General features: G+C 61.7%; 56 protein-coding genes and 1 tRNA gene (1 of these 57 cut by a window edge). 35 read left to right on the top strand and 22 right to left on the bottom strand.

The genetic code is table 11. The features are described from left to right. From gmd to NLX68_RS20140, 6 genes are all read left to right on the top strand, one after another. Nucleotides 1-571, top strand: partial view of a GDP-mannose 4,6-dehydratase gene (gene gmd / locus NLX68_RS20165; RefSeq protein ID WP_100782195.1) — the 3' portion only. 464 nt of this gene lie to the left of the window's left edge; the window shows 571 of its 1,035 coding nt (coding positions 465-1,035); its start codon lies off the left edge, out of view; it ends in the stop codon at nt 569-571. A 235-nt stretch (nt 572-806) separates the two neighbouring features. Next, on the top strand, nt 807-1,757 hold the full coding sequence (locus tag NLX68_RS20160; RefSeq protein ID WP_100782114.1) for a GDP-mannose 4,6-dehydratase: 951 nt from the start codon (nt 807-809) through the stop codon (nt 1,755-1,757). Beyond that, nucleotides 1,754-2,932: a glycosyltransferase family 1 protein gene (locus tag NLX68_RS20155; RefSeq protein WP_254285531.1), complete on the top strand. Its 1,179-nt coding sequence runs from the start codon at nt 1,754-1,756 to the stop codon at nt 2,930-2,932. Before NLX68_RS20160 ends, NLX68_RS20155 begins: the two co-directional genes overlap by 4 nt. 75 nt (nt 2,933-3,007) lie before the next feature. Further along, nucleotides 3,008-4,117, top strand: coding sequence for a glycosyltransferase (locus tag NLX68_RS20150; RefSeq protein ID WP_100782111.1), 1,110 nt, complete (start codon nt 3,008-3,010; stop codon nt 4,115-4,117). 366 nt (nt 4,118-4,483) lie between these two features. Next, complete coding sequence (locus NLX68_RS20145; protein WP_100782110.1) at nt 4,484-4,804, top strand: helix-hairpin-helix domain-containing protein; 321 nt, start codon at nt 4,484-4,486, stop codon at nt 4,802-4,804. A 144-nt stretch (nt 4,805-4,948) separates the two neighbouring features. Next, nucleotides 4,949-5,743 (top strand): SDR family oxidoreductase, encoded by a 795-nt coding sequence (locus NLX68_RS20140; RefSeq protein WP_254285530.1) that lies wholly within the window; start codon nt 4,949-4,951, stop codon nt 5,741-5,743. A gap of 30 nt (nt 5,744-5,773) precedes the next feature. Here NLX68_RS20140 and NLX68_RS20135 read toward each other — a convergent pair whose 3' ends face one another. Next, nucleotides 5,774-5,941, bottom strand: a complete 168-nt coding sequence (locus NLX68_RS20135; RefSeq protein WP_010224101.1) for a DUF2897 family protein — start codon at nt 5,939-5,941, stop codon at nt 5,774-5,776. A gap of 179 nt (nt 5,942-6,120) precedes the next feature. Between NLX68_RS20135 and pyrF the strand changes: the two genes are divergently transcribed. Further along, nucleotides 6,121-6,822, top strand: a complete 702-nt coding sequence (gene pyrF / locus NLX68_RS20130; RefSeq protein ID WP_010224100.1) for an orotidine-5'-phosphate decarboxylase — start codon at nt 6,121-6,123, stop codon at nt 6,820-6,822. On the opposite strand, the gene NLX68_RS20125 is transcribed toward pyrF, so the two are convergent. After that, nucleotides 6,812-7,816: an NADP-dependent oxidoreductase gene (locus NLX68_RS20125; protein ID WP_254285529.1), complete on the bottom strand. Its 1,005-nt coding sequence runs from the start codon at nt 7,814-7,816 to the stop codon at nt 6,812-6,814. The two genes, pyrF and NLX68_RS20125, sit on opposite strands and share 11 nt — an antisense overlap. 230 nt (nt 7,817-8,046) lie before the next feature. Between NLX68_RS20125 and NLX68_RS20120 the strand changes: the two genes are divergently transcribed. Further along, a complete protein-coding gene (locus NLX68_RS20120) occupies nt 8,047-8,808 on the top strand; it encodes an SDR family oxidoreductase (RefSeq protein WP_254285528.1) in 762 nt (253 codons plus the stop codon). Here the strand turns inward: NLX68_RS20120 and NLX68_RS20115 are convergent. Further along, nucleotides 8,801-9,970 carry an MFS transporter gene (locus tag NLX68_RS20115; protein WP_254285527.1) on the bottom strand — a complete coding sequence of 390 codons (1,170 nt, stop codon included), beginning with the start codon at nt 9,968-9,970 and terminating at the stop codon, nt 8,801-8,803. The genes NLX68_RS20120 and NLX68_RS20115 overlap by 8 nt on opposite strands. A gap of 113 nt (nt 9,971-10,083) precedes the next feature. Here NLX68_RS20115 and NLX68_RS20110 point away from each other — a divergent pair, with 113 nt between their 5' ends. Both NLX68_RS20110 and NLX68_RS20105 read left to right on the top strand, forming a co-directional pair. Continuing rightward, on the top strand, nt 10,084-11,481 hold the full coding sequence (locus tag NLX68_RS20110) for a PLP-dependent aminotransferase family protein (RefSeq protein WP_254285526.1): 1,398 nt from the start codon (nt 10,084-10,086) through the stop codon (nt 11,479-11,481). A 115-nt stretch (nt 11,482-11,596) separates the two neighbouring features. Beyond that, nucleotides 11,597-13,537 carry a methyl-accepting chemotaxis protein gene (locus NLX68_RS20105; protein WP_254285525.1) on the top strand — a complete coding sequence of 647 codons (1,941 nt, stop codon included), beginning with the start codon at nt 11,597-11,599 and terminating at the stop codon, nt 13,535-13,537. A gap of 25 nt (nt 13,538-13,562) precedes the next feature. Here the strand turns inward: NLX68_RS20105 and NLX68_RS20100 are convergent, their stop codons facing one another. Then, the gene (locus NLX68_RS20100; RefSeq protein ID WP_254285524.1) at nt 13,563-14,750 is read right to left on the bottom strand and encodes a benzoate/H(+) symporter BenE family transporter; all 1,188 of its coding nucleotides are present in this window, start codon (nt 14,748-14,750) and stop codon (nt 13,563-13,565) included. Nucleotides 14,751-14,897: 147 nt separating this feature from the next. On the opposite strand from NLX68_RS20100, the gene NLX68_RS20095 reads away from it, so the two are divergent. After that, on the top strand, nt 14,898-15,500 hold the full coding sequence (locus NLX68_RS20095) for a glutathione S-transferase family protein (RefSeq protein WP_254285523.1): 603 nt from the start codon (nt 14,898-14,900) through the stop codon (nt 15,498-15,500). Between the two features lie 4 nt (nt 15,501-15,504). Here the strand turns inward: NLX68_RS20095 and NLX68_RS20090 are convergent, their stop codons facing one another. The 5 genes from NLX68_RS20090 to NLX68_RS20070 all read right to left on the bottom strand — a co-directional run bounded on the left by NLX68_RS20090 (nt 15,505) and on the right by NLX68_RS20070 (nt 18,146). After that, entirely contained in the window at nt 15,505-15,873 is a 369-nt protein-coding gene (locus NLX68_RS20090) for a glutathione S-transferase N-terminal domain-containing protein (RefSeq protein WP_010224089.1), read from the bottom strand. A 59-nt stretch (nt 15,874-15,932) separates the two neighbouring features. Then, nucleotides 15,933-16,478: a GTP cyclohydrolase I FolE gene (gene folE, locus NLX68_RS20085; RefSeq protein WP_010224088.1), complete on the bottom strand. Its 546-nt coding sequence runs from the start codon at nt 16,476-16,478 to the stop codon at nt 15,933-15,935. Between the two features lie 70 nt (nt 16,479-16,548). After that, a complete protein-coding gene (locus tag NLX68_RS20080; protein ID WP_010224087.1) occupies nt 16,549-17,106 on the bottom strand; it encodes a Smr/MutS family protein in 558 nt (185 codons plus the stop codon). A 52-nt stretch (nt 17,107-17,158) separates the two neighbouring features. Continuing rightward, nucleotides 17,159-17,479 carry a hypothetical protein gene (locus NLX68_RS20075; protein WP_010224086.1) on the bottom strand — a complete coding sequence of 107 codons (321 nt, stop codon included), beginning with the start codon at nt 17,477-17,479 and terminating at the stop codon, nt 17,159-17,161. Nucleotides 17,480-17,555: 76 nt separating this feature from the next. Further along, nucleotides 17,556-18,146 carry a cysteine hydrolase family protein gene (locus NLX68_RS20070; protein WP_254285522.1) on the bottom strand — a complete coding sequence of 197 codons (591 nt, stop codon included), beginning with the start codon at nt 18,144-18,146 and terminating at the stop codon, nt 17,556-17,558. Between the two features lie 189 nt (nt 18,147-18,335). On the opposite strand from NLX68_RS20070, the gene prmB reads away from it, so the two are divergent. Then, nucleotides 18,336-19,244, top strand: coding sequence for a 50S ribosomal protein L3 N(5)-glutamine methyltransferase (prmB, locus tag NLX68_RS20065; RefSeq protein ID WP_254285521.1), 909 nt, complete (start codon nt 18,336-18,338; stop codon nt 19,242-19,244). 84 nt (nt 19,245-19,328) lie between these two features. On the opposite strand, the gene NLX68_RS20060 is transcribed toward prmB, so the two are convergent. Beyond that, a complete protein-coding gene (locus tag NLX68_RS20060) occupies nt 19,329-20,126 on the bottom strand; it encodes a hypothetical protein (protein ID WP_254285520.1) in 798 nt (265 codons plus the stop codon). A gap of 106 nt (nt 20,127-20,232) precedes the next feature. Further along, complete coding sequence (locus NLX68_RS20055) at nt 20,233-21,195, bottom strand: alpha/beta hydrolase (protein WP_254285519.1); 963 nt, start codon at nt 21,193-21,195, stop codon at nt 20,233-20,235. Nucleotides 21,196-21,328: 133 nt separating this feature from the next. Here NLX68_RS20055 and aroC point away from each other — a divergent pair, with 133 nt between their 5' ends. The 3 genes from aroC to NLX68_RS20040 are packed head-to-tail and all read left to right on the top strand — an operon-like array spanning nt 21,329 to nt 24,169. Then, complete coding sequence (aroC, locus tag NLX68_RS20050; protein WP_254285518.1) at nt 21,329-22,420, top strand: chorismate synthase; 1,092 nt, start codon at nt 21,329-21,331, stop codon at nt 22,418-22,420. A gap of 38 nt (nt 22,421-22,458) precedes the next feature. Then, on the top strand, nt 22,459-23,607 hold the full coding sequence (locus NLX68_RS20045; RefSeq protein WP_254285517.1) for an MFS transporter: 1,149 nt from the start codon (nt 22,459-22,461) through the stop codon (nt 23,605-23,607). A 43-nt stretch (nt 23,608-23,650) separates the two neighbouring features. Further along, on the top strand, nt 23,651-24,169 hold the full coding sequence (locus tag NLX68_RS20040; RefSeq protein ID WP_254285516.1) for an acireductone dioxygenase: 519 nt from the start codon (nt 23,651-23,653) through the stop codon (nt 24,167-24,169). Nucleotides 24,170-24,248: 79 nt separating this feature from the next. Here the strand turns inward: NLX68_RS20040 and NLX68_RS20035 are convergent, their stop codons facing one another. Next, a complete protein-coding gene (locus NLX68_RS20035; protein ID WP_254285515.1) occupies nt 24,249-24,521 on the bottom strand; it encodes a DUF3509 domain-containing protein in 273 nt (90 codons plus the stop codon). Nucleotides 24,522-24,795: 274 nt separating this feature from the next. Between NLX68_RS20035 and NLX68_RS20030 the strand changes: the two genes are divergently transcribed. Then, nucleotides 24,796-25,320 carry an ankyrin repeat domain-containing protein gene (locus tag NLX68_RS20030; protein ID WP_254285514.1) on the top strand — a complete coding sequence of 175 codons (525 nt, stop codon included), beginning with the start codon at nt 24,796-24,798 and terminating at the stop codon, nt 25,318-25,320. 59 nt (nt 25,321-25,379) lie between these two features. After that, nucleotides 25,380-25,910 carry a hypothetical protein gene (locus tag NLX68_RS20025; protein WP_254285513.1) on the top strand — a complete coding sequence of 177 codons (531 nt, stop codon included), beginning with the start codon at nt 25,380-25,382 and terminating at the stop codon, nt 25,908-25,910. On the opposite strand, the gene NLX68_RS20020 is transcribed toward NLX68_RS20025, so the two are convergent. Next, nucleotides 25,907-26,848 carry a ZIP family metal transporter gene (locus tag NLX68_RS20020; RefSeq protein ID WP_254285512.1) on the bottom strand — a complete coding sequence of 314 codons (942 nt, stop codon included), beginning with the start codon at nt 26,846-26,848 and terminating at the stop codon, nt 25,907-25,909. The two genes, NLX68_RS20025 and NLX68_RS20020, sit on opposite strands and share 4 nt — an antisense overlap. A 128-nt stretch (nt 26,849-26,976) precedes the next feature. Here NLX68_RS20020 and NLX68_RS20015 point away from each other — a divergent pair, with 128 nt between their 5' ends. Next, nucleotides 26,977-27,168 (top strand): PLDc N-terminal domain-containing protein, encoded by a 192-nt coding sequence (locus NLX68_RS20015; protein ID WP_010226359.1) that lies wholly within the window; start codon nt 26,977-26,979, stop codon nt 27,166-27,168. A gap of 43 nt (nt 27,169-27,211) precedes the next feature. Here the strand turns inward: NLX68_RS20015 and NLX68_RS20010 are convergent, their stop codons facing one another. Beyond that, entirely contained in the window at nt 27,212-27,685 is a 474-nt protein-coding gene (locus NLX68_RS20010) for a methylated-DNA--[protein]-cysteine S-methyltransferase (RefSeq protein WP_254285511.1), read from the bottom strand. A 185-nt stretch (nt 27,686-27,870) separates the two neighbouring features. Between NLX68_RS20010 and NLX68_RS20005 the strand changes: the two genes are divergently transcribed. From NLX68_RS20005 to NLX68_RS19975, 7 genes are all read left to right on the top strand, one after another. Continuing rightward, nucleotides 27,871-29,955 (top strand): LTA synthase family protein, encoded by a 2,085-nt coding sequence (locus NLX68_RS20005; protein WP_254285510.1) that lies wholly within the window; start codon nt 27,871-27,873, stop codon nt 29,953-29,955. 59 nt (nt 29,956-30,014) lie between these two features. Continuing rightward, nucleotides 30,015-31,418, top strand: a complete 1,404-nt coding sequence (locus tag NLX68_RS20000; RefSeq protein WP_254285509.1) for a hypothetical protein — start codon at nt 30,015-30,017, stop codon at nt 31,416-31,418. 73 nt (nt 31,419-31,491) lie between these two features. Continuing rightward, the gene (locus NLX68_RS19995; RefSeq protein ID WP_254285508.1) at nt 31,492-31,728 is read left to right on the top strand and encodes a hypothetical protein; all 237 of its coding nucleotides are present in this window, start codon (nt 31,492-31,494) and stop codon (nt 31,726-31,728) included. Between the two features lie 190 nt (nt 31,729-31,918). Further along, nucleotides 31,919-32,251, top strand: a complete 333-nt coding sequence (locus NLX68_RS19990) for a ribonuclease E inhibitor RraB (RefSeq protein ID WP_254285507.1) — start codon at nt 31,919-31,921, stop codon at nt 32,249-32,251. A 210-nt stretch (nt 32,252-32,461) separates the two neighbouring features. Further along, entirely contained in the window at nt 32,462-33,871 is a 1,410-nt protein-coding gene (locus tag NLX68_RS19985; RefSeq protein ID WP_254285506.1) for a circularly permuted type 2 ATP-grasp protein, read from the top strand. Nucleotides 33,872-33,874: 3 nt separating this feature from the next. Continuing rightward, nucleotides 33,875-34,825, top strand: a complete 951-nt coding sequence (locus tag NLX68_RS19980) for an alpha-E domain-containing protein (RefSeq protein ID WP_254285505.1) — start codon at nt 33,875-33,877, stop codon at nt 34,823-34,825. Further along, nucleotides 34,822-35,619, top strand: coding sequence for a transglutaminase family protein (locus NLX68_RS19975; protein ID WP_254285504.1), 798 nt, complete (start codon nt 34,822-34,824; stop codon nt 35,617-35,619). Before NLX68_RS19980 ends, NLX68_RS19975 begins: the two co-directional genes overlap by 4 nt. A 3-nt stretch (nt 35,620-35,622) precedes the next feature. On the opposite strand, the gene NLX68_RS19970 is transcribed toward NLX68_RS19975, so the two are convergent. Beyond that, entirely contained in the window at nt 35,623-36,423 is an 801-nt protein-coding gene (locus NLX68_RS19970) for a cytochrome c (protein ID WP_254285503.1), read from the bottom strand. A 549-nt stretch (nt 36,424-36,972) separates the two neighbouring features. On the opposite strand from NLX68_RS19970, the gene NLX68_RS19965 reads away from it, so the two are divergent. Further along, nucleotides 36,973-37,701, top strand: a complete 729-nt coding sequence (locus NLX68_RS19965; protein ID WP_254285502.1) for an amidotransferase — start codon at nt 36,973-36,975, stop codon at nt 37,699-37,701. A gap of 9 nt (nt 37,702-37,710) precedes the next feature. Here the strand turns inward: NLX68_RS19965 and NLX68_RS19960 are convergent, their stop codons facing one another. The 3 genes from NLX68_RS19960 to NLX68_RS19950 form a co-directional block, all read right to left on the bottom strand. Then, entirely contained in the window at nt 37,711-38,682 is a 972-nt protein-coding gene (locus NLX68_RS19960) for a magnesium and cobalt transport protein CorA (protein WP_254285501.1), read from the bottom strand. A gap of 65 nt (nt 38,683-38,747) precedes the next feature. Then, a complete protein-coding gene (locus tag NLX68_RS19955; protein WP_159389006.1) occupies nt 38,748-39,470 on the bottom strand; it encodes a 1-acyl-sn-glycerol-3-phosphate acyltransferase in 723 nt (240 codons plus the stop codon). 122 nt (nt 39,471-39,592) lie between these two features. Beyond that, nucleotides 39,593-40,282 carry a crotonase/enoyl-CoA hydratase family protein gene (locus NLX68_RS19950; RefSeq protein ID WP_254285500.1) on the bottom strand — a complete coding sequence of 230 codons (690 nt, stop codon included), beginning with the start codon at nt 40,280-40,282 and terminating at the stop codon, nt 39,593-39,595. Between the two features lie 290 nt (nt 40,283-40,572). On the opposite strand from NLX68_RS19950, the gene NLX68_RS19945 reads away from it, so the two are divergent. Further along, a tRNA-Ser gene (locus NLX68_RS19945) sits at nt 40,573-40,662 on the top strand. Nucleotides 40,663-40,733: 71 nt separating this feature from the next. Further along, complete coding sequence (locus NLX68_RS19940; RefSeq protein ID WP_254285499.1) at nt 40,734-41,249, top strand: hypothetical protein; 516 nt, start codon at nt 40,734-40,736, stop codon at nt 41,247-41,249. A 174-nt stretch (nt 41,250-41,423) separates the two neighbouring features. Here NLX68_RS19940 and NLX68_RS19935 read toward each other — a convergent pair whose 3' ends face one another. Both NLX68_RS19935 and NLX68_RS19930 read right to left on the bottom strand, forming a co-directional pair. Next, nucleotides 41,424-43,580, bottom strand: coding sequence for a TonB-dependent siderophore receptor (locus NLX68_RS19935; protein WP_254285498.1), 2,157 nt, complete (start codon nt 43,578-43,580; stop codon nt 41,424-41,426). A 223-nt stretch (nt 43,581-43,803) separates the two neighbouring features. Next, on the bottom strand, nt 43,804-44,184 hold the full coding sequence (locus NLX68_RS19930) for a hypothetical protein (protein WP_010226328.1): 381 nt from the start codon (nt 44,182-44,184) through the stop codon (nt 43,804-43,806). Nucleotides 44,185-44,644: 460 nt separating this feature from the next. Here NLX68_RS19930 and NLX68_RS19925 point away from each other — a divergent pair, with 460 nt between their 5' ends. Genes NLX68_RS19925 through NLX68_RS19905 form a run of 5 tightly spaced genes read left to right on the top strand, consistent with a single transcriptional unit; the run spans nt 44,645 to nt 50,980 of the window. Further along, complete coding sequence (locus tag NLX68_RS19925) at nt 44,645-46,108, top strand: serralysin family metalloprotease (RefSeq protein WP_254285497.1); 1,464 nt, start codon at nt 44,645-44,647, stop codon at nt 46,106-46,108. 57 nt (nt 46,109-46,165) lie between these two features. Continuing rightward, complete coding sequence (locus NLX68_RS19920) at nt 46,166-46,543, top strand: AprI/Inh family metalloprotease inhibitor (protein WP_254285496.1); 378 nt, start codon at nt 46,166-46,168, stop codon at nt 46,541-46,543. A 46-nt stretch (nt 46,544-46,589) separates the two neighbouring features. After that, nucleotides 46,590-48,332: a type I secretion system permease/ATPase gene (locus NLX68_RS19915; protein ID WP_254285495.1), complete on the top strand. Its 1,743-nt coding sequence runs from the start codon at nt 46,590-46,592 to the stop codon at nt 48,330-48,332. Then, nucleotides 48,329-49,627, top strand: a complete 1,299-nt coding sequence (locus NLX68_RS19910; protein WP_254285494.1) for an HlyD family type I secretion periplasmic adaptor subunit — start codon at nt 48,329-48,331, stop codon at nt 49,625-49,627. Before NLX68_RS19915 ends, NLX68_RS19910 begins: the two co-directional genes overlap by 4 nt. 24 nt (nt 49,628-49,651) lie before the next feature. Beyond that, nucleotides 49,652-50,980, top strand: a complete 1,329-nt coding sequence (locus NLX68_RS19905) for a TolC family outer membrane protein (protein ID WP_036996520.1) — start codon at nt 49,652-49,654, stop codon at nt 50,978-50,980. Here NLX68_RS19905 and NLX68_RS19900 read toward each other — a convergent pair. Next, complete coding sequence (locus tag NLX68_RS19900) at nt 50,977-52,170, bottom strand: MFS transporter (protein WP_254285493.1); 1,194 nt, start codon at nt 52,168-52,170, stop codon at nt 50,977-50,979. The genes NLX68_RS19905 and NLX68_RS19900 overlap by 4 nt on opposite strands. 106 nt (nt 52,171-52,276) lie before the next feature. On the opposite strand from NLX68_RS19900, the gene NLX68_RS19895 reads away from it, so the two are divergent. Then, nucleotides 52,277-53,164, top strand: a complete 888-nt coding sequence (locus tag NLX68_RS19895; protein ID WP_254285492.1) for a LysR family transcriptional regulator — start codon at nt 52,277-52,279, stop codon at nt 53,162-53,164. 6 nt (nt 53,165-53,170) lie between these two features. On the opposite strand, the gene NLX68_RS19890 is transcribed toward NLX68_RS19895, so the two are convergent. Further along, the gene (locus NLX68_RS19890; RefSeq protein ID WP_010226313.1) at nt 53,171-53,920 is read right to left on the bottom strand and encodes a 3-oxoacyl-ACP reductase family protein; all 750 of its coding nucleotides are present in this window, start codon (nt 53,918-53,920) and stop codon (nt 53,171-53,173) included. A 123-nt stretch (nt 53,921-54,043) separates the two neighbouring features. Here NLX68_RS19890 and NLX68_RS19885 point away from each other — a divergent pair, with 123 nt between their 5' ends. Further along, nucleotides 54,044-54,976 carry a LysR family transcriptional regulator gene (locus NLX68_RS19885; RefSeq protein ID WP_254285491.1) on the top strand — a complete coding sequence of 311 codons (933 nt, stop codon included), beginning with the start codon at nt 54,044-54,046 and terminating at the stop codon, nt 54,974-54,976. Nucleotides 54,977-55,102 lie beyond the last annotated feature (126 nt).

The following is a 55,102-nucleotide window of genomic DNA, read 5'->3' as shown; positions in this document are numbered from 1 at the left end:
ACTTTACGCCCACTGGATGACCATTAACTACCGGGAGTCTTATGACATCTTCGGTACCAGCGGCATCCTGTTCAACCATGAATCGCCGCTGCGTGGTCGCGAGTTCGTAACCCGGAAGATTACCGACTCCGTTGCAAAAATCCAGATGGGCAAGCTGGATGTGCTTGAGCTCGGCAACCTGGATGCCAAACGTGACTGGGGTTTTGCCAAAGAGTATGTCGAAGGGATGTGGCGCATGCTTCAGGTGGATGAGCCGGATACCTTTGTTTTGGCCACCAATCGCACTGAGACCGTCCGCGACTTCGTTTCCCTGGCGTTCAAAGCTGTGGACATGGACTTGGAGTGGCGTGGTGCTGCGGAGCAAGAGCAGGGTATCGATAGCGCCACCGGAAAGGTCGTGGTTTCGATCAATCCGAAGTTCTACCGCCCAGCCGAAGTTGAACTTCTGATCGGTGATCCTGCCAAAGCGAAAGAGAAACTTGGTTGGGAGCCTAAAACTACATTGGAAGAGCTGTGCCGCATGATGGTTGAGGCGGATCTCAAGCGTAACGGCCAAGGCTTTTCATTCTGATTTCGCCGCTGGCGGTGTAAGACAACAGCATCCTGTCCAAGCGCTGTCGGTACTTCGCCAGCGTGGCCGGGATGTTGCTGCCATCCTTCGCTGAGCGGTTCAGCGCCAGGTGCTTGCTGAAGCAAGCACCCCGGCTGCACCGAGCAGGGAGCACCTCTTTCTAATCGTTGTTTACGAGGGTTCTGCATCGCGAGTTCCTGATCGAAACTTCCCCTATTGAATCTGGATGTCACATATGAAAAAAGTTTTGTTGACCGGTGCGAATGGTTTCGTGGGAAGCGTTTTGCGCAGTCAGTTGACAGCTGCTGGATGGGTCGTTACCGGTGTTTCCTCGGTCCGCTCCGAACCGGCAATGGCCGGTGACATTCAGCTGGATATTCGTGACGTACAGCGCGTAGAGCAAGTGATTCAGGACGTCCAGCCCGATGCTTTCGTACATTTGGCTGCGGTGACGCATGTCCCGACAAGTTTTCGCGAGCCACAGATGACTTGGCACACCAACGTGCTGGGAACCCTTAATGTCCTCGAGGCGCTCAAGAAACACGCGCCGCAGGCATTTTTGTTATTTATTAGTTCTTCAGAAGTCTACGGCGAAGCCTTCAAGTCCGGCGAAAAGCTCAATGAGCTGAGCCGCTGTCTACCGGTGAACCCGTATGCTGCCAGCAAGTTAGCTGCCGAACTGGCATGTGAACAACATTTTCGCCAAGGGTTTCCCGGCGTGATTGCCCGGCCGTTCAATCATATCGGCCCTGGGCAGTCTCCCGACTTTGTCACAGCGTCGTTTGCTCGACAGATCGCGCATATCGAGGCAGGTCTTCAGGCCCCTGTGATGAAAGTAGGAAACCTTGACGCTAGCCGTGATTTCCTAGACGTGCGTGATGTTTGTGAGGCCTACGTACAATTGTTGGCACTGGCTGGTGGACCGCTAACTGAGCGAGTTTTCAATATTGCCTCAGGACGAGCGTGCAAGATTCGCGATGTGCTGGATGAGCTGTTGCGACAGAGCTCGGTTTCCATTGAAGTTCAGCTGGACCCCGAGCGGCTTCGTCCCTCAGATATTCCCTTCGCAGTAGGTGATAGTCAGCGCATGTCTGTGACCACCGGCTGGCAAGCGCGTTATCCGCTGAGTGAAACGCTGGCAGAGCTATTGGCCGATTGGCGCGCAAAGGCGAGCCTGGGCCAATGAAGCTGTTGCTCAACACCGAGTCGCTCCGTCCACCGCTTACGGGCATAGGCAATTACACACTCAATTTATTGGGTGAGTTGCAAGCACGCTCGTCGATCTCGACGATTGATTGTTTTGATGGCACGTCCTGGCTCTCTGCGGAGGATGTCCTAGGGGAACAGGGCCTGTTGGTGGATCCTGCTTCGGCTGAAGTGCCTGCCGTCAATCATCTGTCGGATCGTCTGCGCGCCTTTGTACGTAGTTTGCCTCTTGCATATCGTGCCAGAAGCGCGGTACGTAATGCAGTGTTCCGCCGGGAAGCCAGCAAACGTCGTGGGTATATTTATCATGAGCCAAATTTCATCTTGAAACCTCATGACGGTCCATGCCTCACAACAATTCATGATTTGTCGTTTATCCACTATCCACATTTTCATCCTGCGGAACGCGTCGAGTGGTTGAACCGCGAATTGCCGGGAACATTGGCACGCGCCGATTACATCATCACTGATTCGCAGTTGGTCCGGTCCGAGCTGATTGGGCGGTTTAATCTCCCCGGCTCCAAAGTTCGCGCGATTTATCTGGGGGCTGATCAGCGTTTTGCTCCCCGCAGTGAGCAACAAACACTTAACGTGTTGAGACGCCATGGCCTTGAGCACGGTAACTACATAGCGTTCGTCGGCACACTGGAGCCCCGTAAGGGCCTGACTGTATTGCTGGACGCGTGGACCCGCTTGCCGCTGGCGTTACGCCGGGCGTTTCCGCTGGTGATTGCCGGGGCACCGGGCTGGCGCAATGCAGATCTGCTTGAACGCATACATTCTTTGCAGGCAAAGGGGGAGGTTCGCTACTTGCGGTTTGTTGCTGCAGATGAACTGCCTTCGCTCTATGCGGGCGCTGCGCTCTTTGCCTATCCCTCCGTCTATGAAGGGTTTGGGCTGCCGGTACTGGAAGCAATGGCCAGTGGCGTTCCAGTCATATGTACGGCGGGCACTTCAATGGCGGAGTTTGCCCAAGATGCGGCCGTTCTTCATGAGCCGGACAGTAGTGAATCGTTAGCTGACGGATTGAAAAGACTGCTTGAGGATGAAGGTTTGCGTCGTGCCCTTGCAGGCAAAGGGCTCGCTCAAGCAGCGCAGTACTCTTGGGCTCGTTGCGCGCGTGAGACGACGGAAGTTTACCAATCGATGGGGTGAAGTTGGTGGATGATTCGGCGATAACGCCAGAAGTTTTCCCCTGTCTATGCCGGAATGTGTCCCTAGAGAGTTCACTTGAAGATTTTACATTTTTATAAAACGTTCGCTGCTGATCAGCATGGTGGTGTTGAGCATTTCATCCGCCATCTGACTCACGCGACAGCTTCATTGGGGTGTGAGAATACGATTCTCTCGTTGGCGCGTGAGCCGGCCGCGCCTTTGGTTACGGAGCAATATCGACTGTTTCAAATCAGGGAAAGTGCCAATTTGGCATCTACCGGGATGTCGGTGGCGGCTTTCTCGGTTTTCGCCGAATTGGCTGCTGAAGCAGATGTTATTCACTATCATTTTCCTTGGCCATTTATGGACCTTGTGCACTTTGTCAGTCGAGTGGCCAAACCGAGTGTTGTGACGTATCACTCTGATATTGTCCGGCAACGGTTGATGTTGCCGCTCTATTGGCCACTCATGCATCTGTTCCTACGAAGCGTCGATGCGATTGCCGGGACGAGTCCAAACTATCTGGATAGCTCTCGGGTGCTGAGAGGGTATCGGGACAAAACCTGCGCCATTCCTATAGGGCTGCAAGAGTCGCTGTATCCCAAGCCGAATGCGACTGCGATACATGCCTTGCATGAACGATTCGGTAAGCGTTTCTTTCTGTTTGTTGGAGTGCTGAGGTATTACAAAGGCCTGCATTATCTTCTGGAGGCGTTGGCGGGAAGCGAGTTGCCGTTGGTCATCGTCGGTGCTGGACCCATTGAGGCCGCGATCAGAGCGGACGCCGTGCGTCTGGGGCTGTCGAATGTTCACTTCATTGGACAAGTTACCGAACAGGAAAAAGTTGATCTGTTCAGTGCCTGCTACGCGGTGGTTTTTCCTTCCCACCTGCGTTCAGAGGCATTCGGCATCAGTTTGCTAGAGGGGGCAATGTTCGGAAAGCCAATGATCTGTAGTGAAATTGGTACTGGAACCAGTTACATCAATCAGCACGAAGTGACAGGGATTGTTGTACCACCAGCTAATGCTCAAGCGCTGAGAAGGGCAATGAATCGCTTATGGGATAACCCTGAAGAGGCAGCACATTTCGGTGAGGCTGCACGCCGTCGCTTTGTGCAGGTTTTTTCGGCGCAAGTGATGGGCGCTGCCTATAGCGCTTTGTATTCGAAAGTGTCTAGTCACTGAACTGCCACGCCCGAAGGTGCTCTAGAATAAGCGTTTTCGGGTTGGCTTGCGTTAGGGATCCGTTCGTTTGCGACGTCAAACGTTCAGGTCGTTTGCTGATCGATGCCTTTGTAGTTTTTTCAGTACGCTTCGGAGGCGAGAGCCCTCTACATTTTCACATTTGTTTACTTCTTGTTCTTGGCGTACCAAGGCTGTCAATTGGTGTTCCAGCGCCGAAATTGTTGGGTTTTCTCCACGTTTACGACTTTTGTCTAATTTGGTAAAGATTCCTCCTGGCTTCGCGGTTTGACTCTCAACCAGACCGTTCTAGGTTTCAGAGGCAGCTACGGAAAAGCTGCCTTCGCAAACCGCCAAGGAGTCTGACTTATGCGCAACACTGTCCTGTCCTACCTGCTGCTCCCCCTGTTTACCAGTGTGTCCCTATCCTTGAGTGCTGCACCTCAATCCGTGGAGCCTCCACAACCACCCGCTGTGGTCGAGCAAATGTCCGCCAAGCTGGACCTGAACAAAGCCGATGCCACTACCCTGCAATCAATTCTCACTGGCATCGGCAAAACCAAAGCTGAAGCCATCGTCGCTTACCGTGAAGAACACGGAGCTTTCACCTCGGTGGATGAGCTATTGGAGATCAAAGGCATCGGCAAGGCGCTGCTGGATCGCAATCGCGACAAGCTCACGGCCAACTGACCAGAGGGGCACAGAGGCGCCGGTCATCGACCGGCGTTTCTATTGCTGCAGTTACCTTTGGTCGGTTCATATTGAATAAATATTACGTTGGTAATATTTTATTTTGACACTTTCCTGCATTTCCTCAGCGCGGAGATCACGACAATGTCAGACCATCCAGTACCACTTACTGCACTCGTTACAGGCGCTTCTTCCGGAATCGGTGCTGTCTATGCCGAGCGCTTGGCCGCACGCGGGTACGATCTGTTGCTTGTTGCACGTGATCGCCAGCGTCTCGAAGCCCTGGCGAGCGATCTTCAGGCGCGCCACGGTATCAACGTCGAAGTGTTGGCCGCAGACCTCGCCCAATCGAACGATCTGGCGCGGGTCGAGCAACGCCTGCGTAGCGACGGGAATATTGGCGTGCTGGTAAATAACGCCGGGATTGCCCTGCACGGCACCCTGGCGGATGCCACGGCAGAACAGATCGATGCATTGGTCGCGCTCAATATCGTCGCCGTGACCCGCCTGGCTTCTGCGGCGGCAGCACAGTTTTCCAGTGCCGGCCGCGGCATAATCATCAACCTCGCTTCGGTGGTAGCCCTGGCGCCAGAGATGTTCAACGCGGTCTACAGCGCGAGCAAGGCCTATGTCCTGAGCCTGACCCAGACGCTGCAAGGTGAGCTCAAAGATAAAGGGGTACAGGTCCAGGCTGTGCTACCCGGGGTGACTCGTACGGAAATCTTCGAGCGCTCAGGCCTTGATGTAACCCAAATCGATCCGCAGATGGTGATGGAAGTAGGGGAGATGGTTGATGCGGCGCTCAGCGGCCTGGACCAGAAAGAACGGGTGACCATTCCGTCACTGCCGGACGCGGCGGATTGGCAGGCTTACATCAAGGCCCGGGATGCGCTGGGGCCAAATCTGTCGCGCAGTTCGTCGGCGGCGCGCTACAAGTAACGCCGTGTGTTGCTGAGTCGTGTAAACGGCTCAGCGGTCCTGCGCATCCTTGGCATCCATTTCGGCATTACGTTCATGCACGCGCTTAAGCTGTTCCTCGGTCAAGGGCAGCTTTTTCGCGGTATCGCGCAGCAGCATCAAGCCACCGACGATGGAGCCGATTGCGAGCACCAGAATCAACCAGGCATACCAGGGCATGTAGTTCTCCTTTTAAACAGCGAATGACGCTGCCTCATTAAATTGGAGCAAACACGTCATTCATTGGTTCAATTATAGGGGCTGGGGCGGGACGCGGTCATTTCGCGATCATCGGCCCCCCACAGGCCGCCGCTTCGTTTACAATGCGCGCCGTTCAAGACTTGCCAAGAGACCAGCCCATGTCCGCCTGCCAGACGCCCATCATTGTCGCCCTGGATTTCCCTACCCGTGACGCCGCCCTGAAGCTGGCCGATCAGCTCGATCCTGCCCTGTGCCGGGTCAAGGTCGGCAAGGAGCTGTTCACCAGCAGCGCGTCGGGCATCGTCGAATCCCTGGTCGAGAAGGGCTTCGAAGTGTTCCTCGACCTGAAATTCCATGATATCCCCAACACCACCGCCATGGCCGTCAAGGCCGCGGCGGAGATGGGCGTGTGGATGGTCAACGTGCACTGCTCCGGTGGCCTGCGCATGATGGCGGCCTGCCGTGAGGTGCTGGCCCAGCGCAGCGGCCCGCAGCCGCTGCTGATCGGCGTGACCGTGCTGACCAGCATGGAGCGTGAGGATCTGGCCGGCATCGGCCTGGACATCGAGCCGCAAGAACAGGTGCTGCGTCTGGCGGCCCTGGCCGAGAAGGCTGGTATGGACGGGCTGGTGTGCTCGGCCCTGGAAGCTCCGGCGCTGAAGGCTGCGCACCCGTCTCTGCAACTGGTGACCCCGGGTATTCGCCCGGCCGGCAGCGCCCAGGACGACCAGCGTCGCATCCTGACCCCGCGCCAGGCCCTGGATGCCGGCTCCGACTACCTGGTGATCGGTCGCCCGATCAGCCAGGCCGCCGATCCTGCCCAGGCACTGGCGGCCGTGGTCGCTGAAATCAGGGCTTAAGCACCAGCTTGCCGAAGTTTTCCCCGCTAAACAGCTTCAACAGTGTTTCGGGGAAGGTTTCCAGCCCTTCGACCACGTCTTCCTTGCTCTTCACCTTGCCGGTTGCCAGCCAGCCGGCAATTTCCTGCGCTGCCTTGCCATAGTTGGCGGCATGGTCCATCACCACGAAGCCTTCCATGCGCGCACGGTTGACCAGCAGTGACAGGTAGTTGGTCGGGCCTTTGACCGCTTGTTTGTTGTTGTACTGGCTGATGGCGCCGCAAATGACCACGCGTGCCTTGAAGTTCAGGCGGCTGAGCACGGCATCGAGAATGTCGCCACCAACGTTGTCGAAATAGACATCGACGCCTTTCGGGCATTCGCGCTTGAGGCCTTCGAGGACATCTTCGGCCTTGTAGTCGATGACGCCGTCAAAGCCCAGTTCACTCTTGAGGTACTGGCATTTCTCGGCGCCGCCGGCGATCCCCACCACGCGACAACCCTTGAGCTTGGCAATCTGCCCGGCAATGCTGCCGACGGCGCCCGCGGCGCCGGAGATCACCACGGTTTCTCCTGCTTTGGGCGCACCGACTTCGAGCAGGGCGAAGTAGGCGGTCATGCCGGTCATGCCCAAGGCCGACAGATAACGCGGCAGCGGCGCCAGTTTCGGGTCGATCTTGTAGAAGCCCTGGGGCTCGCCGACAAAATAGTCCTGGATGCCCAGCGCGCCGTTGACGTGATCACCGACGGCGAAGCCCGGGTGTTTGGATGCAATCACTTCGCCGACGCCCAGCGCGCGCATCACCTGGCCCAGGGCTACCGGTGGGATGTATGACTTGCCTTCGTTCATCCAGCCGCGCATGGCCGGGTCCAGGGACAGGTAGAGGTTCTTCACCAGCACCTGGCCTTCAACCGGTTCAGCCACTGGCACTTGTTCGTAAGTGAAGTCGTCGCGGGTGACAGCGCCGATCGGGCGTTTGGCGAGGAGGAAGCGGCGGTTGCTTTGGGCAGTCATGGCAAGGCTCTCGTTTGAAGGGCAATGTTTGTTGATAGACCCAGATCGGCCAACCGGCAAGGTTTACCCGCCTGGCGAATACACTGCAATCCACTGAACTGATTGAGCAGGGCAAAGACAATCACCCATACCGATAGTGCTTCAACCGGCGTCCTGATGATGCTGCCCAACGCTGCTGATCGCTGCCTAGACTCCTCAGCACTGACCTTACTTTGTTGCGGGAGCTAGCGATGAGCATGAGTTTTTCCGGCCAGGTTGCCCTGGTCACCGGTGGTGCTGCGGGGATTGGCCGGGCGACGGCACTGGCGTTTGCCGCCGAGGGTTTGAAAGTGGTGGTGGCCGACCTTGATGCCGCCGGTGGCGAAGGCACGGTCGAGCTGATCCGCAATAACGGCGGCGAGGCCTTGTTCGTCAGCTGCAACGTCACCCGCGAGGCTGATGTGCGGCAACTGATGGCGCGCACCGTGGAGGCGTATGGGCGCCTGGACTACGCCTTCAACAACGCCGGCATCGAGATCGAGCAGGGGCGCCTGGCCGAAGGCAGCGAAGCGGAGTTCGACGCGATCATGGGCGTCAACGTCAAGGGCGTGTGGCTGTGCATGAAGTACCAGTTGCCGTTGATGCTGGCCCAAGGGGGTGGCGCTATCGTCAATACGGCGTCGGTGGCGGGGCTGGGGGCGGCGCCGAAGATGAGCATCTACAGCGCCTCCAAGCATGCGGTGATCGGCTTGAGCAAGTCGGCGGCCATCGAATACGCCAAGAAAAAAATCCGCGTCAACGCCGTGTGCCCGGCGGTGATCGACACCGACATGTTCCGCCGCGCCTATGAGGCTGATCCACGCAAGGCCGAGTTCGCCGCCGCCATGCACCCGGTTGGGCGCATCGGCAAGGTCGAGGAAATCGCCAGTGCGGTGCTTTACCTGTGCAGCGATGGCGCCGCGTTCACCACCGGCCAGGCCTTGGCGGTTGATGGTGGTGCCACGGCTATTTGACTGCCGTCAGCACCGGCTCGGCGAGCGCCTTGTGGCTGCGAGCCAGGGCCAGGCCAACCAACAGGCAGCCGGTCAGCAGCACCAGGCCGAACACCAGCAGGGCGGTGCCCGGCCCGAGGCGGTCGACCAGCAACCCGGTGAGGATCACCGGCAGGCTGAAGCCCATGTAGGCCAGAAGGAAGAAACCTGCGCTGGCGCGGGTTTTCTCCTCGCCTGCCAGGCTGTTCACTGCTGACAGGCCGCCAAGGTAAACAAAGCCATAACAAGCGCTGCTGGCGGCGATGGTGCCCAGCAGCACGGCGGCCAGCGCGCCGGCGTCCGCCCCCCAGGCCAGCAGTGCATAGCTGCAAGGCAGTATCACCAGGCCAATGGCCGTGGCCCGCACTGGCGCCAGGCGCTTGGCCAGCGGCTGGAACAACAGCCCGCAACTGATCACGCAAAAGGTCGAGAACCCTGACCAGTTGGCCAGGCCATGCTGTTTGAGGATCGACGGCAGCAAGGCGATCACCAGGCCGACACAGGCCCAGGCCAGCAAGATTGCCAGGCCGTAGGGCAAGCTGCCGGCAGGGTAGTAGGGCAAGCGCAACAAGGCGGCGGGATTGTCCAGGCGCCGGTCGGGCAACTGCCATACCGCCAGCATCGCCAGGCAGGCCAGCGCCAGGTGCAGGTAGAAGCTGCCAGGCGTCAGGCTTGGGCCGCTGAGCAGGAACAGGCTGGTCAGTGCCGCGCCGAGGCCAAAGCCCAGCGAGGTGCTGGCAGTGACCCAGGTGGCAGCATGGCGGTTGTCGCCAGCGTGCATCAGTTCGCTCATGTAGGCGGTGCCGGTGGCCGACGCCAGTGCGGTGCCGATACCGAGCAGCAGGCGTGCCAGGCCCAGGGTTTCCAAGCCAGGGGCCAGCACCATCAGCAGGGTGGCAAGCATCGACAAGGCCAGGGCGACGAGGATCAACGGACGGCGCCCGACCCGGTCGGCCAGGCCTCCGAGCAACAGCAGCACCGGTATCACCCCCAGCACATAGCCGGAGAACGCCATTGCCGTGGCCCCGGCACCATAACCGGAAAGCTCGGCATAGGTGGTGTACAGCGGTGCCTGCAGATTGACCGCGACGGTGATCAGGCACAGGGCAAAAGCCAGTAGGGCGGGGTGGCGCTGGGTGGGCATGGTCGGCTCCTTGTCGAGGGGCTCGACTATCCGGTGACCGGCAGGGCGTCACAAGGCACACTGGCGAGGGTTTTGTGATTAACTGTTCGGACAAAATCTACGAACACTTTGCCATGCACCTCAGCCTTGATCGTCACTCCGCCATCCCGCTGGTACAGCAATTGACTGGGCAACTGCAGGCCTGGATCGAAGGCCAGCGCTTGCGTCCCGGTAGCCGCTTGCCGTCGATACGTCAGTTGGCCCGGGAGCAGGGCGTCAGCCAGTCCTGCGTGATCGAAGCCTACGACCGGCTGGTGGCGGCGGGCTGGTTGCAGGCGCGTCATGGCGCCGGATTTTTTGTTGCCGAACAGCGGCTCAAGATGCCTCTGGTTGATCAGCCGATCCGCGACGAGGCATTTGACAGCCGATGGCAGCAGTTCACTGACGATCCGGCTGAGCTGCTCAAGCTCTGCTGTGGCTGGGTGCCTTCCAACTGGCGCGCCACCGAGGCGATTGCCCAGGCGGTGCGTCAGGTCAGCCGTGGCGCGGTTGAAGACTTGATCGACTATTGCCCGCCGTTGGGCCTGGCCAGCCTGCGCGCGCAGTTGCACAAGGGCCTGGAGCAGATCGGCATCCAGGCCGCGCCTGAGCAGATCCTCACCACCCAGGGCGCCAGCCACGCCCTCGACCTGCTGGTGCGCACACTGCTCAAGCCCGGCGACAAGGTGCTGGTGGAAAGCCCGGGTTACTACAACCTGTACAGCCTCCTGCGCCAGCATCAGGTGGACATGCTCCAAGTGCCGCGTACCCCTCAGGGCCCTGATCTGCATGTGCTGGAAGACCTGCTCAAACGGCACCGCCCGCGTTGCCTGTACATCAACAGCCTGTACCAGAACCCCACCGGCAGCAGCCTGTCGCCCAAGGTCGCTTATCGCTTGCTGGAACTGGCCCGTGAACATGACGTGTTGATCATCGAGGATGACATCTACGCGGATTTTCAGGACGGTGCGGTCACGCGCCTGGCAACCCTGGATGCCGAGCAGCGGGTGATTTACCTGGCCAGTTTCTCCAAGACCCTGAGCAGTTCGCTGCGGGTTGGCTATCTGGTGGCCAGGCCTGATCTGGTCGCTCGCCTGGCGGAATTGAAAATGGTCAGTGGCCTGGGCACTTCACGCTTTACCGAGCACGTCGTGGCGCAGATGCTGGGCAACGGTAGTTACCGAAAAAGCATCGCCCGCTTGCGCGTGCGCCTGGCCCAGCATATGGCCAAGGTCCTGGGGCAATTGGAAGCCAATGGCTGGGAAGTGTTCACTGAGCCGTACGGCGGCATGTTCGTCTGGGCGCGCTGCCCGGGGCGGGATTTCGCTGAGCTGAACCGTGAGGCGCAGGCCTGTTCGGTGCTGCTGGCGCCGGGCAGTGCTTTCGATCCGCAGGGTGCTGCCTGCGACTGGTTACGGATCAATGTCGCCTATGCGCAGGACCAGCGCGCGCAGGCGTTCTTCCAACGTGCCGGGCGACCTCGGCTGTCCTGAAAACGACGCAACTGTAGCTTTTTGCCATTATTCCGACGCCGGGATCTTGTGCCGCTGGCCGCGCCATTGCCACTCTTCACCCTTGATGCATTTGCGGGTATCGGGGGGAAGTGCGATGAGTTCGGCCAAGCGTGGTTTTTTCGCCAACCTGGGCATGGCCCGCAAGCTTGGGTTGGGGTTTGCCCTGGTGTTGCTGTTGACTGCGGTGGTGGCGGCGGCGGGGGTTGCCGCGCTGCATAGCGTCGGGCAACGTTTCGATGGTTTGAAGCAGATGGCGGCGCTCAATACCGCACTGCTCGACACCCGTTTGCAGGAGCAGGCATTCGCCCTGCGCTCCGATCCCAAGGCGGTAGAGGCCGTGCATCAGCGCGTTGAAGCGCTGCAGGAGCAAGCGCGGGCGCTGGTGCAACTGACCGGTGTCGAGCAGGCGCTGAGCGACTACCGCCTGGCCTTCGACCAGTTTGTCGAGCTGACCCAGGCCAAGGAGCTGGCACTGGACATGGCCAGCTGGTCGGTCTCCAGCGTTGCCAACAACCTCGATGTGCTGCAGTCCGGGCTGGCCGATGACGGTACTTACACCCTCAAGGACACCCAGGGCCAGCAGGGCGCCGAGTTCGTCGAGCAGGCCGGGCAGGTGGCCCAGGTCGCGCGCCTGATGCTGCAGGCCATGGATGAGGCGCGGGTGCGCCTGGAGCAGAACCGCAAGGGCGCCGAAGACGCGCGCCAGGGTCGCATTGAACAGACCGAACAGGCTGCTGCCCTGGTCGAGCAGTTGAAGGCCGCGGTGACCGATGCCGGTTATCAGACCGTGCTTGGCGAAGTCGGCACGCATATCGCCAGTTTCAGTGAAAAGCTCGCCGAATACACCGACCTGCTCGGCCGCGAGCAGCAGCTCAAGCAGCAATTGCAGGCACGTGCCGAGCAGGTCACCGCTCAGGTCGATCAAGCCTACCTCGCTGAAGATCGGGCTATGCAAAGTGAGTTGAAGAACAACGCCATACTGATCCTTGCGGCCTCGCTGCTGGCACTGCTGGTGGGCGTGTTGGCGGCCTGGCTGATCACCCGCGCGGTGGTCGGGCCGCTGCGTCAGGTAATGGGCCGTGCCCAGCAGATTGCCGCCGGCGATCTGCGCGGTGATATCGGTGTCGACCGCCAGGATGAGGTCGGCCAGTTGATGCTGGCCATGCAGCAGATGGGCACGGGCTTGAGCGCGATCGTCAGCGGCCTGCAAAACGGTATCGAACAACTGGCCAGCAACGCCCAGTCGCTGTCGGCGGTCACTGAACAGACCAATCGCGAGGTCAACAGCCAGAAGGATGAGACCGAGCAGGTGGCCACTGCCATGCAGCAGATGACCGCCACCGTGCATGATGTCGCACGCAACGCCGAAGAGGCTGCCCAGGCGGCGCAAACGGCGGATGACAAGGTGGAAAGCGGTCAGCAGGTGGTACGCCAGAGCATGCAGCGTATCGAACAGTTGGCAACTTCCGCCGAGTCAGCCAGCCAGAGCATCGAGACGCTCAGCAGCGAAGTGCAGAACATCGGCCAGGTACTTGAAGTGATCAAGAGCGTCGCCGAACAGACCAACCTGCTGGCGCTCAATGCCGCCATCGAGGCCGCGCGGGCGGGTGAGCAGGGGCGTGGTTTTGCCGTGGTCGCCGACGAGGTGCGGGCGCTGGCCCGGCGCACCCAGCAATCGACCGAGGAAATCGAGCGCCTGGTCAGCAGCTTGCGCAGCGGTGCCCAGGCCTCGGTGGCGCAGATCCAGGGCAGTGCCGAGTTGGTCAAGTTGGCCGTCAGCGATGCCCTGCACACGGAAAGCGCCCTGGGCAGCATTGCCGCGGCGGTGTCGTTGATCCAGCAGATGAACCAGCAGATTGCCGCGGCGGCGCAGCAGCAGAGTTCGGTGGCCGAGGAGATCAACCGCAGCGTCACCCAGATCCGCAGCAGCGCCGATCAGTCGGCGCTGGCCATGCAGGGCAACGCCAGCTCAAGTATCGAGCTGGCGCAGTTGGGCAATGACTTGAAGGGGATGGTCGGGCATTTTCGCCTGTAGGAGCGGCGGTGCGGCGTCCCTACGACTATTTACGCCAGTTGAGAATCATCAAGGTCAGCACCCCGGCAACAATGCCCCAGAACGCCGAACCGATCGAGAACAGGGTAAAGCCGGACGCTGTGACCATGAAGGTGATCAGCGCAGCTTCGCGCTCCCTGGCTTCGTTCATCGCTACGGTCAGGCCGTTCATGATCGAGCCGAACAACGCCAGGGCGGCAATCGACAGCACCAGCTCCTTGGGCAGGGCCGCGAACAGCGCCGCCAGGGTGGCGCCGAAGACCCCGGCGATACCGTAGAAAATCCCGCACCAGACCGCAGCGGTGTAACGCTTGTTCGGGTCTTCGTGGGCATGCGGCCCGGTGCAGATTGCCGCGCTGATGGCCGCCAGGTTGACGCCGTGGGAGCCGAACGGGGCTAGCACCAGCGAAGCCAGGCCGGTTACCGTGATCAGCGGCGAGGCCGGTACCTGGTAACCATCGGCGCGCAGCACGGCGACACCGGGCATGTTCTGCGAGGTCATGGCTACCACGAACAATGGAATGCCGATGCTGATGGTGGCGGCCAGGGAGAAGCTTGGCGTGGTCCACACCGGCGTGGCCACTTCCAGGCTGAAACCGCTGAAGTCGAGCAGGCCCATGGCTGCGGACAACACAGTACCGACCAGCAACGCCGCCAGCACCGAGTAACGCGGCGACACGCGCTTGATCAGCAGGTAGCTGAAAAACATGCCCAGCACCAATGCGCTCCGATGCTGGGCGGCAATGAAGATCTCGCTACCGATCTTGAACAGGATCCCGGCCAGCAACGCCGAGGCCAGCGACGCCGGAATGCGCTTGACCAGGCGCTCGAAACTACCGGTCATCCCACAGATCACCACCAAAACTGCGCAGGTGATGTAGGCACCAATCGCTTCGCCATAGCTGACCCCACCCAGGCTGGTGATCAGCAGCGCCGCGCCGGGCGTCGACCAGGCGACGGTGATCGGCGTGCGATAACGTAGCGACAGGCCGATGCTGCACACTGCCATGCCGATCGACAGCGCCCAGATCCACGAAGAAATTTGCCCGGTGGTCAAACCGGCTGCTTGACCGGCCTGGAACATCAGCACCAGGGAGCTGGTGTAACCGGTGAGCATGGCAATGAAACCGGCCACTAGCGCGGATGGCGAGGAGTCGGCCAAAGGGCGCAATTGCGCGGACGTGGCATCGGGCATCGGGGCATTCCTTGTGCTGGATGTAAGCAGGTATTTCAGACTACCGCGCACACTGTTGATCTTTGCCATACAGCAGGCATTGCAATTAGCCGTACAGTCGCCAACTATGGGCGCGGGTACGATTGAGCCTTACGAAGAGGGGGAGTGATGTACAAGGTTTACGGCGACTACCAGTCGGGCAACTGCTACAAGATCAAGCTGATGTTGCACCTGCTCGACCTGCCTTACGAATGGCATTCGGTGGATATCCTCAAGGGCGAGACGGAAACCCCGGCGTTCCTGACCATGAACCCCAACGGCAAGGTGCCGGTGCTGGAGCTCGAAGATGGCACCTACCTGTGGGAGTCCAACGCGATTCTCAACTTCCTGGCCGATGGCAGCGAGTTCCTGCCCACCGAACCGCGTTTACGCACCCAGGTGCTGCAATGGCAGTTCTTCGAACAGTACAGCCATGAGCCGTACATCGCCGTGGCGCGCTTCATCCAGTTCTACCTGGGGCTGCCGCAAGACCGGCTGGAGGAATACAAGACCCTGCACAAGGGTGGCTACAAGGCCCTGCGGGTGATGGAGAAGCAACTGCAGCTGACGCCATACCTGGTGGGCGATAACTATTCGATCGCCGATGTCGCGCTGTACGCCTACACCCATGTCGCCCATCAGGGCGGCTTCGACCTTAATGAGTACCCGGGCATCCAGGCATGGCTGGAACGTGTGACCAGCCATCCCCGTCACGTGACCATGCTCGGTTGAGCGATCAGGCGGCAAAACGCTTGTTGAGGTAGTCGATGATCACCTTGGATTCATACATCCAGGTGGTCTTGCCGTCTTCCTCGATACGCAGGCACGGTACCTTGATCTTGCCGCCTTCGGCGAGCAGGGTCTGGCGATCCTGTTCGTTGTTCTTGGCGTCGCGCAGCGCAACCGGCACATTCAGGCGGTGCAGGGTGCGGCGGGTTTTCACGCAGAATGGGCAAGCGTGGAACTGATACAGGCTCAGGCCCTCGGCCTGTTGCTCGACCCGGGCCTGGGCAGCCGGGTCGCGCTTGAGCTTGGCCGGGCGGCTGATCCAGTCACCGAACACAATCAATTGGCCGAGGCCCACACGCAGTGCTTTGACGATCATGGCAACTCCTGAGAATAAAAAAAGCCGACCACGAAAGGTCGGCTTGCAGTCTGGTTCGCTTACTTGATCAGGCTGAGAAACTCGCTGCGGGTCGCGGCGTTTTCACGGAACTCGCCGAGCATCACCGAAGTGATCATGGTTGAGTTCTGTTTTTCCACACCGCGCATCATCATGCACATGTGCTTGGCCTCGATGACCACCGCCACGCCCAGGGCGCCGGTGACTTTCTGGATCGCTTCGGCGATCTGGCGGCTGAGGTTTTCCTGGATCTGCAGGCGACGTGCGTACATGTCGACGATCCGCGCCACCTTCGACAGCCCCAGGACCTTGCCGTCAGGGATGTAGGCAACGTGGGCCTTGCCGATGAACGGCAGCATGTGGTGCTCGCACAGCGAGTACAGCTCGATGTCCTTGACCAGGACCATCTCGCTGTTATCGGAGCTGAACAGGGCGCCGTTGGTCACTTCTTCCAGGGTTTGCTCATAACCGCGGCAAAGGTACTGCATGGCCTTCGCTGCCCGTTTGGGCGTGTCGAGCAGGCCCTCGCGGGAGATATCCTCGCCAAGCTGGCCAAGGATCGCGGTGTAGTTCTGTTCCAGGGACATGGATCTACCTGTGGGATTTTATCGCAAACGCGAAGGGTACGGCGGCGGCGGCGGCGCTGCAAGTACGGCGTTACTCGTCACGGCCTTCGAGCATGGTTCGCTTGAGCATGACATACACCGCGCCAGTACCGCCATGGCGGGCCTGGCACGAGGTAAAACCAAGGACTTGCGGGTGCTGGCGCAGCCAGGTGTTGACGTGGCTCTTGATCATCGGCCGCTTGCCATCCAGGCGTACCGCCTTGCCATGGGTGACGCGCACGCAGCGCACTTCGAAACGGGTCGCTTCGGCGAGGAAGGCCCAGAGGGTTTCCCGCGCCTTTTCGACATTCATGCCATGCAGGTCAAGGCTGCCTTCGAAGCCGATCTGGCCGAGCTTGAGCTTGCGCATCTGGCTTTCCTGGACGCCGTCACGGCTCCAGTGCAGGTCGTCTTCAGGGCCGACATCAATGACGAACTGGTCCGACAGGCCATCGACCACGGTCTGGTCGCTGCGCACTGTCGCGGCCTGGCGCAGGCCCGCCAGTTTCTTGCGGTCGGCCTTGGGTTTACCGACCTCGGCGCGATCATGCGTGATCGGCTTGACACCGCGCATCTCGCTTTTGAACAGGGAAAAATCGTCGTCTTGCATGTAAGCCTCCGCCTGGGCGGCGTAGTTTACGCGACTCCCCCACGGCGTGCAGTCAATCGTGTTTTTTCATCAAGTGCGGTGACAGGTTGAGCTCGCGGCTGCGACGCAGGCGCAAACGGCTGCGGCGCCAGAACCACACGCCCAGGTACAGCAACAGCAGGCCAAGGCCGAGCAAGACGCTGGCACCGGCCGGGTTGGCATTGAGCTCGCCCAGGGCAGCGGGGCGGCCCAGCAGGCTGGCGGCGCCGGCCATGGCCAGGAGCACGCCAGCGGTTGCCAGCAACGCCGAGAACGCCGCCGCAAAGCGCATGCCCCAGTTGCGGGGCGTGCGTGGGCGTAAGCGCTTGGCATCGAAACCATCGGATATTTTCATTCCGATTTCCTCTATGGATATCCGGCGTTGGACCGAAAAGCCCTGAGGTGGTTCCGCCCGGCTGCCGGGCGGTCGCTCAGATCAGGCTGGTGGTCGGCGCCACACAGGCAAAGTTGTCGGCCATGATCGCCATTTCGCTCTGCTGAATCTGCGCCGCCGGGATCACGCCATCCTTGAAGGGCAGGTCGCGGGTGGCGCAAGCATCTTCGATCAGGGTGCAGCGGTAGCCGTAATCCTTGGCCCGGCGCACGGTGGTGCTGACGCTGGAGTGGCTCATGAAGCCGCAGACGATCAGGTCCAGGTGGCCGTATTTCTGCAGGGTTTCATGCAGGGTGGTGTTCTTGAAGGCATTGGGCATGCGTTTTTCGATGATCACCTCATCGCCCTGCGGCTCAAGGCCCGGGATGAATTCACCGCGCGGGCCCTGCGGGTCGAACATGCCGCCGACGGTACCCAGGTGACGCACGTGGATGATCGGGCGCCCGGCCTTGCGGGCCGCCTCGAGCATTTTAGCGATGTTGGCCACGGCTGCGTCCATGCCCGAGAGCGCCAGGGGACCGCTGAGGTACTCCTTTTGCGCATCGATAATCACCAGGCTGGCATTGTTCAGCTTGGCCGGCGGATAGCCGCGACCGCTGAGGTGGAACATCGTCATTGGAACAGACATCAAGGGCTCCTTTGGATAGGGCTTTTACCCTATTGTCCCCTGCCTGAGCACTTATGTGAATCGCTTCGCGTACAACCAGCGTCGTTAGTGGCCTGCAGCCATCTTGGCGATATCCTTACAGGGTGTTTTTGCCGATCATTTCTGTTGCCGGGCTGTTAGAATCGCAGGTCGTCTTTCAAGGAGTCTGTTGTGATCACTTCTCGCTTGCGCACCCTGCGCGATCATATCCGTTGGGCCGTCAGCCGTTTCCACGAGCAGGGCCTGTTTTTCGGTCATGGCGCCGACAACGCCTGGGATGAAGCGCGGCTGTTGGTGCTGGGGTCGGTGCATCTGCCCTGGGAAGTCGCCGACGCCTATCTGGACTGTCAGCTGGAAGACGACGAACTGGTCAATCTCCAGCGCCTGCTCAAACGCCGCATCGAAGACCGCGTACCCACCGCCTACCTGCTCGGTGAGGCCTGGTTCTGTGGTTTGTCGTTCATCGTTGACGAGCGCGTGTTGATTCCGCGCTCACCCATTGGCGAGCTGATCGAAAAACGTTTCGAGCCGTGGCTGGCCAGCGAGCCTGCGCGCATCCTCGACCTGTGCACCGGCTCCGGCTGCATCGGCATCGTCAGCGCCGAAGTGTTCCCGGACGCTGAAGTGGTGCTGGCCGACCTGTCCTTCGAGGCACTGGAGGTGGCGAACCAGAACATCGAGCGTCATGGCCTGGAAGAGCGCGTCTATACCGTGCAGGGCGACGGCTTCGGCGGTCTGCCGGGGCAGCGCTTCGACCTGATCCTGTCCAATCCGCCGTATGTCGATGCTGAAGACTTTGCCGACATGCCCGAGGAATATCACCACGAACCGGAACTGGGCCTGGCCTGCGGCAATGACGGCCTGGACCTGGTGCGGCGGATGCTGGCCGAAGCGGCCGATCACCTGACCGAGAAGGGTTTGCTGATCGTCGAGGTTGGCAACAGCCAGGTGCATGTCGAGGCGCTGTATCCGCAAGTGGATTTCGCCTGGCTGGAGTTCGAGCGGGGTGGGCACGGGGTGTTCATGCTCACGGCGCAGCAGTGCCGGCAGCATCAGGGGTTGTTTGCCTCGAAGGTGTAAGGCTTCAGGTTTGCAGTGAATCCATCGCTGGCAAGCCAGCTCCCACAATTGCCCTTGTGGGCGCTGGCTTGCCAGCGATGCTTTTTAACGGTGAGTCGCAATCCAGATCAACAACCCCGCCTGAAACACCGCAAAGGCCACCAGGCAGGTGATGGTAAAGCGCAGCCCGCTGTCTTCACGGCGGTACTTGCTGACCCGCTCGTCACGCTCGCGCAATTGCGCCTCTTTTTCCTGCAGGCTCTGCTCGGCCTGTTGCAGCATCTGCGCAGCATCGAGTATCTCCACCCGCTGCACCTTGTCACTGTTCCAGCCGCCCTTGAGTTCACCGACCTGCGCATCGACAAAGCGTCCCTTCAGGTGCTGGGCATCGGCGTACTCGACCTCCAGGCCATGACTGCGCAGCACATGGTCACGGCGCAGACGGGTGTCTTCGTTGAGGGCGTCCTTGTTCGGCAGGGCCGCGCCTTCGACCCGATAGTGCGGCCACTTGCGTTGCGCCCAAGTCACCGCCTGGTTCATCAGAAAACGCCCCAGGCCGCGGTTCAGCGGCTCGATCTGCAGGCCGGAATCAGGGCTGAAGGTCACGCGTTTTTCTTCGTGATCGACCCAGACATCCAGGTGGTTCTGTTCCTTGCGCACCTTCTGCGCCGGCAGCTGGATAGCCATGCGTAGCAGGCTGGTCTGTTTGTTGTGGCGTTCGGCATAGCCGTACTGGACGAAGCGCAGCGGCCGCGCACCGCTGTTGCGGTCGGTCGGCAGCGGCGCCAGGCGCAGCATCTGGAAATGTTCGGGGGCAACATCGGCCCAGGGCAGGGGGGCAACTTCCGCTGCTGCCTGTTCGGCAGTCGTCTCGGCGGTGTCCTGGGGGGCGGCTTCGGTCATCACGGCAATCCTCATGTGCGCAGCGGGCTGGTCGCATTGACGAAGCCAGCACCACTTTATCGGCAGGACTGGCCCGGACTGGAGGCGCAATTTCTGCGATTGGGCCTCAGCTGGCGGGCAACCGCTGAATGAAGTCGACAACGCGCTTGCCCAGTTCGGCCGCTTGCGGCAGTTGCGGATCGAGATAACTGTCGCGTTGCTGGCTGATTTGCTCCGGTGCGATGCGCAGCATGTGGTTCATGCCCTTGATCAAGGCAAGCTCGGCATCCGGCTTGGCGGCCTTGAGGATCTCGGCATTGTCGACATTGACCTGGAAGTCATGGGTGCCCTGGATGATCAGCGCCGGTACCTTGACCTTGGCAAAGGCCTCGGCCGGGTCCTGGCGGAACAGCGAAATCAGGTAGGGCTGCACGCTGGGGCGCAGTACATCCTGCAGGGGCAGGGGCACGCGGGAGGAGGTCTTGCCGTTTTTCAGGCGATCGAGGATATCGCCGGCACTGGCCATGTAGCGCCCGGGCACCCGCTCAAATATCTGTGTGCGCAGCGCCTTGTCGATCGGCCAGCCACTGCCGGCGATGCTGATCACGGCGCTGGCGCCGCTTTGCTCGGCGGCAAGGCTGGCGATCAACGCACCTTCGCTGTGGCCAAGCAGAATCAGGCGGCCGAAACGTGGGTCGGATTTGAGCTTCTGGCTCCAGGCCACGGCATCGGCGACGTAGCGCTCTACCGTCAGGTCGCGCTCGTCCGGGGTGGCCGCGAGGCTGGCAGCGACGCCGCGCTTGTCGTAGCGCACGCTGGCGATATTGTTTTTTGCCAGGGTCAGGGCCAGTTGCTTGAGGTTGTCCGTGTTGCCGCCGTAGGGGTTGTTGCCATCGCGGTCGGTGGGCCCGGAGCCGGCAATGATCAGCACCACCGGTGGTGGCTGCTCGGTACGCGGCAACAGCAGGCTACCGTGCAGCACGCCGCTGCCGGTATCGAGGCTGACCGGGCGTTGGAACACGGTGGGAGCGGCAGCCTGGACCAGTCCGCTGAACAGCAGGGCGATTACCGTAACAATACGCAACATCATCAGGCCACTATCGAGAGAGTGCGGTTTGGACCCGGCCGGGCGCAGAAGGTTCGCCGTCAGGGATGAACTGAATGGTTAGCCTGCGTATACTGGCGCTCTTGTTCAAATCTGGCTGATTCGCGGAGCGTCCTGCATGTCCGGCAATACCTACGGCAAGCTGTTCACTGTCACCACCGCTGGCGAAAGCCATGGCCCGGCGTTGGTCGCCATCGTCGATGGCTGCCCGCCAGGCCTGGAGATTTCCCTGGCCGACCTGCAGTACGACCTGGACCGGCGCAAGCCCGGCACCAGCCGCCACACCACCCAGCGCCAGGAAGCCGACGAAGTCGAAATCCTCTCGGGAGTGTTCGAAGGCCGCACCACCGGCTGCTCCATTGGCCTGTTGATCCGCAACACCGACCAGAAGTCCAAGGACTACTCGGCGATCAAGGACCTGTTCCGCCCGGCCCACGCCGACTACACCTACCACCACAAGTACGGTGAGCGTGATTACCGTGGCGGCGGTCGCAGCTCGGCGCGGGAAACCGCCATGCGCGTGGCCGCCGGGGCCATCGCCAAGAAGTACCTGGCCACCCAGGGCATCCGCATCCGCGGCTACATGAGCCAGCTAGGACCGATTGAAATCCCCTTCAAGACCTGGGATTCGGTTGAGCAGAACGCCTTCTTCAGCCCGGACCCGGACAAAGTCCCGGAGCTTGAGGCCTATATGGACCAGCTGCGCCGCGACCAGGATTCGGTCGGGGCGAAAATCACCGTGGTCGCTGAAGGCGTCATGCCCGGCCTGGGCGAGCCGATCTTCGATCGCCTGGATGCCGAGCTGGCCCACGCGCTGATGAGTATCAACGCGGTCAAGGGCGTGGAAATCGGCGCAGGTTTTGCCAGCGTCGCCCAGCGCGGTACCGAGCACCGTGACGAGCTGACCCCGGAAGGCTTCCTCAGCAACAACGCCGGCGGCATTCTCGGCGGTATTTCCTCCGGTCAGCCGATCGTTGCCCACCTGGCCCTCAAGCCGACCTCGAGCATCACCACCCCGGGCCGCTCCATCGACGTCGATGGCAACCCGGTTGAGGTGATCACCAAGGGCCGTCATGACCCGTGCGTGGGTATCCGCGCTACACCGATTGCCGAGGCCATGATGGCCATCGTGCTGATGGACCACCTGCTGCGCCACCGCGGGCAGAACGCCGACGTGCGCGTGAAGACGCCGGTGCTGGGCCAGCTGTAATGCTGGCGCCTGCCAATCGCGCCGCGGCTCGCTGAGCCGTGGCGCCGATTCCCTACTGGCGGCTGTCCAGTTTCTACCTCTTTTACTTCGCCTTGCTCGGCTCGACAGCGCCGTTTCTGGCGTTGTATTTCGATCACCTGGGTTTTTCCAGTGCGCGCATCGGCGAGCTGGTGGCCATCCCCATGCTGATGCGCTGCGTGGCCCCCAACCTGTGGGGCTGGCTGGGCGACCGCAGTGGCCAGCGCCTGCTGATCGTGCGCCTGGGTGCCTTGTCGACCCTGGCGACCTTTTCGTTGATCTTCTTCGGCAAAAGCTACGCCTGGCTGGCGCTGGTGATGGCCCTGCATGCGTTCTTCTGGCATGCGGTACTGCCGCAGTTCGAGGTCATCACCCTGGCCCACCTGCAAGGGCAGACCGCACGCTACAGCCAGATCCGTCTGTGGGGCTCGATCGGTTTCATCCTCACCGTGGTCGGCCTTGGCCGATTGTTCGACTGGCTTAGCCTGGATATCTACCCGGTTGCCTTGGTGGTCGTCATGGCCGGTATCGTCGTGGCCAGCCTCTGGGTGCCCAATGCCCAGCCGCCGGGGCAGAATGACCGTGCGGCCGGCGGCGGTTTTCTCAAGCAACTGGCAAGCCCGGGTGTTGCCGCGTTTTACCTGTGCGTGGCACTCATGCAGCTTAGCCATGGCCCGTACTACACCTTCCTGACCCTGCACCTTGAGCACCTGGGTTACAGTCGCGGCACCATCGGCATGCTCTGGGCCCTGGGGGTGGTGGCCGAGGTGCTGATGTTCCTGGCCATGAGCTGGATCCTGGCGCGGGTCTCGCTGCGCCGGGTGCTGCTGGCCAGTTTTGCCCTGGCGGCCGTGCGCTGGGCGTTGCTGGGCAACTTTGCCGAGCACCTGGGCGTGCTGCTGTTTGCCCAGGTCCTGCACGCAGCCACCTTCGGCAGTTTTCACGCGGCCGCCATCGCCTTTGTGCAACGCAGTTTCGGCGCCCGCCAGCAAGGCCAGGGCCAGGCGCTGTATGCAGCGCTCGCCGGCACGGGCGGCGCCTTGGGTGCCTTGTACTCGGGGTACAGCTGGAACCTGCTGGGGCCGGCTACCACCTTTAGTATTGCCAGCGTCGCGGCCCTGGCCGCAGCCGTTATCATTGCACTTCGAATGAAAGAGGACAGGGCATGAGCCTTGGCCGTGAACCATTGGCCGGTAGTAAGGAGTTGCCCTGATGAGCAGCCTGACCGTGTATCACCAGTCCACCCCGGATATTCCCAACAAAGTCTTGACTCATCTTGAAGACATTGCCGCGACCCTGGCCGAGCAGGGCGTGCGTTTCGAGCGTTGGCAGGCCGCCGCGCCCATTCAGGCGGGGGCCAGCGATCAGGATGTGATCGGCGCTTATCAAGCCAGTATCGATGCGCTGAAGGCCGAGAAGGGCTATGCCGGTGTCGAGGTAACCCGCGAAGCGGACGCCCGTTTGCTTGCCGAGCATACCTGCGACGAAGATCAGCTGCGCTTTTTCGCCGCCGGGCGCGGGCTGTTCAGCCTGCGGATCGAGGATTACATCTATGCAGTGTTGTGCGAGAAGGGCGACCTGATCGGCGTGCCGGCGGGGGTTCGGCATTGGCTCGATCTGGGCGAGGAGCCGCGGTTTGTGGCGATCCGGGTGTTTAGCCAGGCACAGGGTTCGGTTGCCAACTTTACTGGCGACAAGATCGCTGCAGACTTTCCTCGGCTTGATGACTGAGTGATCGCCATCGCGGGGCAAGCCCGCTCCTACACAGACTTGTAGGAGCGGGCTTGCCCCGCGATGCGATCTCCAATGCTTACCGATAAGTCGGCAAGGCAAACCGCTGCTGGCTCTGCAACATTGAAATCACCGGCAACTCACTGGCCTGCCCGGCCAGGTCGCGGCGAATCGCACTGATCGCCCACGACAGCTGTTCGGCGCTGTGCAGTTGGGCATAAGAAATCGAGCGCTTGGTCTGGGTGCCGTCCGCTGCCCGCAGGGTCAGCAGAATTCCACCGTCGGGGCGCGCCTGAGTGGTGACGTCGTAGGCGGAGAATACCGAGGCGAATTTTTCCTGGATGAGGTCCATATCAGCTCCTGACTGTTAGTGGCAGACATGGAGTGACTGGTGCAGTGACTGTGCCAGCTCTTCTTCTAAATAAAACCATTATAAATCAATAAGTTATAATGTATGTCGAAGAGCGCTACCGTGCATTCTGCACGGTAGTGCATTTCGCACAGTGCATTTTGCAGTGCTGCCCTGGCCAATAGATTTCTTCTGTCATGGCCATGAGTTATCCACCGTTGACCCGGCGTGCTCGCTGACAAAGACTTGGGCCTTTCCGATAGCCAGGAGGTTCCCCATGTCTGACCAACGTAGCCCCACGCCGATGAACGATGACGAGGCGGCAGCGTTCGCCGAAGAAGTGTTCGACCGGGCGCGCAAGGGCGACGCGGTGATGCTCGGGCGCTTGCTGGAAAATGGCCTGCCGGTGAACCTGCGCAATGGCAATGGCGATACCTTGCTGATGCTTGCCAGCTACCACGGGCATCTGCAGGCCGTTGCAGTGCTGCTCGAGCACGGCGCCGACCCGCAGATTGCCAATGACAAGGGCCAATTGCCCATCGCCGGCGCCGCATTCAAGGGCAACCTGGAGATGGTCCAGCTGCTGGTGGATAAAGGCGCCGAGGTCGATGGGACGTCCGCCGATGGGCGTACGGCGCTGATGATGGCGGCGATGTTCAACCGCACGGTCATCGTCGATTACCTGCTGGGCAAGGGCGCCAACCCGCGCCACCGTGACGCCCGTGGCAGCGATGCCCTGGGCGCGGCGCAAACCATGGGTGCCCCTGAGACCAGCGAGCAGTTGCTCAAGCTGCTCGGCTAACCCCCCGGGGCCTTTTGCGGCTATCCTTGGCGACTTTTTTACCGTCGCAGGGCCCCTTCATGAAATCCCAACTGGTCGAACTCATCGGCAAAATCAGCGCTGGCTGCATGCGCGAGGAAGACATCGCGCGCATCGCCGACGAAGCCGCCCAGGCCTATGCCGACCCGCAGGCGTTCCTCGCCGCCAACCCGGACATCAACTACGACGACAGCTTCCCGATCCCGCTGGGTGAATGGATTGTGGTCGGCAGCCTGCCCGATACCGTGCTGTTCCAGGCCGATAGCTACCAGGACCTGTTTGCCCAGATCGTCGACTCCTTCGACAAGAGCGTGCCGTTCAACCTCAAGCCCAAGCAGTTGGCCAAGGTCGAGCCGCTGACCGCGCTCAACCGCATCCAGGTGCAGATGGGCGCGATGAACAAGGAAGCTGGCGGCTATGTGCTGATGAACTTCAGCCAGTTGCTCGATGACGAGCTGCAAATGGTGCTGGTCGGCAACGACGACCTGCCACGGGTGCTGGAGCTGTGCGCCGAGGTCGGCATTGCCGCAGCGCCGGCTCTGGAAGCGCTACGGGTTGCCGTGCACGTTTAACCGAGGGCGGTATCGAGGAACATCATCACCGCAAAGCCGCCCATCAGGCCCAGGGTTGCCGAGGTCTGGTGGCCGTTGCGGTGGGTTTCCGGGATCACTTCGTGGGACACCACGAAGATCATCGCCCCGGCCGCCAGGCCCATGCTCACTGGGTAGGCGATAGCAAAACCGCTGGAGATGCCCAGACCGATCACGGCACCCAGGGGTTCCATCAGGCCCGAGCCGATCGCCACCAATGCCGCCTTGAAGGTCGAAAGACCGGTTGCGCGCAGCGCCAGGGCCACGGCCAGGCCTTCGGGAATGTCCTGGATGGCGATGGCGCTGGTCAGCGGCAGGCCGACATTGAGGTCGCCGTTGGCAAAACTGACGCCGATGGCCATGCCCTCGGGCAGGTTGTGCAGGGTGATCGCCAGCACGAACAGCCACACCCGGTTGATCCGCTCGGCCTGTGGGCCGCAGGGGCCGGTGCTCTCGTGTTCGTGCGGGGTAAAACGGTCGAGGCCGAGCATCAGCAGCACGCCCAGGCCCATGCCGACGACCACCGTCAATGCAGCGTAAGGGCCATTGCCGGTGATCCCGCGGGCCGCGTCGAGGCCGGGCAGAATCAGCGAGAACGAGCTGGCAGCGAGCATCATGCCGGCGGCAAAGCCGAGCATGACATCCTGCGTTCGCGCGCTGATCTCGCGCAGCACCACGGCCATGACCGCACCCAGGGCGGTGGCGGCAAAGCCGGCCAGGCCACCGAGCATGGCCATGTGCAGGTTTTGCTGGTGCTCGCCTTGCACAGCGTTCCAGGCACTGGCGATCAGCAGGCCAACCACTGCCAGCAGGCTCAAACCCAAGCCTGCACTGAGCCACGGGCTGCTTTGTGCCTGTTGCATCCAGGCGCTCCATAGTGGCGCGGGGGCAGGGCTGCTGTGGCTGTGGGCGGGTGGCATAGGGACCTCTGGGCGGCAATTCAATGAATCGAGTGTAACCAGCGCTGCTGGGCTGCGGCGAACGATTCGCCTCTATCGGGCTGATAGCCAGCTATCCTGAGGGCAGGCGTGATCATGGGAGCAACACCATGGGGTCTACCTTCAATAGCGTGGTTGGGCTGATCATTCTGGCCCTGGACATCTGGGCGATCATCAATGTGATCAAGAGCGGTGTCAGTGGCGGCGTCAAGATTCTCTGGGTGCTGCTGATTCTGCTGTTGCCTGTGCTGGGCCTGATCATCTGGGCGATCGCCGGGCCGCGGGGCAATGTGCGGCTATAGTCCGCTATCGCGGGGCAAGCCGGCTCCTGCCCCGCGATAATTTTCAGATCAACCAGGTCCCCTCCAGTTCCAACAAGATCTGCTTGCGCTCGATCCCCCCGGCAAACCCGGTGAGGGTGCCATTGCTGCCGATCACCCGATGGCAGGGCACAATGATCGCGATCGGGTTGGCGCCATTGGCGGTGCCCACTGCCCGCACCGATTTCGGCTTGCCAATGGCCTGGGCAAGCTCGCCGTAGCTGCAGGTGGTGCCATAGGGGATGCGCTGCAGGGCCTGCCACACCTGGCGCTGGAATGGCGTGCCGTGGGCCGCCAGGCGCACTTCGAAGTGTTCGCGCTTACGGGCAAAGTACTCGTCGAGCTGGCGTGCAACATCGTCCAGCTGGCGAGTGGCTGGCTGCCAGACTTCGGCCAGTTCCCAGGGTTGGGCGGCATCCATGTGCAGCATGCGCAGGCCCTGTTCATCGCCTGCCAGTAGCAGCGGGCCAAGCGGGCTTGGGAGGTAGCGATAAAACATGGCGTAATGATCTCGATGCGGATAACACTGATTCTATTACGAAATTTTCACAATCGATTGCCGACAATTTGCTCGCGCAATTATCCATTCGCCGAATGGCCGTGCAACGTGCTCGCGTTTAGGGCACATTTGCCGATTCGTTTTACCGCCTTCCTCGAACCTGAACCCTAGGGATCTTCCAATTCATGGCTACCACGGACGCCTTGAGTCAACAGCGGGCTGCGTCGCGCCCGTTGCAACCGACGCTGAAATCGCACCTGGCCTACACCCTGCTGTGCGGTCTGGTGATCATGCTGATGCTCAGTCTGGTCCGCCTGGCCCTGCTGGCCTACAACAACGACATGATCGGCGACACGCCGATGTCGACTGTAGCCGAGGGTTTCTTCAACGGCCTGCGTTTCGACCTGCGGGTCGTGGTGTACCTGAGCATCCCGCTGCTGCTGGCCATCCTCAGTGCCCGGGCCATGGCCGCACGCGGCCTGTTCCGTGCCTGGCTGACCATCGCCTCGAGCATCGTCATGTTCCTCGGCCTGATGGAGATGGATTTCTATCGCGAGTTCCACCAGCGCCTCAACGGCCTGGTGTTCCAGTACGTCAAGGAAGACCCGAAAACCGTGCTGAGCATGCTCTGGTACGGCTTCCCGGTGGTGCGCTACCTGCTGGCCTGGGCCTTTGGCACCTGGCTGCTGAGTCTGCTGTTCAAGGGCATCGATCGCCTTACCCGGCCCGATGGCGTGTATGAAAGCCAGGTCGCTGGCAAGCGTAGCGTAGCGCCTTGGTATGTGCGCGGCGTGGTGTTCTTCATGGTCCTGCTGGTGGCGGTCATCGCTGCTCGCGGCACCCTGCGCCAGGGCCCGCCAATGCGTTGGGGCGACGCTTTCACCACCGACTCGAACTTCGTCAACCAGTTGGGCCTGAACGGCACCCTGACCCTGATCGATGCAGCCAAGAGCCGTTTCGGCGAGGACCGCGCCAACATCTGGAAGTCGACCATCGAGCAGGGCCTGGCGACCCAGGCCGTGCGTGACATGCTGCTGACCGCCAACGACAAGCTGGTCGATGCCGACAGCGCCGCGGTGCGCCGTGATTTCACCCCGCCAGCGGACAACACCCTGCCGATCAAGAACGTCGTGGTGATCCTCATGGAGAGCTTCGCCGGTCATTCGGTTGGCGCCCTGGGCAGCCCGAACAACATCACCCCGTACTTCGACAAACTGGCGAAAGAGGGCTTGCTGTTCGACCGCTTCTTCTCCAACGGCACCCACACCCACCAGGGCATGTTCGCCACCATGGCCTGCTACCCGAACCTGCCGGGCTTCGAATACCTGATGCAGACCCCTGAAGGCGGCCACAAACTGTCGGGCCTGCCAGCGCTGCTCAGTGCCCGTGACTACGACGACGTCTACGTCTACAACGGTGACTTTGCCTGGGACAACCAGTCCGGGTTCTTCGGCAACCAGGGCATGACCACCTTCATCGGCCGTAACGACTTCGTCAATCCGGTGTTCTCCGACCCGACCTGGGGCGTGTCCGACCAGGACATGTTCGACCGCGGTAACGAAGAGCTGGCCAAGCACGATGGCAAGAAGCCGATCTACGCGCTGCTGCAGACCCTGTCCAACCACACGCCGTATGCACTGCCCAAGGATCTGCCGGTCGAGAAGGTCACAGGCCAGGGCCGCCTGGACGAGCACCTGACCGCCATGCGCTACTCCGACTGGGCCTTGGGCCAGTTCTTCGAGAAGGCGCGCAAGGAGCCTTACTTCAAGCAAACCCTGTTCGTCATCGTCGGCGACCATGGCTTCGGCAACCACCAGCAGGTCACCGAGATGGACCTGGGGCGCTTCAACGTGCCGCTGCTGCTGATCGCCCCGGGCATCCAGGACAAGTTCGGTGCGCTCAACCACACCGTGGGTACCCAGATCGACATCGTGCCGACCATCATGGGCCGCCTGGGCGGCGAAACCCGTCACCAGTGCTGGGGCCGTGACCTGCTTAACCTGCCGGCCGGTGATCCGGGCATTGGCATGATCAAGCCGTCGGGAAGCGAGCAGATCGTTGGCCTGATCAAGGGTGATCGCATCCTGATCGAGGCCAAGGACATGTCGCCACGCATGTACCGCTACGAGCTCGGTGCCAACTTCAAGGCCGAGCTGATCGAAGCCCCGGACCAGAAGGACCTGACCCACAAGCTCGAGTCGTTCATCCAGACGGCGACCAAGAGCTTGCTGGACAACACCGCTGGTGTAGTGCACGGCACCCCGGAATAACGTCGTTGCTAGCGCTGTAAACAGGACCCCGGCTTGCCGGGGTCTTGGCTTTTTGTGCCATGGATGCTCAAATCGCGCGCCTCAGGAAGCGGGGGCTGGAATGGCGCCCATCAAAAAAGGATTTTTGCGTGCGAGTGTTCGTGTTGTTTGCCTGCCTGTGCCATTCACTGTTGGCGGTGGCCGATGTTGCCTCAGCGGATTACCAGACGCCCCCCGGCTGGCGCACCGAATGCATGGGCCGGGTGCAGTTCGATGTACCTCAGGACATTGCCTGGCACGTTTCCAGTGGTTACTGGCAATACTACAATTTCGATCTCCCCCGCCCCACGATCACCCCTGGGGACAAGCAGATTGCCTACGGCGAAGGGTTGACTGGCGAGCTGCCCTTTCTGGTCGACATCGAGGTCAGCCCGTTGACCACCCGTGCACTCTACGAACAGATCCGCTATGTGCAGAGCCTCACCCGTGGCCCGGCGCAGGAGCGGGTGGTGAAGGCGCAGATGGAGGCGCTGGATGCCGCCATCTCTGCGAGCCGTGACGATGAAACGCGCTACAGGGCACTGAGTGATCAGTACTACGACTTGCGTGAAAAGCTCCAGCGCATAGGCTATGTGAATTCGCAACTGGTGGTGCTTGACGACATGATCAAGCAATTTACTGCCGAGGGGCGGCCGGTGGCGAAGCTGCAGGTCGAGCGCGATGCCTTCTTCGAGGAGCAGGCACAATGGCCGACCGATGTAGAGTACGAGCATGAGCGCTTTATCGAGCTGGGTGTGCCGGACGCCTCTGCAAACTGGTATGAAGGTAATCTGACTGCCTACCTGTGGCGCGATCAACGCATCTACCGATTCAAATTCTACAGTGGCGCCAATACGGCTACAGACACCGCTGCGCTGGCCCGGCTGGAGCCCAGGGCGCGCGCTGTGCTGGCCGCGTTCCGCACCCGCAAGCAATACGAAATTCCCCAGGACAACGGTTTCTGTGTGCCCTTCGGCTTCATTGCCGACGATGGCACACCGCGCCATGCCATCACCCTGGGCCTCAACCCCGCAGACAATCCGAAACTGCTGCACCGCCTGAGCATGAGCAGTGACAGCGACAAGGCCGTCGAGATGGTGCCGATGCTGCTGGATCGACTGATTGCCAACCCGTTTCCGATGCATATCAGTGTCGATAAGTTCGGGCCCTCAAGCGTGCGGATCGGTGCCGCCAAGGGCAGGTTCGGCGGCGCACGCTTTCGCGTCTATGAGCCTGACAGTCTCAAGCCGGCGGCCACTGAAACGTTCAGGATGGTCGCTGGCGCCTTGAGCTCCGGCTACCAGCCCACCGTGGTACTGGGAGTGACCGATGAACACTCCGAGCCGCCGCTGCAGTTCGAGCCCTCCAGGGACCAATTTCTGCGCACGCTGCAAAGCATACGTGCGCTGCCGGGCGGCCATCGCTTTGAGCCGCAAGTCGACTGAACAACCACCCCGCGGCGAGGTCAACGGTAGGTAGGCCAGATTCACCCTGAGCACCGGTACAGAGGAGAGTCCAATGAAAGACTGGGTCATTACTTTTGTTGATCAGAAGGGCGAGCGTATCTCGCTGCCTCTCACCGCAGAGCTTGAGCCGAGTATCGAAGAGGCTGCGCGGCTGATTCGTACCCATCTGTTTCCGGTCCTGGGCGAACTGGACCTCAATGATTTCCAGGACCGCGAACCCTCGCCGACGGCCAAATGGCTGAAAGAGCAGAACGGGGTAGAGATCACCGCCATCACTGAAGCCCCCTGAACCCGCTTGCTGGCTGGCACGCCGGGCAATCAGGCGCTACGCTGCAGACAAGGTCGGGCAGTTTTTTCTGATTGTCCGGGCTTGCCGATCCACGTCACGCAACAGCTCGAATTGCCCCCGCACGTCTTGTGTGGCGGGCAGGTGCGTTTTGCACTGAAAGTCTATCCATCGGTAATGAGGAGGACGATTCATGAGCAGCCAATACGAGGACATCAGCAGCACGGTCTTGCGTCGGATGAAAGAAGGGGGGTTCAACTTCGCGCAGATTCATCCCATCGAGTTTTATGCGGTATTTCCGGACGAGGCACGGGCGCGGCGAGCGGCAGGTCAGTTTCGCGGCGAATCACTCAGTGCCCAGGTACATGAGCGCGATGATGGCGCCTGGCACTTGGAACTGAGCAAGGTGATGTTTGCAACCTATGGCGGTATCGGCGAATTCGAACAGGATTTCGAAGCGGTCATCGCGCCATTGGGCGGTGAGATTGAAGGCTGGGGAGTCAAGCAGGAGCGTCAACTGGCTTGAATCCAGGGCCCGGCGAGGGCGGCTGTTGCCGCCCGGTACGGGCTGATCAGCGCTTCGCAATGAAGCGTTGCTGCCAACGTAACCGGAACGCTTGCACAGATCTGGTGCGACCGTCCTTTTGTCAAAGTACAAGCTATTGAAAAACAAGGAATTATGCCGCTGGCACGGGGCTTGCGATGGCTCGGGTGCACGGGTGACAAGGAGTTCGGCATGATCCGCACCTTTTATGACGAAATGTACGCCGCTGACGGCCTGGTCCGTCCGCATTACCGGGCGTTCGCCCGCTGGCTGGCCGAAACCCCGCCGGAGCTGCTGGCCCAGCGTCGACGTGAAGCCGACCTGCTGTTCCACCGCGCCGGCATCACCTTCACCCTCTATGGCGACGAGCAGGGCACCGAGCGGCTGATTCCCTTCGATACGATTCCGCGCAGTATTCCCGCCAGTGAGTGGCGGGTGGTGGAGCGGGGCTGCATTCAGCGGGTCAAGGCGCTGAACCTGTTTATGGCTGACCTGTACCACGACCAGCGCATCATTCGCGCCGGGATCATCCCGGCTGAGCAGGTCCTGGCCAACGACCAGTACCAGCTGGCGATGCAAGGCCTGGACCTGCACCGCGACCTCTATTCGCACATTTGCGGGGTCGACCTGGTGCGCGACAGCGACGGCAGCTACTACGTGCTCGAAGACAACCTGCGCACTCCCAGCGGCGTCAGCTACATGCTCGAAGACCGCAAGATGATGATGCGCCTGTTTCCCGAGCTGTTCGCCGCCCAGCGCATCGCCCCCATCGATCATTACCCCAACCTGTTGCTCGATACCCTCAAGAGCTCAAGCCCACTGGATAACCCCAGCGTGGTGGTGCTGACGCCCGGGCGTTTCAATAGCGCGTTCTTCGAGCACGCCTTCCTCGCCCGCGAGATGGGCGTCGAGCTGGTCGAGGGCGCCGACCTGTTCGTGCGTGACGAGCGGGTGTTCATGCGTACCACCGACGGCCCCAAGGCGGTGGATGTGATCTACCGGCGCCTGGACGATGCCTTCCTCGACCCCCTGGCGTTCAATCCCGATTCGATGCTCGGTGTGCCCGGGCTGCTGGCCGCCTATCGCTGCGGCAACGTGGTGCTGGCCAATGCCATTGGCACCGGCGTTGCCGACGACAAGTCGATCTACCCCTATGTCACCGACATGATCCGTTTCTACCTCGATGAGGAGCCGATCCTGAAGAACGTGCCGACCTGGCAGTGCCGCAAGCCTGAAGAGCTTTCCCACGTGCTTGCGCACTTGCCGGAGCTGGTGGTCAAGGAAACCCAGGGCTCCGGTGGCTACGGCATGCTGGTCGGGCCGGCGGCGACCCGCGCCGAGATCGAGGCGTTTGCCGCACGGATCAAGGCCCGACCGGCGGCCTACATCGCCCAGCCAACGCTGTCGCTGTCGACTTGCCCGACCTTTGTCGAGAACGGCATTGCCCCGCGGCATATCGACTTGCGGCCTTTCGTGCTGTCCGGGCGCGAGACCCGGGTGGTGCCTGGCGGCCTGACCCGGGTTGCCCTGCGTGAAGGCTCACTGGTGGTCAATTCGTCCCAGGGCGGCGGTACCAAGGACACCTGGGTGGTCGAGGATTAAGCCATGTTGAGTAGAACTGCCTCCGATTTGTACTGGATGTCACGTTACCTGGAGCGCGCGGAAAACCTCGCGCGGATGCTTGATGTCAGTTATTCGCTGTCGCTGATGCCGCAGGATGGCCGCGGTGATGGCCTGGATGAAATAGCCATGCCGCTGTTGATCACCGGCACCCTCGACGATTACCTGGAGCGCCACGGCCAGTTGCATGCCGAGCGCCTGCTGCACTTCTTTGCCCTGGACCCGGAAAACCCGGCAAGCATCTACAGTTGCCTTGGCGCGGCGCGGGCCAGTGCCCATGCGGTTCGTGGGCGGATCACCGCCGACATGTGGGAAAACATCAACGCCACCTGGCTGGAGATTCGTGGCATCGCCGAGCAGGGCCTGGGGCGCTACGGCATGAGCCGCTTCTGCGAGTGGATCAAGGAGCGCTCGCACCTGTTCCGTGGTGCTACCTACGGCACCATCATGCGCAACGACGCCTTTCGCTTCATTCGCCTGGGCACCTTCATCGAGCGCGCCGACAACACCCTGCGCCTGCTCGATGCCCGCTACGAGATGCTCGGCGACGAGGCCGAGGCGGTCAGCGACAGCTCGGCGCGCGGCTATTACCAATGGAGCGCCTTGCTGCGCGCGCTGTCGTCATTCGAGGCCTACACCGAAATCTACCGTGACGCACCGGCTGCCCGCCATGTCGCCGAGCTGCTGCTGTTGCGCGCCGATGTACCGCGCTCGCTGCGAGCCTGCACCGAAGAGATCGACCAGATCCTCGCCAGCCTGCCCGGTGGCAACGGCCGCCCGGCCCAGCGCCTGGCCGCCGAGGTGGACGCACGCCTGCGCTACACCTCGATCGATGAAATCCTTGCCGAGGGCCTGCACCCCTGGTTGACCCATTACATTCCGCTGGTGCGTGAACTGGGCAATGCCATTCACAGTGCCTACCTGGAGGCCGTATGAGACTGACCATTAGCCACGAAACCGCCTACCACTACGAAGACCAGGTTCGCTCGAGCATCCAGTACCTGCGCCTGACCCCGCACGACAGCGAGCGCCAGCAGGTGCTCAGCTGGCAGCTGGACCTGCCGCGGCCGGTGCGGGCGCAACTGGACCCGTTCGGCAACATCCTGCATGTGCTGAGCCTGGAGGAGCCACATGCGGACCTGGTCATCGGCGCCCGCGGCCTGGTCGACATCGATGAACGCCGTGAAGCCGAGCACGAGCTGCAATCACCGCTGCCGTTCCTGCGCTTTACCCGCCTCACCGAAGCGGATGATGCGTTGCGCGCCTTCGCCAGCCAGCAATGCCGCAAGCGGCGTGACCGCTCGGCGTTGATCGAGTTGATGAACGCCCTGAACCAGCGCATGGCCTACCGGCCGGGCAGCACCGCCGTCGACACCAGTGCGGCTCAGGCGTTTGCCGGTGGGGCCGGGGTTTGCCAGGACCATACCCATGCCTTCCTGGCGTGCACGCGCAGCCTGGGCGTGCCGGCGCGCTACGTGTCCGGCTACCTGTTCGACAGCGACAGCCAGCAGATGGCCAGCCACGCCTGGGCCGAAGCCTGGCTGGAGGATGCCTGGTACAGTTTCGATGTCACCAACCAATTGGCCCGGCCCGAACGGCACCTGAAGCTGGCCGTGGGCCTGGACTACCTGGATGCCTGCCCGGTACGTGGCATGCGCCGGGGTGGCGGTTTCGAGCAGATGCACGCCAAGGTGCTGGTGACTCCGGCCTTCAACGCCCAGCAGCAGTGAGCTTCAGGGTTTGCGCGTGACCATGTGGCGCAGGTACGCAAGCAGTGCGTCCAGCTCGCTGTCGTTGATGACTGTTTCGGCAAACCCGGGCATTTTCGCCTGGGGCCACTGGCGCAGGCTTTGCGGGTCGCGGATATAGCGCCGCAGATAATCGGCCTGGAAGTATTCGGTGGGGTTGTGCGGCAGGTTCAGGTCCGGGCCGAACTGGGCGTCACCGGCAGCGTTGAGGCGATGACACGCCAGGCAGTTTTTCTGGAACACGGCAAAGCCTTGGTTGATCGGGTCATCGGCAGCCAACCCCGGTGCCGGGCGCATGGCTGGGAACCGTTCGGCCACCGTAGGCAGGCGGCGAATGCTGGCGACCTGGAACGGCCACTGCTCCGGGCTGATGCGCCCAGCTTGCGGGTCGGTCCAGACCAGATAGAAAGGCCCGGCGCTGGTTTTGCCTTTGGCCAGGGGTGGCCAGGGCTTGGCCGGGTCTTCAATGGCTAGCCAGGCTCGGGCAGGGCCGTCCTTGAGCAAAGGCGCAGCCGGCATCTCGGCGGCAAAACCATCCAGGGCTACGGCCTGCAGGTGATCATCAGCCCGTACGCCCTGCAGGAGCGCAGCCAGCGGCACCGCGCGGTAGTGCATGGTTTTCTTGTAGGAAACATCGTTGTCGATCTGGATGTCCTGCACCAACGGGTGTTTGAGCAGCTCGGCGCTCTGCCAAGGGCGACTGCCATTACCCAGGTCCAGGGTCAGTTGTGCCGCCTGCAAGGGCAGGCAGAGCAGGGCAACGAGCAAGGTAAAACACCGGCGCATGGGCAGTCTCCAACCATCAGGGTCGGCAGATTACCTGCACACAAGCGGCTTGTGCCAGGCACAAACCCAGGGAAGAGGGCATGTCGCTCAGCCGAACAGGCGCGAAAGGTTCGGCAGGATCAACAGCAGCGTAGTGGCGAAGAGGATGAGCCCGGCTTGACGTACTTTGTGTTGTTTGAACATGGCTGACCGCCTTTTTGTTGTTATTCCTGAGTGCCCAGAGGCTTCCTTGTCATCGATCTGGCGAACATCATTTAACGCTGTGAAACCATTAAGACGCGAACTGTTGCTAATGGGTATACAGCTAACCTTAGGGTCAACGTCACCCGTGTTTTAGAACGCTTTAATCTGTACTTAGGCAGTTACGTGCAGTTTTTGCTATGAGGCCTTTGGCCATCCATCAGCATTCCCCTTGCTAGACACTTGCGTGCCTTCAGTGAGTGGATCCACAGATCGTGACCGTTCGTCCGAGCATCATACTTGCCTGCGCGCCTTATTCGGGGCAGGCTTTACGGGGCAATCCCGCCTTTGTCGTTCAGGACTATTTATATGTCGCTACGCATCTGCATCCTGGAAACCGACGTCCTGCGACCCGAGCTGGTCGAGCAGTATCAGGGCTACGGACGGATGTTCGAGCAGCTGTTCTCCCGCCAGCCAATCGCCGCCGAGTTTCGCGTCTACAACGTGTTGAACGACGAGTATCCCGATGAAGACCAGGTATTCGATGCCTACCTGGTCACTGGCAGCAAGGCCGACTCGTTCGGTGATGATCCGTGGATTCAGAGGCTCAAGGCGTTCCTGCTGGACCGCTACCAGCGTGGCGACAAATTGCTTGGCGTGTGTTTCGGTCATCAGCTGCTGGCGCTGCTGCTGGGTGGCAAGAGCGAGCGCGCGCACCAGGGCTGGGGGGTGGGTACCCACCGCTATATGATGAACGCCAAGGCGCCGTGGATGAGCCCGCAGGTCGAAGAACTGACCTTGCTGATCAGCCATCAGGACCAGGTCACGCGCCTGCCGGAAAACGCCACGGTGATTGCCTCCAGCGATTTCTGCCCGAACGCGGCCTACCACATCGGCGACCAGGTGCTGTGCTTCCAGGGCCACCCGGAGTTCATCCACGACTATTCGCGGGCGCTGCTTGAGTTACGCCAGGACAGCCTAGGCCAGGAGGTGTACCACAAGGGTATCGACAGCCTGGTGCATGAGCACCACGGCAGCACGGTGGCCGAATGGATGATGCGTTTTGTCGCGCACAAGCCTCAGGGCCGCTCGAACTGAGGCCTGCCGTTACAGCCAGCCGGAGCGCTTGAAGCTGGCATACAACGCCGTGCAGCCCACGGCGATCCCGCCCAGCACGGCAAAGTAGCCGTAGTGCCAGCTCAGTTCCGGCATGTTCTGAAAGTTCATCCCGTAAATTCCCGCCACTGCGGTGGGGAACGCCAGGATCGCCGCCCAGGCGGCGAACTTGCGCTGCACGATGCTCTGGCGCGAGGACTCCAGCAGCATGCCGATTTCGATGGTCTGGCTGGCGATATCGCGAATCCCGGCCAGGTCTTCCATCTGCCGGGTGACGTGGATCTGCACATCGCGAAAGTACGGGCGCATGTTCTTGTCGATAAAGGGGAAGGTCAGGCGCTGCAGTTCTTCGCTGACTTCGACCATCGGCGCCACGTAGCGGCGCAGGCGCAGGATGTCGCGGCGCAGGCTGTGGATGCGCTGGATGTCCTCTTCCTTGAGCGAACCGCTGAGCACGCTTTGCTCCAGCTCCTCGATTTCGCCATGAATGGCTTCGCTGACCGGCTGGTAGTTTTCGGTCACGAAGTCGAGCAGGGCGTAGAGCACGAAGTCTTCGCCGTGCTCCAGCAGCAGCGGGCGGGCCTCACAGCGCTGGCGCACCAGGGCGTAGGACTTCGAATGACCGTTGCGCGCGGTGATGATGTAGCCATTGCCGGCGAAGATATGCGTCTCGATGAACTCCAGCTTGCCTTCATGGCGCACTGGCGAGTAAGTGACGATGAACAGGGCGTCACCGAAGGTTTCCAGCTTGGGCCGGCTGTGTTTTTCCAGTGCGTCTTCGATGGCCAGCTCATGCAGGTTGAACTGGCGCTGCAGATTGGCCAGCTCCTGGGCATTGGGCTCTTCCAGGCCAATCCAGACAAAATGCCCGGGTTTGCTCGCCCATTGGCTGCCTTCGTCCAGGCTGATGTTGGTGACCTTCCTGCCGGCGCTGTACACCGCCGCTGCAACGACTCGACCCATGGTTGTCCGCTTCTTCTGTTAACCGTGCCAGTAGCTTGGTCTGACTGGCACAATTCGGCAACTGTTCACGCCAGGGCCAGCTCGCCTTCCATGCGATCGATACAGTGCTGCATCTGCACGCGGCATTGCTCGGCCAGCGCCGGTACATCCTGCTGGGTCAGGCCACTGGTAGCGATTGGGGGCAGTGAGCGGATGATCACCTTGCTGCGGCGCCAGCCGTTGAGGCTCAGGCGGCAGGCATAGCGGCTGACGCACACGGGCACGATCGGCACGCCGGCTTCTACGGCCATGTGAAAGGCACCTTTCTTGAAGGTGATCAGGTGCTCGCCGGCATTGCGCGTGCCTTCGGGGAACACCCAGATCGAGGTGTCGTCTTCGCTCAGGGTGCGGGTGGTGGTCTGGATTGCCCGGCGCGCCTGGTAGGCATTGCCGCGATCGACCAGCACGTTGCCGCCCAGCCAGAACAACTGGCCGAACAGGGGGATCCACTTCAGGCTCTTCTTGCCGATGCACACGGTGCGCCGCGGCACCACATGACCCAGCACGAACAGGTCGTAGTTGGACTGGTGGTTGGCGATGATCACGCAACCGGGCGGCTGGTCGAACAGCGGGCCGACCTCGGCCTTGATCTCAAGGCGCATCAGCCAGGTGGCAGGCAGCCCATAAAGGCGTGCACAGATTCGGCTGTTGTCCGGGTTGAACGGTCGGCACAGGCCAACCAGCACACCGAGCACACCGGCCAGGAGAAAATGCAGCCCCAACAGGAACATGCGGATAATAAAAAGCATCGTACGACTCACACCAGGCAAACGCGGCGCAGTGTACGGGTGTGCACTTCTATCGGCAAACACTCATTGGTGCGGGGCAGGCCCGATTGCCCGAATAATCGCAATCAGGCCTTGGTAGGGGGTCAGCCCAGGTGTTCCTGGTCGCGGATGATCGCGTCGTCGAGGATCTCGAGCAGTGCTTTGCGCACCTTGAGCTTGGTGTGCTTGTGGGCGTTCATGTTGATCTTCTTCAACTGGCGGGCTGCCGTCAGCGCAGCTTCCTGCAGCTGTTCGACCGGCACTACCTTGTCGAGGAAACCGGCGTCGACGGCGCTGGCCGGGTCGAACATCTCGGCGTTGATCACCGACCGGTGGAACGCCGAGCGGCGCAGGCGATCCCGGGCCAGTTCGATACCGGCGTGGTGCATGGTCATGCCGATCTGCACTTCATTAAGGCCGATGCTGAACGGGCCTTCGACACCGATGCGGTAGTCGGCCGAGAGCAGCAGGAAGGCGCCTTTGGCCACCGCGTGGCCCGGGCAGGCAACGATGATCGGAAACGGGTGCGAGAGCATGCGCCGGGCCAGGGTGGAGCCGGCGGTCACCAGGCTGACGGCCTCCTTGGGGCCGGCGGTCATGACTTTCAGGTCGTAGCCGCCGGAGAGAATGCCTGGCTGGCCGGTGATGATTACCACCGCGCGGTCCTGCACGGCCTGGTCGAGGGCGGCATTGAACGCCTTGATGACGTCAGGCGAGATGGCGTTGACCTTGCCGTTGTTCAGGGTCAGGGTCGCAATGCCGTCTTCGAGGTGGTAGGTAATCAGCTCACTCATCACAGGGTTCCTTAAGGTGGAGTGGGGCAGACGTTACTCAGGCAAGTGCCCGAGGTAAAGCGCTGTGACTGACTGACCGGTCAGCGTGGCGGCCCACGTGCTTGTCCTGACGGGAGCGCGGTAAACCGGGCTGCCGAAGCACGCCAGAGAATGGCGGCTTTGCCCTGTGTACCGTGGTTTTTCGATTAAATGGCTTAAGCGCATGAATATTCTGAAAAAAACCTTTGCCATTAGAACCTCTTTCGACTACATTAGCGCGCCTCGACAGGCTGAACTGCTTGGCGAGAACCGGTGAAGTGTCCGAGTGGCTGAAGGAGCACGCCTGGAAAGTGTGTATACAGGAAACTGTATCAAGGGTTCGAATCCCTTCTTCACCGCCACATCTAGAAGAGCCCCCGACCTGAACAAGGTCGGGGGCTTTTTGTTTTGCCCATGAAAAAGGATGTTTCAGATGCTCAAAGAATGTTTTACCAAGGCCCAGATCCTTGCCGCTGAACAATTGCTGACCCTGATCAGCCCGTCGGCGGCAATGGCCAGCCAGCATGTCCAGGCCCTGCGCGAGGTCGAGCTGGATGAAGACGACGTCGAGGAATTCGAGGACGATCCGCAGCAACTGATGTATATCGTCAAGGATGTGGCTGACTGGGAGTCGGTATTCTTCGTCGACTGGAAAGACACCGAGTCGTTCGTACAGAGCGTGCAACAGCTGGCCGAGGCGCGGGATGCCGAAGTCACTTTCGGTGTCGAAGACGCGGAGGATGAAGACTTCCTCGACGGCACCACGGTGCCCGAGCTGATGGTCACGGCCCACGACGAACTGCACAAGCAGGGCCTGGTGCTGTGGAACTGGTCCACCGACAGTGACTGCTACAGCGGCTTCATCACCACCAGGGACGTGGCGGTGCAGCTGGTTGCGTTGGGAAAAGTACTGGAAGTGGAGATTCGCGAGGGTAGCGAGCCGTTCTGACGGCGGTGCTTTGTGGGAGCTGGCTTGCCAGCGATGGGGCCAGTGCAGCCAGCACATCAGGCGCTGTCTGGATTACGACCGCTTCGCGCTCGATCGCTGGCAAGTCCAGCTCCCACAGAGTCGGCGGCGCACACAGATCAATTGTGGGAGCGGGCTTGACCCGCGATGAGGCCCTCAGAAGTTCACTGAAGCCGAAACCCGCGCCGTCCGCGGCGCACCCTGAAACAGATAACCATCCCCCAGGTACTCGCCGGCATCGCGCCAGTAGCGTTTATCGAAGACGTTATCCACCATCAGTCGCAGTACCGTGTCGTAGCCACCGACCTTGGTGCTATAGCGGCTGCCCAGGTCGAACACCGCATAGCTGCCTACCTCGACTGTGCCGGCCTGATTGGCGTACTTGCTGGCGCTGTAGCGCGCCCCCCCGAGCAAGGCCAGGCCCGCAATTGGCAGGCTGTAGTCAGCCTGCACGGCAGCACGCAAGTTCGGCACGTTCAGCGCTTGGTGGCCTTCATAGTCGGCCGTGCCGCTGTTCTTGACCCGTGCCCGAATCGCCGCGGCACTGGCATTGATCTGCAGGTTGGAGGTCAGCCAGCCGCTGGCGCCCAGCTCCAGGCCGATGTTCTTCTGCTGGCCTTGCTGCACATAGGTGAAATGTCCGGCGCCATCAGGTTGCGAATACTGGTAGGCCTGGCGCAGCTGGAACAGCGCTGCGCTCAAGCTCAGGCGTTGCCAGTCGCGCTTGATGCCCAGCTCGATCTGCTGCGAGGTGGTCGGGGCGAGGATGTCCTGGTTGTTCTGGGCAAACCATGGCGCCGCGCTGCCCGCTGAAAGGCCTTTGCTGTAGCTGGTGTACAGCGAGATATCAGCACGTGGTTTGTAGATCAGCGCTGCGTTGGGCAGCAGCTCGTACTGGCGGGTATGGCGGCGATCGTTGCCGGCTTCATCGAAGACTCTTTCGTCCAGGCGCACCACGCGAGCGCCCAGTTGGGTCTGCCAGTGCTCGTTGAAGGTGATTCGGTCACTGGCAAAAACACCGTACTGACGGCTGTCCAGGCGCCGTTCGGAGTGCCCTGGCGAGCCATCGAACGGCTCCAGTGCAGGAGTTGGCTGGTAGATGTTGCCGCTACCGATGAACTGGTTGAAGGTTGGCCGCTGATCGAGGGTGCGCCGCTGCGCGCTGCTGCCGACCGTCAACTCATGGCCCAGCCCGGCCAGCTCGAAACGCCCGTTCAGCAGCGCTTGGGCTTCGTCGATACGGCGTGTGTCGTCCGGGCTGCGGAAATCATAGATGTCGTAGTCGCCTTGCGGGCTGAAATAGTTCGGTACGCTGGAGTCGGCGCAACTGGGCGCGCCATAGCAGCCCCAGGCAAACGAACTGTAGTCATCGATCACCACCTTGCTGCGCGAGGCGCTGAGGCTGCCCGTCCAGTTGTCACTGAAGCGATACTCGAAGCGCCCGCCAAGGTTCAGCGAATCGATGGTCACCGGGTTGGCCCAGTGCTGATAGGCCAGGCGGTCATGCGGATCGATACCGTGGGGCAGGCTGTTGCCGCCCAGTAGCTGATAACCCGGCACCGAGCGCTGTTCGCGCTGCTGGTATTCGGCGTCCAGTTGCAGCACCGCGTCGGGGTTGATTTGCCAGTCGAAGGCCAGGGAGGCGAAGTCGCGCTTGCCGTCGGCATGGTCGACGTAGGAGCGGATATCTTCATGGGCCAGGTTGGTACGCAGGCCGAACTGGCGCTCGCTGCCGAACCAGCCGCCCAGGTCGGTGGCGATGTAGCGTTCACCCTGCTCGTTGCTCGAGACTGTCACCGAACGCACATCTTGCGGGCGCTTGGTCACGTAATTGATCAACCCGCCGGGTTCCGACACGCCGCTCTGCAAGCCCGACAGGCCCTTGAGCAACTCGACCTGCTGTTTGTTCTCCAGGGCCACGTTCTGCTCGCCGGCGATGGTCTGGCCGTTGATCCTGTAGCTGCTGGCGGCATTGAGCTCAAAACCGCGCACGTTGAAGTTTTCGTAGTAGCCGATCGGGGCATAGCTGTCACCTACCGAAGCATCGCTTTGCAGGACTTCGCTGAGTGTGCGCACCTGACGATCAGCCAGCAGTTGCTCGCTGAACACCGCAATCGACGCCGGGGTGTCCAGCAATGGTGCCGGCTGGAAGCCGCCGACCGCAGCCTCGCGGGCCTGATAGCCCTCGCTGTAGGCCTCGGACACCTGCACCGGGGCCAAGGTAATGCTGTCCTGAGCCAGGCTATGCGTGGCCGGCAGGGCCAGGCTCAGGCCGAGCAGGCGCAAGGGCAGGCGAGGGCGGGGCAGGGTCATGCAGGAGCTCCTTGACGGCGAACGTGGACGCGCCGTTATTGATCGGCTGCTGTCCGAAAGGGTTTTTTGCCCAGTAGGTAGAGGGGCGTGGGCCCAGGCATTGATAGCCTGCCGGTATTGCGCCGGGCAGGCGGGGACGCAATCTTAACAGGGGCAACCGGCTGGCGGCGCCCCTGTTTTCAATTGGCTGCTTCTGTCATGAACGAGCGGGCGTCGCGCGCCTTCAACCGTTCGCTGCAGTCTGGGAATGGCGCCGCCAATTACCGTCGATTTTCGACCAGGTTTTCTTGTCGGTGATGGCCATCAGCTTGCGACCATCCTTGAAGGTTGCGAGGAAGGTCACCTCCTCTTCCTTGCCGCCTAACCACAGGCCGGCGATCAGGCCAACCGGGCCGGCCACCAGGGCGCCGGCCACACCCCAGCCAAGGGCACTGCTCAGGCTGCGGCTGGACTCCTGATTGGCAACGACCAGGTCGGTAATGCGGGTAAGGGCGATTTTCTCGCCGGGTGAAGGGCTACGGGCGGTCTTGAGTGTGAGCGATCCATTGCGGTACTCGCCTTCACCTTGCAAGAAATCGCCGGATTGAACCGTGAGTCTTGTCATAGTGGCGTCCAGGTTGAAAGGGCTATTGACCAATCCCTACTCAGCGCCAGCGCACGGCACAAGTCAATGGTCAGGCGACGGAGGGTACTCCTCTAGTTGTCACAAAAAAGTAAAGGTTCAGGGCCCGCGAGTTATAACGGCATGTCGCATTCTTGTAATTAAAGTTCGGATTCGCAACTAAAGCCTCCCGCTCAGTTTTCGTCTGTCGCTCGCTTTTTTAGTGGAGTCGATATATCGCCGTTTGCGCAAATTGATGCCGCTAAGCTAAATCAAGGGTTTTAAAATTGTAGGACAATAAACAACTTGGGTTAATGAAAATTGACGTCAAAAAAAGCTGGACAGTTCAATTCCTGGTGTGTCAGTTTTTCCCCGCCTCATTCAGGCGAGTGATAGGACGATCTCGCCGCGGGAGCGTCCTGTCGGACAACAACTGCTTTTTTGTAAACAAGGAAGTGTCTGTATGTCGAAAGTCAAAGAAAGCGCTATTGTTTCAACTGGCTCTGTATTGCAACCGCACGGTGCAAGTTCCGCTTACAGCCTGATCAATAGTTTCGGCCATCAATATGATCGCGGCGGCAGTGCGACAGTGAATGGCAAACCTTCGTTCTCGGTCGACCAGGCCGCTACCCAGTTGCTGCGTGACGGCGCTGCCTGGAAAGACCTGAACAAGGACGGCACCATCAACCTGACCTATACCTTCCTGACCAAGGCACCTGCTGGCTTCGACAGTCAGGAACTGGGCTCGTTCAGCGCCTTTTCCGCCCAGCAGAAGGCTCAGGCCAAACTGTCCATGCAGTCCTGGGCAGACGTGGCCAAGGTCACCTTCAAGGAGGCCGCGACAGGTGGCGACGGTCACATGACCTTCGGCAACTACAGCGATGGCAGCAGCGGCGGCGCGGCATTTGCCTACCTGCCATTTGACCGGCCGGGCTCGCACAAGGGTGAATCCTGGTACCTGATCAACAGCCAGTACCAGGCCAACGTCAACCCGGAAAACGGCAACTACGGGCGTCAGACCCTGACCCACGAAATCGGCCACGTGCTGGGCTTGTCTCACCCGGGCGACTACAACGCCGGGGAAGGCTATCCAACCTACGCCGACGCCTCCTACGGTCAGGACACCCGTGGTTACAGCGTCATGAGCTACTGGGGCGAGAGCAACACCAACCAGAACTTCACCAAGGGCGGTGTGCAGGTGTATTCCTCGGCTCCGCTGATGGATGACATCGCGGCAATCCAGAAGCTGTATGGCACCAACTACGCGACCCGCTCCGGCGACACCGTGTACGGCTTCAACTCCACCGCTGACCGCGACTTCTACTCGGCCACCTCGGCCTCGTCGAAAGTCGTCTTCTCGGTGTGGGACGGCGGCGGCAACGACACCCTGGACTTCTCCGGTTTTACCCAAAACCAGAAGATCAACCTCAATGACGCATCGTTCTCGGACGTCGGCGGCATGATCGGCAATATTTCCATTGCCAAGGGTGCCATCGTCGAGAATGCCATCGGTGGTTCGGGCAACGACCTGCTGATCGGCAACGCCGTGGCCAACGAGCTCAAGGGTGGCGCCGGCAACGACATCATCTACGGCGCCGGCGGTGGCGACAAACTCTGGGGCGGTGCCGGTTCCGACACCTTCGTCTTCGCTGCCAGCAGCGATTCGACCCCGAGCAATCCTGACCGGATCATGGATTTTGTCAGCGGTCAGGACAAGATCGACCTGTCGGCCATCTCGGCTTTTGCCGTCAACAAGCTGCCACTGCAGTTCGTTGATGCCTTCACCGGTCATGCCGGCGAGGCGGTACTGAGCTTCGATCAGGCCAGCAACCTCGGTAGCCTGTCGATCGACATCACCGGCAACAGCCTGTCTGATTTCCTGGTGACCACCGTAGGTCAGGCGGTCGCCACGGATATCGTGGTCTGACAACAGCCTGGAAGGGCGGCGCGCAAGCGCCGCTTCTTCTGAGAGGATTACAGGCAGATGATGGCTCTCAAGCGAATGATCGCGCTCGGCGCGGTTCCCCTGATGTTGATGACCGAGGTCGGTATGGCAAGCAGCCTGCTACTCCCCACTCCCGCACAACTGGCCGGTGACTGGACGCTTTACCCCGAAGCCGATCGGGCTGCAGGTTGCGAGCTGTACCTGGATGTAACGCAGACCTTGCGCGGCGATCTGCAATGCGTAGAAGTGCTGATAGGCAAGCGCCCCAGCGGCTGGCTGCCAACCCCCGATACCCTGGCCTTGCTGGATGGCAGCGGCAGCGCATTGGTGCACTTCAACCGTTATAAGCCCGGTATGTTCAAATGGACTTCCGCGTCCGGCAAGACACTGTTGTTGGAACGTAAGAATAAAGAATAAAACCTTGTAGGCGATTGCCGATTTTTCAGGGATAGAAAGGCGGACAATGAACAGGCCGACTCATAAAGCCGGTGCGCCCTTGTGGGCAGCACTGGCCGATCACAAGTCCACGCTTCTGAGTGTGGGTTGTTTTACCGCGTTGATTAACCTACTCATGCTGGTGCCATCGATTTATATGCTGCAAGTGTATGATCGGGTACTGTCTTCGCAAAACGAAACAACCCTGTGGATGTTGACTTTGATGGTGGTCGGCTTCTTTGTGTTTATTGGTGCACTGGAAGCGATCCGCAGTTTCATTGTTATTCGGGTCGGCAACCAACTGGAACAGGGCTTCAACCTGAATGTCTATCGGGCGGCCTTTGAGCGTAACTTGCGCCGGGGTGACGGACAGGCAGGGCAATCGCTCAATGACCTGACGCAGGTGAGGCAATTTGTCACCGGTCCTGCGTTGTTCGCTTTCTTCGATGCCCCCTGGTTTCCGATTTACCTGGCGGTGATCTTTCTGTTCAACGTCTGGCTGGGCGTCATGGCCTGCGCCGGTGCGTTGTTGCTGATTGCCCTGGCAATCCTCAACGAACGCCTGACCCACAAGCCGCTGGTTGAAGCCAGCGGTTTCCAGCAGCAGTCCACGCACCTGGCCGGCAGCCAGTTGCAAAACGCCGAGAGCATCCAGGCCATGGGCATGCTTGCAGCGTTGCGCCAGCGCTGGTTCGCCTTGCACTCGCGTTTTCTGACCTTGCAGAACCAGGCCAGTGATACCTCGGCGGTGATCACCGCGATCAGCAAGTCGCTGCGCCTGTGCCTGCAGTCGCTGGTGCTGGGGCTGGGCGCCTTGCTGGTGATCGAGGGGCAGATGACCCCGGGCATGATGATCGCCGGGTCCATCCTCATGGGCCGGGTGCTCAGCCCCATCGATCAGTTGATTGCCGTGTGGAAGCAGTGGAGCGGGGCGCATATGGCCTATCAGCGTCTGGACGGCCTGCTGCGCGAGTTTCCCGAGCCGCCGGCACCGATGGCCTTGCCTGCGCCAAGCGGGCGCCTGAGCTTCGAGCAGGTCAGTGCCGGGCCGCCAGGCAAGCGCGTGGCAACCCTGCAGCAGATCAGCTTCAACCTGAGTGCCGGTGAAGTGCTCGGGGTACTGGGTACCTCCGGCTCGGGCAAGTCGACCCTGGCCAAGGTGCTGGTCGGCGTCTGGCCGACGCTGGCCGGTACCGTGCGCCTGGACGGCGCCGACCTGCACCGTTGGGATCGCGAGGCCCTGGGCCCGCACATCGGTTACCTGCCACAGAACATCGAACTGCTGCGCGGCAGCATTGCCGAGAACATTGCCCGCTTTGCCGAACTGGACGGCCACAAGGTGGTCGAGGCGGCGCGTCAAGCCGGTGTGCACGAGCTGATCCTGCGCTTGCCGCAAGGCTACGACACCCGCCTGGGCGAAGACGGCGGCGATCTTTCCGGCGGGCAGAAGCAGCGTATCGCCCTGGCTCGTGCCCTGTACGGTGGGCCGAGCCTGATCGTGCTTGACGAACCCAACTCCAACCTCGATACCAGTGGCGAGGCGGCGCTGGCCACCGCCATTGCGCAGATGAAAGCCCAGGGCCGCACCGTGGTGCTGGTTACCCATCGCTCGGCCGCGCTGGCCCAGGCCGACAAGCTGCTGGTACTCAGCGAGGGCCGGATGCAGGCCTTTGGGCCGGCACATGACGTCATGCAGGCCCTGAGCCGGGCCCAGGAGCAGGCTCAGCGCCAACCGGCCAATGCCGCATTGGCAACCGGAGGTGGCGCATGAGCCAGGTCGATAAAAGCTGCAGTGCACGCTTTTATGTGCGCCTCGGCTGGTTGCTGACCCTGGTCGGCTTTGGCGGTTTTATCGCCTGGGCAACCCTGGCGCCGCTTGATCAAGGCATTGCCGTGCAAGGCACGGTGGTGGTCTCGGGCAAGCGCAAGGCGGTGCAGTCCCTGGCCGGTGGCGTGGTCAGCCGCATCCTGGTCAGTGAAGGCCAACGGGTTAAGCAGGGGCAGCCACTGTTTCGCCTGGACCAGACCCAGGTCCAGGCTGACGTGCAGTCGCTGCAGGCCCAGTACCGGGTGGCATGGGCCAGCCTGGCACGCTGGCGGAGCGAGCGCGACAACCTCGGAGAAATCGTCTTCCCGGCAGAACTCAGCGCCGACCCCGACCCGCAGTTGAGCCTGGTGCTTGAAAGCCAGCGGCAGTTGTTCAGCAGCCGCCGCGACGCCCAGGCCCGCGAGCAGGCCGGGCTGACCGCCAGTATCGACGGTGCAGTCGCCCAGTTGGCCGGCATGCGCCGCGCCCGTGGCGACCTGCAGGCCCAGGCCGATTCACTGCGTGAACAACTGGAGAACCTCAAGCCGTTGGCCAGCCAGGGCTATATCCCGCGCAACCGCTTGCTGGAGTATCAGCGTCAGTTGTCCCAGGTCCAGCGCGACCTGGCGCAGAACAACGGCGACAGTGCGCGGTTGGAGCAGGGCATCGTCGAGTCGCGGCTGAACCTGCAACAGCGTCGTGAGGAGTATCAGAAGGAGGTGCGTAGCCAACTGGCGGAAGCGCAGTTGAAAAGCGTCACCCTGGAGCAGCAACTGACCTCGGCCGGTTTCGACCTGCAGCACAGCGAAATTCTCGCCCCGGCCGATGGCATCGCGGTCAACCTGGGCGTGCATACCGAAGGTGCGGTGGTGCGTGCCGGAGAAACCCTGCTGGAGGTGGTGCCCCAGGGCACTGCCCTCGAGGTCGAAGGGCGCTTGCCGGTCAACCTTGTGGATAAAGTCGCGGTACAGCTGCCTGTGGATATTCTTTTCACGGCCTTCAACCAGAGCAGCACGCCGCGGGTAGCGGGCGAGGTGGCGCTGATTTCCGCCGACCAGTTGCTTGATGACAAGACCGGCCAGCCGTACTACGTGCTACGCAGCACGGTCAGCGAACAGGCACTGGCGCGCCTTGACGGCCTGGTGATCAAACCGGGAATGCCGGCCGAACTGTTCGTGCGCACCGGCGAGCGCTCGATGCTCAATTACCTGTTCAAACCCCTGCTCGATCGGGCAGGCACTGCGTTGACCGAACAATAAGGAAGCCCGTGCATGAAAAGCTTGATGACCGGGCTGCTGGCGGCGTTCGCCCTGACAACAGGAGCGGGCGCGCAGGCCATGGGGCCGTTTCAGGTGTATGAGCAGGCGTTGCGCAAGGACCCGGTATTCCTTGGCGCGCTCAAGGCTCGCGAAGCCGGGCAGGAAAACCGCGCCATTGGTCGCGCCGGTTTGCTGCCGAACCTGTCGTACAACTACAACAAGGGCCGCAACGATTCCAAGGCCCGCTACCTGGGCGATTCGCGGCGCGAGGATGAAGACCGTCACTACAACAGCTATGGCTCGAGCTTCATCCTCCAGCAGCCCTTGCTCGACTACGAAGCCTACGCCAGCTACCGCAAGGGCGTGGCCCAGGCGCTGTTCGCCGACGAGGCGTTTCGCGACAAGAGCCAGGAGTTGCTGGTGCGGGTGATGACCAGCTATACCCAGGCGCTGTTTGCGCAAGACCAGATCAGCATCAGCGTGGCCAGCAAGCAGGCGTATCAACAGCAGTTCCAGCAGAACCAGCAACTGTTCCAGCAGGGTGAGGGCACTCGTACTGATATTCTCGAAGCCCAGGCCCGCTTTGAGCTGGCCGACGCCGAGGAGATCCAGGCGCGCAACGATCAGGACGCCGCCCTGCGCGAGCTGGGGGCATTGATCGGCGAACCCTCGGCACGCATCGACGAACTGGCGCCGCTCAACGACGGCTTTGCCTTGCTGGCGCTGCAACCGGCGACCTATGAGGCCTGGCATGAGCTGGCGCTGGCCAATAACCCGCAACTGGCATCCCAGCGCCAGGCCCTGGAAGTGGCCGAATACGAAGTGGAACGCAACCGTGCCGGGCACCTGCCCAAAGTCACCGCCTACGCTACATCGCGGCAAATGCAGTCTGACAGTGGCAACACCTACAACCAGCGCTACGACACCAACACCATCGGCATCGAAGTCAGCCTGCCGTTGTTTGCCGGTGGCGGGGTGTCGGCGGCCACCCGTCAGGCCAGCCGCAACCTGGAGCAGGCCGAATACGAACTGGACGGCAACACCCGGGCAACCCTTATTGAGTTGCGCCGCCAGTACAACGCCTGCCAGTCGGGCGTCAGCCGCCTGCGCGCCTATCAGCGGGCGCTGACCTCGGCCGAGGCGTTGGTGCAGTCGACCCGCCAGAGCGTGCTGGGGGGGGAGCGGGTCAATCTCGATGTGCTCAATGCCGAGCAGCAGTTGGCGACCACCCGCCGCGACCTGGCCCAGGCCCGCTACGACTACCTGCTGGCCTGGGTCAAACTGCATTACTACGCCGGAACCCTGCGCGAAGAGCACCTGGCCCGGGTCGATGAGGCCTTCGTACGCCGTTAGGCGGTACGCAGGCGCACGGCGCGCTGGCGTTCGGCCAGGCCCCAGACCAGCAAGGCCAGGGCGCCGATGCTCAGCCCGGCGACGACAATGCCGTCCCAGCCGTAGCGCTGGAACAGTTGCGTGCCGAGCAGCGAGCCGAGTGCACCGCCGATGAAGTAGCAGGTGATGTAGCCGGCATTCAGGCGGTTGCGGGCTTCCGGGCGCAGGGCAATCACGGCATTCTGGTTGCTCACGTGCACCAGTTGAACCGCCAGGTCGAGCAACAGCACACCGAGCAACAGTGCCGCCAGCGACGACTGTGCATAGGCCAGCGGCACCCATGAGAGCAGCAAGGCCAGCAAGCCTACCGTGGTGCCCAGCGGGCCTTTGCCACGGTCGGCCAGGCGCCCGGCCCAGTTGGCCGACAGGGCACCGGCGGCACCGGCCAGGCCGAACAGTCCGATCACAGCGTCAGAAAAATGGTAGGGCTCGGCCGACAAGAGAAACGCCAGCGGGGTCCAGAACAGGGCAAACAAGCTAAACGACAACAGGCCCAGCAACGAGCGCAAGCGCAGGATCGGCTCGTCAACGAACAGGCGGAACACCGAGCCGAGCAGCGCTGGATAGCTGAGCCCGGCGTGCTGATGACGCTCGGGCAGGGCGCGGAACAAGGCGATCGCCGACAGGCCCATCAACGCCGCAGCCAGCAGGTAGATGCTGCGCCAACTGCCCAGTTCGGCCATGAAGCCGGCGGCGGTGCGCGCCAGCAGGATGCCTAGCAGCAACCCGCTCATCAGCGTGCCGACGACTCGCCCGCGCTGCGCTGGATCACTGAGGCCGGCGGCCATCGGCACCAGCACCTGGGCGACTACCGAGAACAGGCCGGTGAGGGTGGTGCCGATCAGCAGCCATGTCAGGCTGGGCGAAAAGGCGCTGATCAGCAGGCCCAGGGTGCTGATGGCGATCATGCTGACGATCAGTTTGCGCTGTTCGAACAGGTCGCCCAGAGGGGCCAGCAACAACAGGCCGGCGCCGTAGCTCAGCTGTGCGGCGATGACGATGGCCCCGGCGCTGGCGGTGGTCAGGCCGAAGTGTTCGGCGATGCTGTGCAGCAACGGTTGGGCGTAGTAGTTGCTGGCGACGGCAAGGCCCGTGGCGGTCGCCATCAGCAGAATCAGGCCGCGGCTCAGGGTGTGGCTGGAAGAGGTCATGGACCGTCTCGATCAGTGGCAGTTGGGAAGTGACAGTATCGGAAATACGCTAGCATGACGCCAATGTATCGTTTTCATTCTATCTATCTTGAAAATAGATCAATCCATGAACCTCAAGCAGATTGAATATGCCTTGGCGGTGGTCGACACCGGTAGCTTTACCCGTGCCGCCGAGCGCTGCCATGTGGTGCAGTCGGCCTTGAGCCACCAGATTGCCAGGCTGGAAGAAACCCTCGGCGTCAGCCTGTTCGAGCGTAGCTCGCGGCGCGTGCGCCTGACGCCGGCGGGCGAAGCCTTCGTGCAGAGTGCCCGGCCAGCGCTGGAGGCCACCCGGCGGATTGCCGAAGATGTCGCCGCGGCCTGTGGCGAAGTACGCGGGCAACTGTCCATCGGCGAAATCACCTCGCTGACCGAACTTGACCTGGTCGATCTGCTGGCCGATTTCCATGCTCAGCACCCGTTGGTGGATATCCGCTGGCTGATGGCCAAGAGCGAGTTGCTCATTGCCGATGTGCGCGAACGGCGCCTGGACGTGGGCTTTATCGGGGTTTGGCCGGGCGAGCGGCTGGACGGCGTCGAGTACCGCTTGCTGGCCGAAGAGGAACTGGTGGCGGTCATGGCCGTCGAGCATCCCTTGGCGGGTGCTGCGCGCGTGTCCCTGGCCGATCTCCAAGCCCAGCCACTGGTGGATTTTCCGGCCGGTAGCGGCGCTCGCCGGCAAACCGACGAGGCCTTTGCCGCTGCCGGCGTGCGCCATCGGGTGCAGTTCGAGGTGACCAATATCCGCCTGGTGGAGAAGTTTGCCAAACGCGGCCTTGCCATCGGCCTGGTGCCGGCGCGAATTGCCAACAGCTTCAACGGCGTGATCTCGGTGGCAATCGAGGATGCGCCAGTGCGTTACGTGTATGCGATCTGGTCGATGCACCCGACCCCGGCCGCCAGGGCCTTTGTCCAGTTGATTGAACAGCGCCTGGCGGTCAGGGATGCCCATTGACCCGCCTCAGGCCGCGAAGCCGCCGTCGATGCTCAGGCTGGCACCGGTAATGTAGGCTGCCTCGGGGCCGGCCAGGTAGGCGACGAAGCTGGCAATCTCGTCGACATGACCGTAGCGACCCACGGCCATCAAGCCCATCAGGCTTTCGGCGAATTCACCTTGGGCCGGGTTCATGTCGGTGTCCACCGGGCCCGGCTGGACATTGTTGATGGTGATGCCCAGCGGCCCGAGGTCACGGGCCAGGCCGCGAGTCAGGCCGACCAGCGCCGATTTGCTCATGGCATAAGGGCCGCCACCGGCGAAGGGCATGCGTTCGGCATTGGTGCTGCCGATGTTGATGATCCGCCCGCCCTGACCCATGTGCCGGACGGCCGCTTGCGTGGCCACGAAGACGCTGCGCACGTTCACCGCCAGGGTGCGGTCGAAGTCCTCCAGGCTGAAGTCCGCAAGCGGCCCCACCGCCAGAACCCCGGCATTGTTGACCAGGATATCCAGGCGACCGAACGCTTCGACAGTGCTTTGCACCGCCTGCTGCACAGCGCTGGCATCGGCGCTGTCGGCCTTGATGGCCAGGGCCTTGCCGCCGGCGGCGATGATGCTCTGTTGCAGGGCGTCGGCCTGGGCCGTGGCGTTGGCATAGGTGAAGGCGACACTGGCGCCTTCGGCGGCCAGGCGTTTGACGATGGCGGCGCCGATACCGCGCGAACCGCCCTGGATCAGAGCTACTTTGCCGTGGAGGCTGGATTGGGTCGACATGCTGTGCTCCCGAAAGAACAAGGCCGGATGCCTTGGATGGGGTTCAGTATCGGCCGCTGATTACCCTGTCGGTAGCCAGTAATCGCTATAGTCTGTGTAAACCAGAAGTATGGAATCAACGGTATGGAATCCTTCAGCAGCATCGAGTGTTTTGTCCGCAGCGCCGAAGTCGGCAGCTTTGCCGAAGCGGCGCGGCGCTTGAGCCTGACCCCGGCGGCGGTGGGCAAGAACGTCGCCCGGCTGGAGGCGCGCCTGGGCGTGCGTTTGTTCCAGCGCAGCACCCGGCGCTTGACCCTGACCGAGGCCGGGCAGCGCTTTCTCGGCGAGGTGGCAGCGAGTTTTCAGACCATCCAGTACGCCGTGGCTAACCTGGCCAGTGCCGAAGGGCAACCGGCTGGCACCCTGAAGGTGAGCATGGGCACGGTGTTCGGCCGCCTGTACATCGTGCCGTTGCTGGCCGAGTTCCTGCGGCGCTATCCGGCAATCAGCCCCGACTGGCATTTCGATAACCGTCAGGTCGACCTGATTGGCCAGGGCTTTGATGCGGCCATCGGCGGTGGCTTCGACCTGCCCCAGGGCGTGGTGGCGCGCAAGCTGACCCCGGCGCATCGGATTCTGGTAGCGGCGCCGACGTATTTGCAGCAGCATCCGCCCATTACCCAGCCCGCCGATTTGCACGCACTGGACGGCATCCTCATTCGTTCCCCGCAGACCGGGCGGGTACGTTCCTGGCCGTTGACCAGCCGCGAGCGGGAGCAAAGCCCTTTGAGCTTGCGTTTGCGCATGACCATGAGCGACTCGGAGGCAGCCTGTGCGGCGGCGGAGCAGGGCCTGGGCGTGGCGCTGGTGAGCATGCCGTTCGCCGTGCCGTACCTGCAGTCTGGCCGGCTGCTGCGGGTGTTGCCGGACTGGTATGTGGACGACGGTAATATCTCGCTGTACTACACCGAGCACAAATTGCTACCGGGCAAGACCCGGGCGTTTGTCGATTTTGTCATCGAGCAGTTTGCCCGGCAGGGGTTGGCGCAGCGCTTTGATGCGTTGGGTGCTTTATGAGGGGGGCTGCTGTGCAGCCCATCGCCGGCAAGGCCGGCTCCCACAGTAATGGACTGCCCCCCTAAAGTTGGACAGTATTAACCAGCAGCCTGAGCCCTGTAGTCGACAGGGCTCAGGCCATTGAGC

Origin of the sequence: Pseudomonas sp. SBB6 (assembly GCF_024213215.1) — a bacterium.
Classification (GTDB): Bacteria; Pseudomonadota; Gammaproteobacteria; order Pseudomonadales; family Pseudomonadaceae; genus Aquipseudomonas; species Aquipseudomonas donghuensis.
This window is presented reverse-complemented; position numbering and strand designations above follow the sequence as displayed.

Bases quoted from the DNA above. Each gene is read 5' to 3' on its own strand.
- NLX68_RS20160 (WP_100782114.1), top strand. From the start codon at position 807: ATGAAAAAAGTTTTGTTGACCGGTGCGAATGGTTTCGTGGGAAGCGTT.
- NLX68_RS20155 (WP_254285531.1), top strand. From the start codon at position 1,754: ATGAAGCTGTTGCTCAACACCGAGTCGCTCCGTCCACCGCTTACGGGC.
- NLX68_RS20145 (WP_100782110.1), top strand. From the start codon at position 4,484: ATGCGCAACACTGTCCTGTCCTACCTGCTGCTCCCCCTGTTTACCAGT.
- NLX68_RS20140 (WP_254285530.1), top strand. From the start codon at position 4,949: ATGTCAGACCATCCAGTACCACTTACTGCACTCGTTACAGGCGCTTCT.
- NLX68_RS20135 (WP_010224101.1), bottom strand. From the start codon at position 5,941: ATGCCCTGGTATGCCTGGTTGATTCTGGTGCTCGCAATCGGCTCCATC.
- pyrF (WP_010224100.1), top strand. From the start codon at position 6,121: ATGTCCGCCTGCCAGACGCCCATCATTGTCGCCCTGGATTTCCCTACC.
- NLX68_RS20125 (WP_254285529.1), bottom strand. From the start codon at position 7,816: ATGACTGCCCAAAGCAACCGCCGCTTCCTCCTCGCCAAACGCCCGATC.
- NLX68_RS20120 (WP_254285528.1), top strand. From the start codon at position 8,047: ATGAGCATGAGTTTTTCCGGCCAGGTTGCCCTGGTCACCGGTGGTGCT.
- NLX68_RS20115 (WP_254285527.1), bottom strand. From the start codon at position 9,970: ATGCCCACCCAGCGCCACCCCGCCCTACTGGCTTTTGCCCTGTGCCTG.
- NLX68_RS20110 (WP_254285526.1), top strand. From the start codon at position 10,084: ATGCACCTCAGCCTTGATCGTCACTCCGCCATCCCGCTGGTACAGCAA.
- NLX68_RS20105 (WP_254285525.1), top strand. From the start codon at position 11,597: ATGAGTTCGGCCAAGCGTGGTTTTTTCGCCAACCTGGGCATGGCCCGC.
- NLX68_RS20100 (WP_254285524.1), bottom strand. From the start codon at position 14,750: ATGCCCGATGCCACGTCCGCGCAATTGCGCCCTTTGGCCGACTCCTCG.
- NLX68_RS20095 (WP_254285523.1), top strand. From the start codon at position 14,898: ATGTACAAGGTTTACGGCGACTACCAGTCGGGCAACTGCTACAAGATC.
- NLX68_RS20090 (WP_010224089.1), bottom strand. From the start codon at position 15,873: ATGATCGTCAAAGCACTGCGTGTGGGCCTCGGCCAATTGATTGTGTTC.
- folE (WP_010224088.1), bottom strand. From the start codon at position 16,478: ATGTCCCTGGAACAGAACTACACCGCGATCCTTGGCCAGCTTGGCGAG.
- NLX68_RS20080 (WP_010224087.1), bottom strand. From the start codon at position 17,106: ATGCAAGACGACGATTTTTCCCTGTTCAAAAGCGAGATGCGCGGTGTC.
- NLX68_RS20075 (WP_010224086.1), bottom strand. From the start codon at position 17,479: ATGAAAATATCCGATGGTTTCGATGCCAAGCGCTTACGCCCACGCACG.
- NLX68_RS20070 (WP_254285522.1), bottom strand. From the start codon at position 18,146: ATGTCTGTTCCAATGACGATGTTCCACCTCAGCGGTCGCGGCTATCCG.
- NLX68_RS20060 (WP_254285520.1), bottom strand. From the start codon at position 20,126: ATGACCGAAGCCGCCCCCCAGGACACCGCCGAGACGACTGCCGAACAG.
- NLX68_RS20055 (WP_254285519.1), bottom strand. From the start codon at position 21,195: ATGATGTTGCGTATTGTTACGGTAATCGCCCTGCTGTTCAGCGGACTG.
- aroC (WP_254285518.1), top strand. From the start codon at position 21,329: ATGTCCGGCAATACCTACGGCAAGCTGTTCACTGTCACCACCGCTGGC.
- NLX68_RS20040 (WP_254285516.1), top strand. From the start codon at position 23,651: ATGAGCAGCCTGACCGTGTATCACCAGTCCACCCCGGATATTCCCAAC.
- NLX68_RS20035 (WP_254285515.1), bottom strand. From the start codon at position 24,521: ATGGACCTCATCCAGGAAAAATTCGCCTCGGTATTCTCCGCCTACGAC.
- NLX68_RS20030 (WP_254285514.1), top strand. From the start codon at position 24,796: ATGTCTGACCAACGTAGCCCCACGCCGATGAACGATGACGAGGCGGCA.
- NLX68_RS20025 (WP_254285513.1), top strand. From the start codon at position 25,380: ATGAAATCCCAACTGGTCGAACTCATCGGCAAAATCAGCGCTGGCTGC.
- NLX68_RS20020 (WP_254285512.1), bottom strand. From the start codon at position 26,848: ATGCCACCCGCCCACAGCCACAGCAGCCCTGCCCCCGCGCCACTATGG.
- NLX68_RS20015 (WP_010226359.1), top strand. From the start codon at position 26,977: ATGGGGTCTACCTTCAATAGCGTGGTTGGGCTGATCATTCTGGCCCTG.
- NLX68_RS20010 (WP_254285511.1), bottom strand. From the start codon at position 27,685: ATGTTTTATCGCTACCTCCCAAGCCCGCTTGGCCCGCTGCTACTGGCA.
- NLX68_RS20005 (WP_254285510.1), top strand. From the start codon at position 27,871: ATGGCTACCACGGACGCCTTGAGTCAACAGCGGGCTGCGTCGCGCCCG.
- NLX68_RS20000 (WP_254285509.1), top strand. From the start codon at position 30,015: ATGGATGCTCAAATCGCGCGCCTCAGGAAGCGGGGGCTGGAATGGCGC.
- NLX68_RS19995 (WP_254285508.1), top strand. From the start codon at position 31,492: ATGAAAGACTGGGTCATTACTTTTGTTGATCAGAAGGGCGAGCGTATC.
- NLX68_RS19990 (WP_254285507.1), top strand. From the start codon at position 31,919: ATGAGCAGCCAATACGAGGACATCAGCAGCACGGTCTTGCGTCGGATG.
- NLX68_RS19985 (WP_254285506.1), top strand. From the start codon at position 32,462: ATGATCCGCACCTTTTATGACGAAATGTACGCCGCTGACGGCCTGGTC.
- NLX68_RS19980 (WP_254285505.1), top strand. From the start codon at position 33,875: ATGTTGAGTAGAACTGCCTCCGATTTGTACTGGATGTCACGTTACCTG.
- NLX68_RS19975 (WP_254285504.1), top strand. From the start codon at position 34,822: ATGAGACTGACCATTAGCCACGAAACCGCCTACCACTACGAAGACCAG.
- NLX68_RS19970 (WP_254285503.1), bottom strand. From the start codon at position 36,423: ATGCGCCGGTGTTTTACCTTGCTCGTTGCCCTGCTCTGCCTGCCCTTG.
- NLX68_RS19965 (WP_254285502.1), top strand. From the start codon at position 36,973: ATGTCGCTACGCATCTGCATCCTGGAAACCGACGTCCTGCGACCCGAG.
- NLX68_RS19960 (WP_254285501.1), bottom strand. From the start codon at position 38,682: ATGGGTCGAGTCGTTGCAGCGGCGGTGTACAGCGCCGGCAGGAAGGTC.
- NLX68_RS19955 (WP_159389006.1), bottom strand. From the start codon at position 39,470: ATGCTTTTTATTATCCGCATGTTCCTGTTGGGGCTGCATTTTCTCCTG.
- NLX68_RS19950 (WP_254285500.1), bottom strand. From the start codon at position 40,282: ATGAGTGAGCTGATTACCTACCACCTCGAAGACGGCATTGCGACCCTG.
- NLX68_RS19940 (WP_254285499.1), top strand. From the start codon at position 40,734: ATGCTCAAAGAATGTTTTACCAAGGCCCAGATCCTTGCCGCTGAACAA.
- NLX68_RS19935 (WP_254285498.1), bottom strand. From the start codon at position 43,580: ATGACCCTGCCCCGCCCTCGCCTGCCCTTGCGCCTGCTCGGCCTGAGC.
- NLX68_RS19930 (WP_010226328.1), bottom strand. From the start codon at position 44,184: ATGACAAGACTCACGGTTCAATCCGGCGATTTCTTGCAAGGTGAAGGC.
- NLX68_RS19925 (WP_254285497.1), top strand. From the start codon at position 44,645: ATGTCGAAAGTCAAAGAAAGCGCTATTGTTTCAACTGGCTCTGTATTG.
- NLX68_RS19920 (WP_254285496.1), top strand. From the start codon at position 46,166: ATGATGGCTCTCAAGCGAATGATCGCGCTCGGCGCGGTTCCCCTGATG.
- NLX68_RS19915 (WP_254285495.1), top strand. From the start codon at position 46,590: ATGAACAGGCCGACTCATAAAGCCGGTGCGCCCTTGTGGGCAGCACTG.
- NLX68_RS19910 (WP_254285494.1), top strand. From the start codon at position 48,329: ATGAGCCAGGTCGATAAAAGCTGCAGTGCACGCTTTTATGTGCGCCTC.
- NLX68_RS19905 (WP_036996520.1), top strand. From the start codon at position 49,652: ATGACCGGGCTGCTGGCGGCGTTCGCCCTGACAACAGGAGCGGGCGCG.
- NLX68_RS19900 (WP_254285493.1), bottom strand. From the start codon at position 52,170: ATGACCTCTTCCAGCCACACCCTGAGCCGCGGCCTGATTCTGCTGATG.
- NLX68_RS19895 (WP_254285492.1), top strand. From the start codon at position 52,277: ATGAACCTCAAGCAGATTGAATATGCCTTGGCGGTGGTCGACACCGGT.
- NLX68_RS19890 (WP_010226313.1), bottom strand. From the start codon at position 53,920: ATGTCGACCCAATCCAGCCTCCACGGCAAAGTAGCTCTGATCCAGGGC.
- NLX68_RS19885 (WP_254285491.1), top strand. From the start codon at position 54,044: ATGGAATCCTTCAGCAGCATCGAGTGTTTTGTCCGCAGCGCCGAAGTC.